The sequence below is a fragment of the Pseudomonas sp. GW821-FHT07F01 genome (assembly GCF_059418825.1).
In genome coordinates this window covers 586977-642885 of sequence record NZ_JBWKQO010000002.1, presented here as the reverse complement: position 1 = coordinate 642885, position 55909 = coordinate 586977, and the positions used below count along the sequence as shown (strand labels likewise).

General features: G+C 61.3%; 56 protein-coding genes (2 of these 56 only partly in view). 24 read left to right on the top strand and 32 right to left on the bottom strand.

Features of this window, described 5'->3' with window-relative positions; all coding sequences use genetic code 11:
* From AC07R1_RS09070 to AC07R1_RS09020, 11 genes are all read right to left on the bottom strand, one after another.
* Positions 1-511, bottom strand: partial view of a NuoB/complex I 20 kDa subunit family protein gene (locus AC07R1_RS09070; protein WP_011062186.1) — the 5' portion only. 164 nt of this gene lie to the left of the window's left edge; the window shows 511 of its 675 coding nt (coding positions 1-511); it begins with the start codon at positions 509-511; its stop codon lies beyond the left edge, outside the window.
* A 10-nt stretch (positions 512-521) separates the two neighbouring features.
* On the bottom strand, positions 522-935 hold the full coding sequence (locus AC07R1_RS09065; protein ID WP_011062185.1) for an NADH-quinone oxidoreductase subunit A: 414 nt from the start codon (positions 933-935) through the stop codon (positions 522-524).
* A 603-nt stretch (positions 936-1538) separates the two neighbouring features.
* Complete coding sequence (gene aceA, locus AC07R1_RS09060; protein ID WP_011062184.1) at positions 1539-2864, bottom strand: isocitrate lyase; 1326 nt, start codon at positions 2862-2864, stop codon at positions 1539-1541.
* Positions 2865-3379: 515 nt separating this feature from the next.
* Positions 3380-4135: a secretin N-terminal domain-containing protein gene (locus AC07R1_RS09055; RefSeq protein WP_125062751.1), complete on the bottom strand. Its 756-nt coding sequence runs from the start codon at positions 4133-4135 to the stop codon at positions 3380-3382.
* Between the two features lie 178 nt (positions 4136-4313).
* The gene (locus AC07R1_RS09050) at positions 4314-4736 is read right to left on the bottom strand and encodes a GNAT family N-acetyltransferase (protein WP_011062182.1); all 423 of its coding nucleotides are present in this window, start codon (positions 4734-4736) and stop codon (positions 4314-4316) included.
* Complete coding sequence (locus AC07R1_RS09045; protein ID WP_495110442.1) at positions 4729-5895, bottom strand: ribosomal protein uL16 3-hydroxylase; 1167 nt, start codon at positions 5893-5895, stop codon at positions 4729-4731. Before AC07R1_RS09045 ends, AC07R1_RS09050 begins: the two co-directional genes overlap by 8 nt.
* Positions 5896-5978: 83 nt before the next feature.
* Complete coding sequence (purB, locus tag AC07R1_RS09040) at positions 5979-7349, bottom strand: adenylosuccinate lyase (protein ID WP_019092906.1); 1371 nt, start codon at positions 7347-7349, stop codon at positions 5979-5981.
* 119 nt (positions 7350-7468) lie between these two features.
* On the bottom strand, positions 7469-8092 hold the full coding sequence (gene hflD / locus AC07R1_RS09035) for a high frequency lysogenization protein HflD (protein WP_011062179.1): 624 nt from the start codon (positions 8090-8092) through the stop codon (positions 7469-7471).
* Complete coding sequence (gene mnmA, locus AC07R1_RS09030; protein WP_015636291.1) at positions 8089-9222, bottom strand: tRNA 2-thiouridine(34) synthase MnmA; 1134 nt, start codon at positions 9220-9222, stop codon at positions 8089-8091. The genes hflD and mnmA overlap by 4 nt, the downstream gene beginning before the upstream one ends.
* A 71-nt stretch (positions 9223-9293) precedes the next feature.
* Entirely contained in the window at positions 9294-9740 is a 447-nt protein-coding gene (locus tag AC07R1_RS09025; RefSeq protein WP_011062177.1) for an NUDIX hydrolase, read from the bottom strand.
* Between the two features lie 147 nt (positions 9741-9887).
* The gene (locus AC07R1_RS09020; RefSeq protein ID WP_495110441.1) at positions 9888-12113 is read right to left on the bottom strand and encodes an NADP-dependent isocitrate dehydrogenase; all 2226 of its coding nucleotides are present in this window, start codon (positions 12111-12113) and stop codon (positions 9888-9890) included.
* Positions 12114-12617: 504 nt separating this feature from the next.
* Here AC07R1_RS09020 and icd point away from each other — a divergent pair.
* Entirely contained in the window at positions 12618-13874 is a 1257-nt protein-coding gene (gene icd, locus AC07R1_RS09015; protein ID WP_011062175.1) for an NADP-dependent isocitrate dehydrogenase, read from the top strand.
* 79 nt (positions 13875-13953) lie between these two features.
* On the opposite strand, the gene cspD is transcribed toward icd, so the two are convergent.
* The gene (gene cspD, locus AC07R1_RS09010) at positions 13954-14217 is read right to left on the bottom strand and encodes a cold shock domain-containing protein CspD (protein ID WP_019092905.1); all 264 of its coding nucleotides are present in this window, start codon (positions 14215-14217) and stop codon (positions 13954-13956) included.
* 218 nt (positions 14218-14435) lie between these two features.
* On the opposite strand from cspD, the gene clpS reads away from it, so the two are divergent.
* Both clpS and clpA read left to right on the top strand, forming a co-directional pair.
* Positions 14436-14798: an ATP-dependent Clp protease adapter ClpS gene (gene clpS / locus AC07R1_RS09005; protein ID WP_011062173.1), complete on the top strand. Its 363-nt coding sequence runs from the start codon at positions 14436-14438 to the stop codon at positions 14796-14798.
* A gap of 29 nt (positions 14799-14827) precedes the next feature.
* Positions 14828-17098, top strand: a complete 2271-nt coding sequence (gene clpA / locus AC07R1_RS09000) for an ATP-dependent Clp protease ATP-binding subunit ClpA (protein WP_011062172.1) — start codon at positions 14828-14830, stop codon at positions 17096-17098.
* Positions 17099-17225: 127 nt separating this feature from the next.
* On the opposite strand, the gene infA is transcribed toward clpA, so the two are convergent.
* From infA to trxB, 4 genes are all read right to left on the bottom strand, one after another.
* On the bottom strand, positions 17226-17444 hold the full coding sequence (gene infA / locus AC07R1_RS08995; protein ID WP_002553999.1) for a translation initiation factor IF-1: 219 nt from the start codon (positions 17442-17444) through the stop codon (positions 17226-17228).
* Positions 17445-17544: 100 nt separating this feature from the next.
* Positions 17545-18252, bottom strand: a complete 708-nt coding sequence (locus AC07R1_RS08990; RefSeq protein WP_015636288.1) for an arginyltransferase — start codon at positions 18250-18252, stop codon at positions 17545-17547.
* Positions 18253-18310: 58 nt separating this feature from the next.
* A complete protein-coding gene (gene aat, locus AC07R1_RS08985; protein ID WP_011062170.1) occupies positions 18311-18991 on the bottom strand; it encodes a leucyl/phenylalanyl-tRNA--protein transferase in 681 nt (226 codons plus the stop codon).
* Positions 18992-19063: 72 nt separating this feature from the next.
* Positions 19064-20014 (bottom strand): thioredoxin-disulfide reductase, encoded by a 951-nt coding sequence (trxB, locus tag AC07R1_RS08980; RefSeq protein WP_011062169.1) that lies wholly within the window; start codon positions 20012-20014, stop codon positions 19064-19066.
* Between the two features lie 295 nt (positions 20015-20309).
* On the opposite strand from trxB, the gene AC07R1_RS08975 reads away from it, so the two are divergent.
* The 6 genes from AC07R1_RS08975 (at position 20310) to cysG (ending at position 27832) form a co-directional block, all read left to right on the top strand.
* The gene (locus AC07R1_RS08975) at positions 20310-22718 is read left to right on the top strand and encodes a DNA translocase FtsK (protein WP_015636285.1); all 2409 of its coding nucleotides are present in this window, start codon (positions 20310-20312) and stop codon (positions 22716-22718) included.
* Positions 22719-22786: 68 nt separating this feature from the next.
* Positions 22787-23410, top strand: a complete 624-nt coding sequence (gene lolA / locus AC07R1_RS08970) for an outer membrane lipoprotein periplasmic chaperone LolA (RefSeq protein WP_011062167.1) — start codon at positions 22787-22789, stop codon at positions 23408-23410.
* A gap of 33 nt (positions 23411-23443) precedes the next feature.
* Entirely contained in the window at positions 23444-24769 is a 1326-nt protein-coding gene (locus AC07R1_RS08965) for a replication-associated recombination protein A (protein ID WP_015636284.1), read from the top strand.
* On the top strand, positions 24766-25140 hold the full coding sequence (crcB, locus tag AC07R1_RS08960) for a fluoride efflux transporter CrcB (RefSeq protein ID WP_011062165.1): 375 nt from the start codon (positions 24766-24768) through the stop codon (positions 25138-25140). The genes AC07R1_RS08965 and crcB overlap by 4 nt, the downstream gene beginning before the upstream one ends.
* Before the next feature lie 16 nt (positions 25141-25156).
* Positions 25157-26437: a serine--tRNA ligase gene (gene serS, locus AC07R1_RS08955; protein ID WP_011062164.1), complete on the top strand. Its 1281-nt coding sequence runs from the start codon at positions 25157-25159 to the stop codon at positions 26435-26437.
* Positions 26438-27832, top strand: a complete 1395-nt coding sequence (cysG, locus tag AC07R1_RS08950) for a siroheme synthase CysG (RefSeq protein WP_342402460.1) — start codon at positions 26438-26440, stop codon at positions 27830-27832.
* Between the two features lie 71 nt (positions 27833-27903).
* On the opposite strand, the gene AC07R1_RS08945 is transcribed toward cysG, so the two are convergent.
* The 6 genes from AC07R1_RS08945 to tusD form a co-directional block, all read right to left on the bottom strand.
* Positions 27904-28905: a glutathione S-transferase family protein gene (locus AC07R1_RS08945; protein ID WP_495110440.1), complete on the bottom strand. Its 1002-nt coding sequence runs from the start codon at positions 28903-28905 to the stop codon at positions 27904-27906.
* An 88-nt stretch (positions 28906-28993) separates the two neighbouring features.
* Positions 28994-29995, bottom strand: coding sequence for a glycosyl transferase family protein (locus AC07R1_RS08940; protein WP_495110439.1), 1002 nt, complete (start codon positions 29993-29995; stop codon positions 28994-28996).
* Positions 29992-30327 carry a TusE/DsrC/DsvC family sulfur relay protein gene (locus tag AC07R1_RS08935; RefSeq protein WP_011062160.1) on the bottom strand — a complete coding sequence of 112 codons (336 nt, stop codon included), beginning with the start codon at positions 30325-30327 and terminating at the stop codon, positions 29992-29994. The genes AC07R1_RS08940 and AC07R1_RS08935 overlap by 4 nt, the downstream gene beginning before the upstream one ends.
* Positions 30324-30620: a sulfurtransferase complex subunit TusB gene (gene tusB, locus AC07R1_RS08930; RefSeq protein WP_065363243.1), complete on the bottom strand. Its 297-nt coding sequence runs from the start codon at positions 30618-30620 to the stop codon at positions 30324-30326. Before tusB ends, AC07R1_RS08935 begins: the two co-directional genes overlap by 4 nt.
* On the bottom strand, positions 30620-30982 hold the full coding sequence (gene tusC, locus AC07R1_RS08925; RefSeq protein WP_015636278.1) for a sulfurtransferase complex subunit TusC: 363 nt from the start codon (positions 30980-30982) through the stop codon (positions 30620-30622). The genes tusB and tusC overlap by 1 nt, the downstream gene beginning before the upstream one ends.
* Before the next feature lies 1 nt (position 30983).
* Positions 30984-31376 carry a sulfurtransferase complex subunit TusD gene (tusD, locus tag AC07R1_RS08920; protein ID WP_019092899.1) on the bottom strand — a complete coding sequence of 131 codons (393 nt, stop codon included), beginning with the start codon at positions 31374-31376 and terminating at the stop codon, positions 30984-30986.
* A gap of 186 nt (positions 31377-31562) precedes the next feature.
* Between tusD and AC07R1_RS08915 the strand changes: the two genes are divergently transcribed.
* Entirely contained in the window at positions 31563-32312 is a 750-nt protein-coding gene (locus AC07R1_RS08915) for an SDR family oxidoreductase (RefSeq protein WP_401336045.1), read from the top strand.
* Between the two features lie 15 nt (positions 32313-32327).
* Here AC07R1_RS08915 and AC07R1_RS08910 read toward each other — a convergent pair whose 3' ends face one another.
* From AC07R1_RS08910 to AC07R1_RS08900, 3 genes are all read right to left on the bottom strand, one after another.
* Positions 32328-33032, bottom strand: a complete 705-nt coding sequence (locus AC07R1_RS08910) for a YoaK family protein (protein WP_065363244.1) — start codon at positions 33030-33032, stop codon at positions 32328-32330.
* 42 nt (positions 33033-33074) lie between these two features.
* On the bottom strand, positions 33075-33410 hold the full coding sequence (locus AC07R1_RS08905; protein WP_220222931.1) for a DUF6388 family protein: 336 nt from the start codon (positions 33408-33410) through the stop codon (positions 33075-33077).
* 61 nt (positions 33411-33471) lie between these two features.
* A complete protein-coding gene (locus AC07R1_RS08900) occupies positions 33472-33927 on the bottom strand; it encodes an RDD family protein (protein ID WP_495110438.1) in 456 nt (151 codons plus the stop codon).
* A gap of 184 nt (positions 33928-34111) precedes the next feature.
* Here AC07R1_RS08900 and AC07R1_RS08895 point away from each other — a divergent pair, with 184 nt between their 5' ends.
* Positions 34112-34864 carry an outer membrane beta-barrel protein gene (locus AC07R1_RS08895; protein WP_011062152.1) on the top strand — a complete coding sequence of 251 codons (753 nt, stop codon included), beginning with the start codon at positions 34112-34114 and terminating at the stop codon, positions 34862-34864.
* A gap of 72 nt (positions 34865-34936) precedes the next feature.
* Here AC07R1_RS08895 and AC07R1_RS08890 read toward each other — a convergent pair whose 3' ends face one another.
* The gene (locus AC07R1_RS08890; RefSeq protein ID WP_495110437.1) at positions 34937-35845 is read right to left on the bottom strand and encodes a LysR family transcriptional regulator; all 909 of its coding nucleotides are present in this window, start codon (positions 35843-35845) and stop codon (positions 34937-34939) included.
* 125 nt (positions 35846-35970) lie between these two features.
* On the opposite strand from AC07R1_RS08890, the gene AC07R1_RS08885 reads away from it, so the two are divergent.
* The 8 genes from AC07R1_RS08885 to AC07R1_RS08850 all read left to right on the top strand — a co-directional run bounded on the left by AC07R1_RS08885 (position 35971) and on the right by AC07R1_RS08850 (position 43725).
* A complete protein-coding gene (locus AC07R1_RS08885; RefSeq protein ID WP_011062150.1) occupies positions 35971-37119 on the top strand; it encodes a muconate cycloisomerase family protein in 1149 nt (382 codons plus the stop codon).
* A gap of 10 nt (positions 37120-37129) precedes the next feature.
* Positions 37130-37420 (top strand): muconolactone Delta-isomerase, encoded by a 291-nt coding sequence (catC, locus tag AC07R1_RS08880; RefSeq protein ID WP_011062149.1) that lies wholly within the window; start codon positions 37130-37132, stop codon positions 37418-37420.
* A gap of 51 nt (positions 37421-37471) precedes the next feature.
* Entirely contained in the window at positions 37472-38401 is a 930-nt protein-coding gene (gene catA / locus AC07R1_RS08875; RefSeq protein ID WP_011062148.1) for a catechol 1,2-dioxygenase, read from the top strand.
* A 136-nt stretch (positions 38402-38537) separates the two neighbouring features.
* Positions 38538-39494 (top strand): AraC family transcriptional regulator, encoded by a 957-nt coding sequence (locus AC07R1_RS08870; protein ID WP_011062147.1) that lies wholly within the window; start codon positions 38538-38540, stop codon positions 39492-39494.
* Between the two features lie 221 nt (positions 39495-39715).
* Entirely contained in the window at positions 39716-41080 is a 1365-nt protein-coding gene (benA, locus tag AC07R1_RS08865; RefSeq protein ID WP_495110436.1) for a benzoate 1,2-dioxygenase large subunit, read from the top strand.
* On the top strand, positions 41077-41565 hold the full coding sequence (gene benB / locus AC07R1_RS08860) for a benzoate 1,2-dioxygenase small subunit (RefSeq protein WP_011062145.1): 489 nt from the start codon (positions 41077-41079) through the stop codon (positions 41563-41565). Before benA ends, benB begins: the two co-directional genes overlap by 4 nt.
* Positions 41566-41575: 10 nt before the next feature.
* Positions 41576-42589, top strand: a complete 1014-nt coding sequence (gene benC, locus AC07R1_RS08855) for a benzoate 1,2-dioxygenase electron transfer component BenC (protein ID WP_495110435.1) — start codon at positions 41576-41578, stop codon at positions 42587-42589.
* A 362-nt stretch (positions 42590-42951) separates the two neighbouring features.
* A complete protein-coding gene (locus tag AC07R1_RS08850; protein WP_283995278.1) occupies positions 42952-43725 on the top strand; it encodes a 1,6-dihydroxycyclohexa-2,4-diene-1-carboxylate dehydrogenase in 774 nt (257 codons plus the stop codon).
* A gap of 75 nt (positions 43726-43800) precedes the next feature.
* On the opposite strand, the gene AC07R1_RS08845 is transcribed toward AC07R1_RS08850, so the two are convergent.
* The 3 genes from AC07R1_RS08845 to AC07R1_RS08835 form a co-directional block, all read right to left on the bottom strand.
* Positions 43801-44343, bottom strand: coding sequence for a hypothetical protein (locus AC07R1_RS08845; RefSeq protein WP_492617242.1), 543 nt, complete (start codon positions 44341-44343; stop codon positions 43801-43803).
* Between the two features lie 190 nt (positions 44344-44533).
* The gene (locus AC07R1_RS08840; RefSeq protein ID WP_401400913.1) at positions 44534-45916 is read right to left on the bottom strand and encodes an ATP-binding protein; all 1383 of its coding nucleotides are present in this window, start codon (positions 45914-45916) and stop codon (positions 44534-44536) included.
* The gene (locus tag AC07R1_RS08835) at positions 45913-46575 is read right to left on the bottom strand and encodes a response regulator (protein WP_019092959.1); all 663 of its coding nucleotides are present in this window, start codon (positions 46573-46575) and stop codon (positions 45913-45915) included. The genes AC07R1_RS08840 and AC07R1_RS08835 overlap by 4 nt, the downstream gene beginning before the upstream one ends.
* Before the next feature lie 170 nt (positions 46576-46745).
* Here AC07R1_RS08835 and AC07R1_RS08830 point away from each other — a divergent pair, with 170 nt between their 5' ends.
* From AC07R1_RS08830 to AC07R1_RS08810, 5 genes are read left to right on the top strand one after another with little or no spacing between them, the layout of a single operon-like run.
* Positions 46746-47012, top strand: a complete 267-nt coding sequence (locus AC07R1_RS08830) for a PepSY domain-containing protein (protein ID WP_041752407.1) — start codon at positions 46746-46748, stop codon at positions 47010-47012.
* Complete coding sequence (locus tag AC07R1_RS08825) at positions 47012-47557, top strand: cytochrome b/b6 domain-containing protein (RefSeq protein ID WP_495110434.1); 546 nt, start codon at positions 47012-47014, stop codon at positions 47555-47557. Before AC07R1_RS08830 ends, AC07R1_RS08825 begins: the two co-directional genes overlap by 1 nt.
* Positions 47558-47602: 45 nt before the next feature.
* Positions 47603-48898, top strand: coding sequence for a sialidase family protein (locus tag AC07R1_RS08820; protein WP_495110433.1), 1296 nt, complete (start codon positions 47603-47605; stop codon positions 48896-48898).
* On the top strand, positions 48898-49509 hold the full coding sequence (locus AC07R1_RS08815; protein WP_495110432.1) for a hypothetical protein: 612 nt from the start codon (positions 48898-48900) through the stop codon (positions 49507-49509). Before AC07R1_RS08820 ends, AC07R1_RS08815 begins: the two co-directional genes overlap by 1 nt.
* Positions 49510-49558: 49 nt before the next feature.
* Positions 49559-51592, top strand: a complete 2034-nt coding sequence (locus AC07R1_RS08810) for an LTA synthase family protein (RefSeq protein WP_495110431.1) — start codon at positions 49559-49561, stop codon at positions 51590-51592.
* Between the two features lie 258 nt (positions 51593-51850).
* Here the strand turns inward: AC07R1_RS08810 and AC07R1_RS08805 are convergent, their stop codons facing one another.
* The 3 genes in view from AC07R1_RS08805 to AC07R1_RS08795 are tightly spaced (at most 17 nt apart) and all read right to left on the bottom strand, a layout consistent with a single transcriptional unit that may run on beyond the window.
* On the bottom strand, positions 51851-53938 hold the full coding sequence (locus AC07R1_RS08805; RefSeq protein WP_495110430.1) for an AIPR family protein: 2088 nt from the start codon (positions 53936-53938) through the stop codon (positions 51851-51853).
* A 17-nt stretch (positions 53939-53955) separates the two neighbouring features.
* Positions 53956-54891, bottom strand: a complete 936-nt coding sequence (locus AC07R1_RS08800) for a PD-(D/E)XK motif protein (protein ID WP_495110429.1) — start codon at positions 54889-54891, stop codon at positions 53956-53958.
* A protein-coding gene (locus tag AC07R1_RS08795) for a Z1 domain-containing protein (RefSeq protein ID WP_495110428.1) crosses the window boundary here: on the bottom strand, positions 54878-55909 show its final stretch. It continues 1695 nt past the right edge of the window; only the last 1032 of its 2727 coding nucleotides appear in the window; its start codon lies beyond the right edge, outside the window; the stop codon is at positions 54878-54880. The genes AC07R1_RS08800 and AC07R1_RS08795 overlap by 14 nt, the downstream gene beginning before the upstream one ends.

The following is a 55909-nucleotide window of genomic DNA, read 5'->3' as shown; positions in this document are numbered from 1 at the left end:
GCAGGAACGCTTCGGGACGGGGCGGGCAGCCAGGTACGTAGACGTCCACGGGCAGGAACTTGTCCACCCCCTGGACTACCGAGTAGATGTCGTACATGCCGCCGGAGTTGGCGCACGAACCCATGGAGATAACCCATTTTGGCTCGAGCATTTGCTCATAGAGACGCTGGATGATCGGCGCCATCTTGATGAAGCAGGTCCCGGCGATAACCATGAAGTCCGCCTGACGCGGCGATGCCCGGATAACCTCGGCGCCAAAGCGCGCGATGTCGTGGGGCGCCGTGAAGGCGGTGGTCATTTCCACGTAGCAGCAGGAAAGGCCGAAGTTGTACGGCCACAGGGAGTTCTTACGCCCCCAGTTGACCGCGCCGCTCAGCACGTCTTCGAGCTTGCCCATGAAGATGTTTTTGTGGACCTGATCCTCTAACGGATCGGAAACGGTTTCCCGTTCGCCGATCGGATACTGATCGTTAGGAGCATCGGGGTCGATCCGGGTGAGATTGTATTGCATCGCCAAAGCCTCATTGTTTTAGCTTCGCCTGCCGCTTACGACGACCTTCCGGAGCCCAGTCAAGAGCCCCCACCCGCCAAAGGTAGACAAGACCTGCCAACAGAATTGCTATGAAAACGAGAGCTTCGACGAATCCGGTCCAGCCGCTTTCGCGGACGGACACAGACCAGGCAAAGAGAAAGAGGGCTTCGATATCGAAGATCACGAAGAGCATCGCGACCAGATAGAATTTGGCTGAGAGCCGCAAGCGGGCGCCACCGGTAGGTAGCATGCCGGACTCGAACGGTTCGTTTTTGCTGCGGCCCCAGGCTTTTGACCCGAGGAGGCTGGAGACGCCGAGCATGAAGGCGCAAAGGCCGACAACGCCCAGAAGGAAAATGGCAAAGCCCCAGTTGTGGGCCATGAGTCCTGTCGCTTCGGGCATGCTGGTAATCCTTAACAGAGAGCAAGAGTCTCTGAGCTTGATAAAGAAATAAAGCAGTGACGATATGTCGCAGCGCAATCAATCGCGCTGATTTTATGGCTAAACACCGGGCAAGTAAAATTTCTAAAGCGAAATTGTTTATCGTAATAAGGACATAGCTCACCCCGGTAGCCCCGTAAGCCGCGGCCTGCGGGCATTAGGGGAGGTTTTGTTAATTATGTTTTGTAGCTGCTGTAACGAAAGTTACAACCGCTAAATGATAATCAATATTGTTTGGAGGCTGTTTTAATCTGCTTTCCTTCGGGGTGTGGGAAAGTTGCTTGTTATATCCCTGTTACTGCAAGTAGCAGGGGCGCACCTTTTAACCTCTTTCGCCCTTGCTAACACCGCCCTGGATCAATGTTTGGCCAGCTTTTTTGCAGGGGCGGGCATGGCGAGGCTTTTGAGGAGGGCGCGCAGGGTAGAGGTTCGCCGGCAAGCCGGCTCCTACAGGAGGGGTGGGCAAAAAAAACGCCCCGAACCAGTCGGGGCGTCAGCTGTACAGCAATGCAGTTGTTTTTACCGGGTCTGCATTGGCCGCTCGATCAAGCCGTGAGGCCTAAATCAGTGGAACTGTTCTTCTTCGGTGGAGCCGGTCAGCGCGGTTACCGAGGACGAGCCACCCTGGATCACGGTGGTCATGTCGTCGAAGTAGCCGGTGCCCACTTCCTGCTGGTGAGCCACGAAGGTGTAGCCCTTGGCGGCGTCAGCGAACTCTTGCTCTTGCAGTTTCACGTAGGCGGTCATGTCGTTGCGGGCGTAGTCGTGCGCCAGGTTGAACATGCTGTGCCACATGTTGTGGATGCCGGCCAGGGTGATGAACTGGTGCTTGTAGCCCATGGCGGACAGTTCGCGCTGGAACTTGGCGATGGTCGCGTCGTCCAGGTTCTTCTTCCAGTTGAAGGAAGGCGAGCAGTTGTACGACAGGATCTGGTCCGGGTATTCCTTCTTGATCGCCTCGGCGAAGCGACGGGCTTCGTCCAGGTCCGGCTTGGCGGTTTCGCACCAGATCAGGTCGGCGTACGGAGCGTAAGCCAGGCCGCGGGCGATTGCCTGGTCCAGGCCGGCTTTCACTTTGTAGAAGCCTTCCTGGGTGCGGGTGCCAGTCACGAATGGCTGGTCGTACGGGTCGCAGTCCGAAGTCAGCAGGTCAGCGGCGTTGGCGTCGGTACGGGCCAGGATGATGGTCGGTACACCGGCAACGTCGGCCGCCAGACGGGCAGCGGTCAGCTTCTGTACGGCTTCCTGGGTTGGAACCAGTACCTTGCCGCCCATGTGGCCGCACTTCTTAACGGAAGCCAGCTGGTCTTCGAAGTGAACGCCGGCGGCGCCTGCTTCGATCATGCTCTTCATCAGCTCGTAGGCGTTCAGTACACCGCCGAAACCGGCTTCAGCGTCGGCCACGATCGGTGCGAAGTAGTCGATGTAGCCGTCGTCGCCCGGGTTCTTGCCGGCTTTCCACTGGATCTGGTCGGCGCGACGGAACGAGTTGTTGATGCGCTTGACCACGGTTGGAACCGAGTCCACCGGGTACAGCGACTGGTCGGGGTACATGGATTCGGCGGAGTTGTTGTCCGCAGCCACTTGCCAACCCGACAGGTAGATCGCCTGGATACCGGCTTTAACCTGTTGTACAGCCTGGCCGCCGGTCAGGGCGCCCATGCAGTTGACGAAATCTTTATCAGGACGGAAGGACGGCTTGGCACCTTGGGTGACCAGGTTCCAGAGCTTCTCGGCGCCCATGCGTGCCAGGGTGTGCTCGGGTTGAACCGAGCCACGCAGACGGACCACGTCGGCAGCGGAGTAGGTGCGAGTCACGCCTTTCCAGCGCGGGTTTTCAGCCCAGTCTTTTTCAAGGGCTGCAATTTGCTGTTCGCGTGTCAGTGCCATGGAGATAAACCTCGTCGCGTCTTGTGTAAAAAGTCGTTCTTGGTTGGAGAATTCCGGCTCCGCCGATCACGCGTCATAACGCTGCGTAAAAGGCTGCTCGCTGACCAGGAAGCTTATGGCGGTCAAGTCGGGTCTGGCGGGGATGGCGACGGGTGAACGATGGGCTCGAGGGGAAAGTGAGCAGGTGAAGGCGAGCTGCGGGGCGCATGCCGGCGTCGTGGGCCTTGGTGCGTTCCATCAGTGTGTTGCCGATCTACCTAATTACGCTTCCGTCCCTCGGGACAACTTCGTTCCAGTCGCAATCTCGTCAAACACACCTTGTGGGCGGTACAGACACGAATCGGCTCAGGTGGGTAGGTTAGAGCGGCGATCCGAAGGCCCTTGCCAGGGCCCCTGATTAGCGGGAGCGAGGCCATCATGCCCGCGGTTTTTTGGCTCGTCAAATGTTTTGTAGTGCTTTTTTTGCGGCACTACATCTTTGGTCTAATACGACTAATCAGTCAGTTTTTGGTGCTTTAGTCCAAGGCATCGACCTTGACCCGCAAGGTCATGTCGTCCCGGCCTTGAGTCGAGTAGCTGCGGCCCGGGCCCTGTTTATCGGCCTGGGTCTGGCGATTGACTCCGGCCAGGGTGATCCATTCGCCCAGGCGCCCACTGACAGTTGTGTCGGTGCTTTGCACGTTCACTACATCGGGACGTTCCTGGCTCATGCGGTCACGGTTGGTGCTGATGCTCAGGTGCACGGTTTCACCGGTAACGCTGGCGGTGACATAGAAGCCCTGGGTGACGTTGCGGTACTGGGTCTGGTTCTGCAGGCGCCCGTAGGGGTCGGTCTGGGTGGTGGTCAACGGCACGCTCTGGCCGACCTGGATCAGCGCTGGCACGCCTTCGCTGGCCTGGATCTGCTGGATACCGCCGTCGCGGCTCTCGGTGCTGCGGTTGATGATTCGGGTCTGGGGCGCGCCGTTGACCGAATAGCCCTGATTGTCCTGGAAGTTGTTTTCATTGGTATCGACGGTGATCAGCAGGCGTTTGGCCGCGGTGTCCAGTTGGGCGATAAAGGCTCGCAGTTCGGCGATCTTGTCCGGCTCGGCGTTGACGATCAGCTGGTTGCCATAGGCGCTGACCTTGCCGTCCTTGCCGAGGAAGTTCTGCGCCACCGGCAGCAGGTCGGCACTGGTGCGGTTGTTGAGGGGCACGATCTCGGTGGCGGCCATGACCGAACAGCTGAAGGTCAGCAGCAGCGTCGTGAGCAGGGTGCGTAGGGACATATCCGTTATCTCCGCGAGTAGCTGGCGTAAAGCCTTGAGTTTGACACTTTGTCGGCTTTGGGTGGGGCAAGTTGAATCGCGCACGGCAAAACGCCCCGGCATCCTGGTCTCCAGCTTAGTTGCCGGAGGAGGGATGGCGGGGCGTTTTGGCTGGCCGTTGCCGCGAGCGGCGTGTCGGTCAGGCGCCGCGAACCATGTCGACGTGGGGAATGCCCGCTTCGAGGAACTCCTCGCTGACGATGGAGAAGCCCAGGCGCTCATAGAACGCCGTGGCCTGGACCTGGGCGCTGAGCATCTGCTGCTTCAGGCCGCGCTTTTCGGCTTCATCGATCACCGCGCGCATCAGCGCGTCGCCAACCTTCAGGCCGCGCCAGTCCTTGAGCACCGAAACCCGGCCCACATGGCCGTCGGGCAGCAGGCGCGCGGTGCCGATGGGGAAGTCGCCCTCGAAGGCCAGGAAGTGCACGGCGCTGTCGTCGTCGGCATCCCACTCCAGTTCGGGCGGCACCGATTGCTCGGCAATGAATACGGCTTCACGGATGCGCCGGATCTCGGCGTTGTCCTTTTGCCAGTCTGCGACACGTACGTGAATCTTATTCATCGGCAAACCCCAGGCTCCCTTGCTTGACCAGTTCACACAACAGGCCGCGCCCATCGTCATCCGCCAGCCACTGGCCGAGGTTGTCGATATGCAAGGCATCGGCGGCGCAAATCATTTTCAGCAGTTCGCGCAGCTTACCGGGAAGCAGGCGGCTTTGGCCGCTGGCGAACAGTAGCAGGTCTTCATCCACTTCCGACCAGGCCAGGCGCGCGCTCGGGTTGCGGATCAGGATCGCGCCCTGTTCCAGGCTGTCCAGCAGGTCTTCTTCTTCCAGTTCGGGTCCGGTCACCAGTTCCGGGTAGCGTGGTTCGGTCATGAACTGGCCGAACCAGGTCAGCAGCAGGCGCTCGTCGCTCATGTGCTCGGCCAGCAGGCCCTTGAGCCGGTCGAGGGCGTCCTGCTGGATCTGGTGCGGGTCGCTGGCCGGCTGCACGTCGGCGTCGGTGTAGCGGTCTTCGTCCGGCAGGAACTGGCCGAGGAAGTCGGTGAAGTGGGTCAGGACTTCGGCGGCGCTCGGGGCGCGGAAACCGACCGAATAAGTCATGCAATCGTTCACCGCAACGCCATAGTGGGCCAGGCGCGGTGGCAGATAGAGCATGTCGCCGGGCTCCAGGACCCAGCTTTCGGTTTCTTCGAACTCGGCGAGGATGCGCAGGTCCGCGTGCTGCAGCAGCGGGCTTTCGGAGTCGCACATCTGGCCGATCTTCCAGTTGCGCTTACCAAAGCCTTGCAGCAGGAACACGTCGTAGTTGTCGAAGTGCGGGCCGACGTTACCGCCAGGTGCGGCGAAGCTGATCATCACGTCATCGATGCGCCAGCTCGGCAGGAAGCGGAAGTGCTCCAGCAGCTCGGCGACTTCCGGGACGAACTGGTCCACGGCCTGGACCAGCAGGGTCCAGTCGCGTTCCGGCAGCTTGCTGAACTCGTCTTCGGCGAAGGGCCCGCGGCGCAGTTCCCATGGGCGCTCGCCGTTTTCGATCACCAGGCGCGATTCGACTTCTTCTTCCAGGGCCAGGCCGGCCAGTTCGTCAGGTTCGATCGGGCTTTCGAAGTCAGGCAGGGCCTGACGGATCAGCAGGGGTTTCTTCTGCCAGTAGTCACGCAGAAATTCCCGTGCAGTGATGCCGCCCAGAAGTTGAAGAGGAATATCAGGATTCATGTGTAACCTATTGAAAAAGTGTACTTTTCTAGCAGGAATAAAAACGCCCGGCGCGGCCGGGCGTCAAAAGGTCGAGCAATCGGTCAGATGCGCTTGGCCTGGGCTGCGGCATTACCGATGTAGCTGGCTGGAGTGAGCTGTTTCAGCTCGGCCTTGGCCGCGGCGGGCATGTCCAGCCCGTCGATGAAAGTCTGCAGCGCTTCTGGGCTGATGCCCTTGCCGCGCGTCAGTTCCTTGAGCTTTTCGTAGGGGTTTTCGATGTTGTAGCGGCGCATCACGGTCTGGATCGGCTCGGCCAGGACTTCCCAGCAGGCGTCCAGGTCTTCGGCGATTTTCTGGGCGTTGAGCTCCAGTTTGCTGATGCCCTTGAGGCTGGCCTCGTAGGCAATCACGCTGTGAGCAAAGCCCACGCCCAGGTTGCGCAGCACGGTGGAGTCAGTCAGGTCGCGCTGCCAGCGGGAGATCGGCAGCTTGCTCGCCAGGTGCTGGAACAGGGCGTTGGCGATGCCCAGGTTGCCTTCGGAGTTTTCGAAGTCGATCGGGTTGACCTTGTGCGGCATGGTCGAGGAACCGATTTCGCCGGCGATGGTGCGCTGCTTGAAGTAGCCCAGGGAGATGTAGCCCCAGATATCGCGATCGAAGTCGATCAGGATGGTGTTGAAGCGGGCGATGGCGTCGAACAGCTCGGCGATGTAGTCGTGCGGCTCGATCTGCGTGGTGTAGGGGTTGAAGGCCAGGCCCAGTTCGTCTTCGATGAAGGCGCGGGCGTTGGCTTCCCAGTCGATGTCCGGGTAGGCCGAGAGGTGGGCGTTGTAGTTGCCCACGGCGCCGTTGATCTTGCCCAGCAGGGGCACGGCGGCGACCTGGGCGATCTGGCGCTCCAGGCGGTAAACGACGTTGGCCAGTTCCTTGCCCAGGGTGGTCGGCGAGGCCGGCTGGCCGTGGGTGCGCGACAGCATCGGCACTTCGGCGAAACGGATCGCCAGCTCGCGGATGGCGTTGGCGGTCTGGCGCATCAGCGGCAGCATCACTTCATCACGGCCTTCGCGCAGCATCAGGGCGTGGGACAGGTTGTTGATGTCCTCGCTGGTGCAGGCGAAGTGGATGAACTCACTGACGTTGGCCAGTTCAGGCAACTTGGCAGCTTGCTCCTTGAGCAGGTACTCGATGGCCTTGACGTCGTGGTTGGTGGTGCGCTCTATCTCTTTGACGCGCTCGGCGTGCTCCAGCGAGAAGTTCTCTGCCAGGGCATTGAGGACGGCGTTGGCTTCGGCGGAGAACGCCGGCACTTCGCTGATGGCGCTATGGGCGGCCAGGCGCTGGAGCCAGCGCACTTCAACGAGGACGCGAGCACGGATCAGGCCGTATTCGCTGAAAATGGGGCGCAGGGCCTGGGTTTTGCCGGCGTAGCGGCCGTCAACAGGGGAAACCGCAGTGAGCGAAGAGAGCTGCATGGGGTGTTCTCGGACAGTCGGGCAACGAAATGGGGCGCGTATCATACATGAAAATATCCGCCGGTCCGTTGCCAACTGACCAGCGTCTTACGCGCAGCTCTTGAAAAATCAGGCGCAGCTCAGCTGCTGCGCATCAATGGATAAAGCTCTTTGAGCAATTTGCGCCGGCTGATCACCAGTTGCCAGCGATGGCCGCCCAACTGTCGCCACAGGCGTGCCGAGCGGATGCCGGCCAGCAGCAGGGCGCGGATCTTCGAGGCATTGCTGGGCTGCTGCAGGTTGCGCATGTCGCCGTGCACCTGAATGCGCTGGCGCAGGGTGCTCAGGGTGTCCTGGTACAGCCCGCCGCACGCGGCGATGACGTTTTCGTGGGCTGGACCGAAATGTTCTACCTGGGACTGGATCTGCGGCAGGCGTTTGCCGATGGTCTCCAGCAGGTCGTCGCGCTTGGCCAGCTGGCGCTCCAGGCCGAGCATCGACAAAGCGTAGCGCAGCGGTTCGCGCTGCAGGGTGCTGGGGTCGCGCTCCAGGGCGCCGATCAGGGCCCGGTAACCCTCGCGCAGGTTGATGTCGTCGCCGCCGTAGACTTCCAGGGTGTCTTTCGGGTCGCGGATCAGCAGGCTGCCGAGCATGCAGCTCAAGGCCGCTTCGCTGACCTGGCCGGTCTTGGCGATCCGGTCGACCAGCACGGCGGCCAGGAATACACCGCCCAGCGCCGTCAGTTGTTCCTGAATCGGGCTCATGGACGGGCGTCCTTGCTGCTCCAGGGTTCGGCCACTTCGATCACGCCGCCACCGAGGCAGATCTCGCCGTCGTAGAACACCACGGACTGGCCGGGAGTGACGGCGCGCTGTGGGTCGTCGAAGGTGGCGCGGTAGCCGTTGGCGGTCTTTTCCAGGGTGCAGGGCTGGTCGCTCTGGCGGTAGCGCACCTTGGCGGTCAGGCGTCGCGGCTGGCTCAGGTCGATGGGGTTGACCCAATAGATGTCGGAGGCCAGCAGGGCGCGGGAGAACAGCCAGGGGTGATCATTGCCCTGGCCCACGATCAGCTCGTTGTGCTCCAGGTCCTTGATCAGCACGTACCACGGCTCTTCGCCGGCGTCTTTCAGGCCGCCGATGCCCAGGCCCTGACGCTGGCCAATGGTGTGGTACATCAAACCGTGATGGCGGCCGATGACTTCACCTTCGGTGGTCTTGATCTCGCCGGGCTGGGCCGGCAGGTATTGCTTGAGGAAGTCGCTGAAGCGCCGCTCACCGATAAAGCAGATGCCGGTGGAGTCTTTCTTCTTCGCCGTGGCCAGGTCGTGTTTTTCGGCAATGGCGCGCACTTCGGGCTTTTCCAGCTCGCCTACCGGGAACAGGGTCTTGGCGATCTGTTCGCCGCCAACGGCGTGGAGGAAGTAGCTCTGGTCCTTGTTCGGGTCCAGGCCCTTGAGCAGTTCGGTGCGGCCATCGATGTCGCGGCGGCGCACATAGTGGCCGGTGGCGATCAGGTCGGCGCCGAGCATCATGGCGTAGTCGAGGAAGGCCTTGAACTTGATTTCGCGGTTGCAGAGGATATCCGGGTTCGGCGTGCGGCCGGCCTTGTATTCGGCCAGGAAGTGCTCGAACACGTTGTCCCAGTATTCGGCGGCGAAGTTGGCGGTGTGCAGCTTGATGCCAATCTTGTCGCACACGGCCTGGGCGTCGGCCAGGTCGTCCATGGCGGTGCAGTATTCGGTTCCGTCGTCTTCCTCCCAGTTCTTCATGAACAGGCCTTCCACCTGGTAACCCTGCTCCATCAGCAGGAGGGCGGAAACGGAAGAATCCACGCCGCCGGACATGCCGACAATGACGCGCTTCTTTTGGTTATCAGAAGGGGCTGGATCACGCATAGGAATTCAACGGGTGTCTTGAAAAAGGACGCGATTCTAACAGGCTGAGGCCTGCAAGGCTAAAACTGCGGTTAAAGCATTGGTCGGATCAGTGCCAGGCTGTGCAACTGGCCATCCAGGTAATCGTCCAGGCACTGCAGGATCAGCTCGCTGCGCCAGTTGGCCCGTTGCTCCAGCAGTTGCTCGCGGCTCAGCCAGCGCGGGCCGATGATGCCGTCATCCAACTGATAGTCCGGATGATGGCGCAGTGGCTTGGCGGCAAAGCACACGCGCTGGTAGGTCACGCCGTTGCTGGGGGCGGTGTAGAGGTAGATGCCGACCACGCCGGTCAACTCCACGTCCCAGCCGGTTTCCTCCAGGGTTTCGCGTACGGCCGCCTGGAGCAGGCTTTCATTGGCATCCAGGTGCCCGGCGGGCTGGTTGAGCACGGCTTGTTCGCCCTGGTATTCCTCGACGAACAGGAAGCGGCCCTGGTCCTCGACGATGGTGGCGACAGTAATATGCGGTTGCCATTCCATAAAGGCACTCCTTTATAAAGGGTGGGCATTGTAGGAGCCGGCTTGCCGGCGAAGCGAGCGCTGTCTGTTTCGCCGACAGGCCGGTTGCTGCGGGCGCCAGAAGCACAAACCCCGGCGCGGGGCCGGGGTTTGTGTGTTCGCTCGTGCTTACACCAGCGCAGCGATGGCCGCGTTGAGGGTGGTGCTCGGGCGCATGGCCTGGCTCACCAGCTCGGGGTTGGCGCTGTAGTAGCCACCGATGTCCACGGGCTTGCCCTGTACGGCGTTGAGCTCGGCGACGATGGTCGCTTCGTTCTCGGTCAGGGTCTTGGCCAGGGTGTTGAACTGCGCTTGCAGGGCAGCGTCCTCGGTCTGGGCGGCCAGGGCTTGAGCCCAGTACAGCGCCAGGTAGAAGTGGCTGCCGCGGTTGTCGATGTTGCCGACCTTGCGCGATGGCGACTTGTTGTTGTCGAGGAACTGGCCGGTCGCCTGGTCCAGGGTCTTGGCCAGCACCAGGGCTTTCGGGTTGTTGTAGGTGTTGCCCAGGTGCTCCAGGGAGGCGGCCAGGGCCAGGAACTCACCCAGGGAGTCCCAGCGCAGGAAGTTCTCTTCCAGCAGCTGTTGCACGTGTTTCGGGGCTGAACCGCCGGCGCCGGTTTCGAACAGGCCGCCACCGTTCATCAGCGGCACGATCGACAGCATCTTGGCGCTGGTGCCCAGTTCCATGATCGGGAACAGGTCGGTCAGGTAGTCGCGCAGTACGTTGCCGGTCACCGAGATGGTGTCCTTGCCGTCGCGGGTGCGGGCCAGGGTGAACTTCATGGCTTCAACCGGGGACATGATGCGGATGTCCAGGTCGCTGGTGTCGTGATCCTTCAGGTAGGCCTGAACTTTCTCGATCATCACGCCGTCGTGGGCCCGCATCGGGTCCAGCCAGAAAATGGCCGGGGTGCTGCTGGCACGAGCACGGTTGACCGCCAGTTTGACCCAGTCCTGGATCGGCGCGTCTTTGGTCTGGCACATGCGGAAGATGTCGCCGGCTTCGACTTTCTGCTCCAGCAGCAGGCTGCCTTTGCTGTCGGTGATGCGAACCACGCCGTCAGCCTTGATTTCGAAAGTCTTGTCGTGGGAACCGTATTCTTCGGCTTTTTTCGCCATCAGGCCAACGTTCGGCACGCTGCCCATGGTGGTCGGATCGAACGCGCCATTGGCTTTGCAGTCTTCGATCACGGCCTGGTAGATGGTGGCGTAGCAACGGTCCGGGATCACGGCCTTGGTGTCGTGCAGCTGGCCGTCGGTGCCCCACATCTTGCCGGAGTCACGGATCATGGCAGGCATCGAGGCGTCGACGATCACGTCGCTCGGCACGTGCAGGTTGGTGATGCCTTTGTCGGAGTTGACCATGGCCAGGGCAGGGCGGGCTGCGTAGACGGCCTGGATGTCGGCTTCGATGGCGGCTTGCTGATCGGCAGGCAACGCCTTGATGCGGGCGTACAGGTCGCCGATGCCGTTGTTCAGGTTGAAGCCGATTTCCTGCAGCACGGTGGCGTGCTTGCTCAGGGCATCCTGATAGAACTCGGCAACGATCTGGCCGAACATGATCGGGTCGGAGACCTTCATCATGGTGGCCTTGAGGTGTACCGAAAGCAGTACGCCTTGCTTCTTGGCGTCTTCGATTTCAGCGGCGATGAAGGCGCGCAGGGCCTTTTTGCTCATTACGGCGCAGTCGAGGATCTCGCCGGCTTGCACGGCGGTCTTTTCCTTCAGGACGGTGGCAGTGCCGTCCTGGGTGATCAGTTCGATCTTGACGCTGTCGGCTGCTTCGATCAGGGCCGCTTTTTCGCTGCCGTAGAAGTCGCCGTTGCTCATGTGGGCAACGTGGGACTTGGAGTCCTTGGCCCAGGCGCCCATCTTGTGCGGGTGCTTGCGCGCATAGTTCTTCACCGACAGCGGAGCGCGGCGGTCGGAGTTGCCTTCACGCAGGACCGGGTTCACGGCGCTGCCCTTGACCTTGTCGTAACGGGCCTTGGCGTCTTTGTCGGCGTCGCAGGTCACGGTTTCTGGGTAGTCCGGCAGCGCATAGCCCTGGGCCTGCAGCTCTTTGATCGCGGCTTGCAGTTGCGGGACCGAGGCGCTGATGTTCGGCAGCTTGATGATGTTGGCTTCTGGGGTGACCGCCAGCTCGCCCAGTTCGGCAAGGTGGTCCGGCACCGCTTTGGTACCCAACTGCTCAGGGAAGCTGGCGAGGATGCGGCCGGCCAGGGAGATGTCGCGGGTTTCCACGGCGATATCAGCCGAAGCGGTGAAGGCTTCTACGATAGGCAGCAGGGAATAGGTGGCGAGGGCCGGGGCTTCGTCGGTGAAGGTGTAGATGATCTTCGAGCGGGTGGGCATATTCGGATTAACTCTCTTCTTTGCTAAAGCGTGCGCAGAAACTCGAGGTGCGCCGGGTAAGCGCTTTCGTTCAAAGGTCATCCATGAGCCGAATGTCGAGGTTTCTTCGCGGTGATGTTGGGTGCATCAGTCGAGCGTCAAGCGGGTGGGCTGCGGTAACAACCCGGCTTTGGGCGGCCATTCTCGGCTTGTTTTGTCGGTAGCAGAGCGTTCGGCCGTCGTGACTCTGTGGTCAGCGGCGGCATTATACATAGGTAGCTAGCAAAACGCCGATGCTTCATAGGCGCCCGTTCTCGTCCATTGGTCTAAAGGTCGCAGGCAGGGTGCAGGCGTAGAGTCGCTCGGGGTGCTTTACTTTGGCACTTTTCCCTTTGCTTTCAGGCTTGTAGGCCGCGAACTGTGCAGCTTTCACGGCATATGGGTGGAACATGAGGTTCCCGTCCAGATTCAACTGGGGTACGCTCGAACGCAGCCAGATGTTCAATCCACACAACGGAGTTCAGCATGGGATACAAGAAGATTCAGGTTCCAGCAGTCGGCGACAAAATCACCGTCAACGCAGACCATTCTCTCAATGTTCCTAACAACCCGATTATTCCTTTCATCGAAGGCGACGGTATTGGTGTTGATATCAGCCCGGTCATGATCAAGGTTGTCGATGCTGCGGTTAAGAAGGCTTACGGCGGCGAACGCAAGATTTCCTGGATGGAAGTGTATGCCGGGGAAAAAGCGACTCAAGTGTACGACCAGGACACCTGGCTTCCTCAGGAAACCCTGGACGCAGTGAAGGATTACGTGGTTTCCATCAAGGGCCCGCTGACCACTCCGGTCGGTGGTGGCATCCGTTCCCTGAACGTGGCCCTGCGTCAGCAACTCGATCTTTATGTATGCCTGCGCCCTGTGCGCTGGTTCGAAGGCGTGCCCAGCCCGGTGAAAAAGCCGGGTGACGTGGACATGACCATCTTCCGTGAAAACTCCGAAGACATTTACGCCGGCATCGAGTGGAAAGCCGGCTCGGCAGAAGCCACCAAGGTCATCAAGTTCCTCAAGGAGGAAATGGGTGTCACCAAGATCCGTTTCGACGAAAACTGCGGCATCGGCGTCAAGCCGGTTTCCCTGCAGGGCACCAAGCGTCTGGCGCGCAAGGCGCTGCAATATGTAGTGGATAACGACCGCGACTCGCTGACCATCGTGCACAAAGGCAACATCATGAAGTTCACCGAAGGTGCCTTCAAGGAATGGGCCTACGAAGTGGCGGCCGAAGAGTTCGGCGCGACCCTGCTGGACGGCGGTCCCTGGATGCAGTTCAAGAACCCGAAAACCGGCAAGAACGTCATCGTCAAGGATGCCATCGCCGACGCCATGCTCCAGCAGATCCTGCTGCGCCCGGCCGAATACGATGTGATCGCGACCCTCAACCTCAACGGTGACTACCTGTCCGACGCCCTGGCGGCGGAAGTGGGCGGCATCGGCATTGCGCCAGGCGCCAACCTGTCCGATACCGTGGCCATGTTCGAAGCCACCCACGGTACCGCGCCCAAGTATGCCGGCAAGGACCAGGTCAACCCGGGTTCGCTGATCCTCTCCGCAGAGATGATGTTGCGCCACATGGGCTGGACCGAAGCAGCCGACCTGATCATCAAGGGCACCAATGGCGCAATCTCGGCCAAGACCGTGACCTATGACTTCGAACGCCTGATGGACGGTGCAACCCTGCTGTCTTCCTCGGCCTTCGGCGATGCGCTGATCTCGCACATGTAAGCTGTACGGCGCCCAAAGCAAACCGGCCGACTCAATCCCTTGAGTCGGCCGGTTTTTTCATGACTGGATGTTGGTTGGATCAGCTCAGGGCGCTTTCGGGCTGGGCCTCGGCGGTGACGATTTCGCCGGGCACCTTCAACGCGCTGATTTTGATCGCATGCAGGCCCTTGGGCCCTTGGATGATCTCGAAGCTCACAGCCTGTCCGGCTTTCAAGGTCTTGTAGCCATCCATATCGATGGCCGAGTAATGGGCAAACAGATCGTCAGTCTTGCCCTCCTCATTAATAAAGCCATAACCCTTGGCGTTGTTGAACCACTTGACCTTACCGCTAGCCATACTCATATCCCTCTGCAACAGACTCCATCACTGGAGTATCATCCAGTTCATCCGCCGCCAAGCTTGGTAAAAAGGTTGACGCCGCGGACGTTTATTACCCAATGTGGGCCCTATTGGTTGTAACACCGTTTTGCCGATAGTCAAGTTGACCCGGCGGTCGGAGTTGAAATCCTTCCAGGGCGCCCCCACCACTGTATTTGCACAACTGACGAACCTTTCTTTCCATGCATGCAATCAGCCAGATTCGACTAACATTCAATCAGGATCGCCCGGACTTGCACGACGACGATTCCGCTGGCTTGGCAGTACAGGAGGCTAAGCCTGCTCTCCAGGCGCCGCCGATGTACAAGGTGGTTTTGTTCAACGATGACTACACGCCGATGGATTTCGTCGTCGAAGTGCTCGAGATGTTTTTTAACCTGAATCGCGAGCTGGCGACCAAGGTCATGCTGGCCGTCCATACCGAAGGGCGGGCAGTGTGTGGATTGTTTACCCGCGACATCGCCGAGACCAAGGCCATGCAGGTCAACCAGTACGCCCGGGAAAGCCAGCATCCGCTACTCTGTGAAATCGAGAAGGACGGTTAACGCCGACCACTTGGGTATGAGGTGAAGCTATGTTAAACCGCGAGCTCGAAGTCACCCTCAATCTCGCCTTCAAGGAGGCCCGTTCGAAGCGTCATGAGTTCATGACCGTCGAGCATCTCCTGTTGGCTCTTTTGGATAATGAGGCCGCCGCCACCGTTTTACGTGCCTGCGGAGCAAACCTCGACAAACTCAAGCACGACTTGCAGGAGTTCATCGACTCCACAACGCCGCTGATTCCCGTGCACGACGAGGATCGCGAAACTCAGCCAACCCTGGGTTTCCAGCGTGTATTGCAACGTGCTGTCTTTCACGTACAGAGCTCGGGCAAGCGTGAAGTTACCGGTGCCAATGTGCTGGTAGCCATCTTCAGTGAGCAAGAGAGCCAGGCGGTGTTCCTGCTGAAACAGCAGAGCGTTGCCCGTATCGACGTGGTCAACTACATCGCCCATGGCATCTCCAAGGTGCCCGGGCATGGCGATCATTCTGAAGGTGAACAGGATATGCAGGACGAAGAGGGTGGTGAGTCGTCTTCTTCGGGCAATCCTCTGGATGCCTATGCCAGCAACCTCAATGAACTGGCCCGTCAGGGGCGCATTGATCCGTTGGTGGGGCGCGAGCAGGAAGTCGAGCGCGTAGCGCAGATCCTGGCGCGCCGGCGCAAGAACAACCCGCTGCTGGTGGGTGAGGCAGGCGTGGGCAAGACCGCGATTGCCGAGGGCCTGGCCAAGCGCATCGTCGACAATCAAGTGCCGGACCTGCTGGTCAACAGCGTCGTCTACTCGCTGGATCTCGGGGCGTTGCTGGCCGGTACCAAATACCGCGGCGATTTCGAGAAGCGCTTCAAGGCGCTGCTGGGCGAACTGAAAAAACGCCCTCAGGCGATCCTGTTCATCGACGAAATCCACACCATCATCGGTGCCGGTGCGGCCTCCGGTGGGGTGATGGACGCCTCGAACCTGCTCAAGCCGCTGCTGTCCTCGGGTGATATCCGTTGCATCGGCTCGACTACCTTCCAGGAGTTCCGTGGCATTTTCGAGAAGGACCGGGCCTTGGCGCGGCGCTTCCAGAAAGTCGATGTGTCCGAGCCCTCGGTTGAAGACACCATTGGCATCCTGCGCGGCCTCAAGGGGCGTTTCGAGCAGCATCACAGTATCGAATACAGTGATGAAGCCCTGCGTGCCGCTGCAGAATTGGCCTCGCGCTATATCAATGACCGGCATATGCCTGACAAGGCCATCGACGTCATCGACGAGGCAGGTGCCTATCAGCGCCTGCAGCCGGCGGAGAAGCGCGTGAAGCGCATCGAAGTGGCCCAGGTCGAAGACATCGTGGCGAAAATCGCGCGGATTCCACCAAAACACGTCACCAGTTCCGATAAAGAGCTGCTGCGCAATCTTGAGCGCGATCTCAAGCTGACGGTGTTTGGCCAGGATGCGGCGATCGATTCGCTGTCCACCGCGATCAAGCTGTCCCGTGCAGGCCTGAAATCGCCGGACAAACCGGTCGGTTCCTTCCTGTTCGCCGGTCCTACCGGTGTCGGCAAGACCGAAGCGGCGCGGCAGTTGGCCAAGGCCATGGGGATCGAGCTGGTACGCTTCGACATGTCCGAGTACATGGAGCGGCACACCGTCTCGCGCTTGATTGGTGCGCCTCCCGGCTATGTCGGTTTCGACCAGGGTGGCTTGCTGACCGAGGCCATCACCAAGCAGCCGCATTGCGTATTGCTGCTCGATGAAATCGAGAAGGCCCACCCGGAAGTCTTCAACCTGCTGCTGCAGGTGATGGACCACGGGACCCTGACCGACAACAACGGGCGCAAGGCGGATTTCCGCAATGTGATCGTCATCATGACCACCAACGCCGGTGCTGAAACCGCGGCGCGAGCCTCCATCGGCTTCACGCATCAGGATCACTCTTCCGATGCCATGGAAGTGATCAAGAAGAGCTTCACGCCGGAGTTCCGCAACCGTCTGGACACCATTATCCAGTTCGGTCGCCTGAGCCACGAAGTGATCAAGAGCGTGGTGGACAAGTTCCTTACCGAGCTTCAGGCGCAGCTGGAAGACAAGCGCGTGCAGCTGGAAGTGACCGATGCCGCTCGCAGCTGGCTGGCCGCCGGTGGTTACGACGTGACCATGGGCGCCCGTCCGATGGCGCGCTTGATCCAGGACAAGATCAAGCGTCCCCTGGCCGAGGAGATCCTGTTTGGCGAGCTGTCCGACCATGGCGGTGTGGTCCACATCGACATCAAGGATGGCGAGCTGACCTTCGATTTCGAGACCACGGCGGAAATGGCTTGATCGCCGCATAACACAGCAGTACAGCCAAAGGCACCGGGAGGTGCCTTTGTGCTATCTGGCGTTTGAAACGTTTTTTTGCAGACGAACAAAAACGCCCGGCATAACCGGGCGTCTTGTATTGACTTGCTTAGCGAGCGCGGTAAGTGATGCGCCCTTTGCTCAAGTCATAGGGCGTCAGCTCGACGCGCACTTTGTCACCGGTAAGAATACGAATGTAGTTCTTGCGCATCTTGCCGGAAATATGCGCGGTTACGACGTGCCCATTTTCCAACTCCACACGAAACATGGTGTTGGGCAGGGTGTCGACGACAGTGCCTTCCATTTCGAAGCTGTCTTCTTTCGACATGCAGTAAAGCCCTCGGTGTCCAATGAATGGCCCGGTGCAACTGCGCCAGGCAAAAGCGGCGTGCATTGTGCCCGAAAAGTGGGGTTTAAGCCAAGACCTTCTAGTTGAGGATCACCCATCTCTGGTTAACCAGCAGCTCTATGGGGCGATATTGGGTCTTGTAGTTCATCTTTTTGCAGTTCTTGATCCAGTAGCCGAGGTACACCGCATCCAGCCCCAGGCGCAGGGTTTCGCCGATTTGCCAAAGGATCGCAAAACGCCCGAGGCTGCGGCGCTCTTCGTCGGGTTCATAGAAGGTGTAGACCGCCGACAGGCCATTGGGCAGCAGGTCGGTGACCGCCACGGCCAGCAGGCGGCCGTCCAGGCGGAACTCGTAGAAGCGCGAGAAGGGCAGGTCTCGAACCAGGAAGGTCGAGAACTGGTCGCGGCTTGGGGGGAACATGTCGCCATCGGCGTGGCGTTGCTCGATGTAGCGCTGGTAGAGGTCGAAATACTCTTCGCTGAAGCAGGGTTTGGCCGCGTGTACGGTCAGGTCGCTGTTGCGTTTGAGAATGCGCTTTTGCTGGCGGCTGGGCAGGAACTGTGTAGCAGGAATGCGCGCCGGCACGCAGGCGTTGCAGTTCTGGCAGTGGGGGCGATACAGATGATCGCCGCTGCGCCGAAAGCCCATTTCCGACAGATCCGCGTAGACATGCACGTCCATGGGCTGGCTGGGATCGAGGAACAGAGTGGTCGCCTGTTCGTCGGGCAGGTAGCTGCAAGAGTGGGGTTGGGTGGCATAGAACTTCAGGCGCGCCAACTCGGTCATGAGTCAACCCTCGGAATAAGCTTTGCAATTAAGTGTAAGCCACCCCCGGCAAACCCGCCTAGGAAACCCATATGGCGCGGCTCGGCAGGTCCAGGTGGTGTTTCAGGTAATTCGCGAACTCTGGCCGGGAAATGGATCGGGCGCCGAGGCTGTGCAGGTGTTCGGTGGGCATCTGGCAGTCGATCAGCACAAATCCCCACGCCTTCAAGCGTTCCACCAGAGTGGCAAAGCCGAATTTCGAGGCATTGTCGGCGCGGCTGAACATCGACTCGCCGAAAAACAGCTGCCCCATGGCCAGTCCATACAAGCCGCCCACCAGCACTCCTTGATCCCAGACTTCCACCGAATGGGCGTAGCCGCGTTGATGCAGTTGCAGGTAAGCGCGTTGCATCGCTTCGCTGATCCAGGTGCCGTCGGCATAGGCGCGAGGCGCTGCACAGGCGCTGATGACTGCGGCAAAGTCCCGATCGAAGGTCACCTGATAGTGTTGTTTGCGCAACAGTTTGCCCAGGCTGCGGGAGACATGCAGTTCGTCCGGGAATAACACCGTGCGCGGATCGGGGGACCACCAGAGAATCGGCTGGCCCTCGGAAAACCAGGGAAAGCAGCCGTGACGATAGGCCTGGATCAGGCGGTCGGCAGACAAGTCTCCGCCCGCCGCCAGCAAGCCATTGGGCTCGCGCATGGCCTTTTCCAGCGGCGGGAAGTCGAGTGTGTTGCGTTGTAACCAGGTCAGCATGGTATCCAGACTTGCGGCAGGGGAGGGCGGTGGCGAGCCATTGCGGGCCCGCCACAAGCGTAGGGCGAGGGCTTAGTTGTCGTCGAGGAATTTTTCCGCATCCAGCGCTGCCATGCAGCCGGCGCCGGCCGAAGTGATGGCCTGGCGATAGACGTGGTCGGCCACGTCGCCGGCGGCAAATACGCCCTGGATGCCGGTGGCCGTGGCATTGCCTTCGCTGCCGCCACGCACCAGCAGGTAGCCGTCGCGCATCTCCAGCTGGCCCTGGAACAGATCGGTATTGGGCTTGTGGCCGATGGCGATAAACACCCCGGCCAGTGGCAGATCCTTGGTTTCTCCGCTGTGGCTGTCCTTGAGGCGGGCGCCGGTCACGCCGCTGGCATCGCCCAGCACTTCCTCCAGGTGCTGGTTCCAGTGCAGGCGGATATTGCCATTGGCGGCCTTGTCGAACAGCTTGTCCTGGAGAATCTTCTCGGCCCGCAGCTTGTCGCGGCGATGCACCAGGTGCACTTCTTTGGCGATGTTCGACAGGTACAGTGCTTCCTCCACGGCGGTGTTGCCGCCGCCCACCACGGCCACCACCTGATTGCGGTAGAAGAAGCCATCGCAGGTGGCGCAGGCGGAAACCCCCTTGCCGGCAAAGGCTTCTTCGGAGGGCAGGCCCAGGTATTGCGCCGAGGCGCCGGTGGCGATGATCAGCGCGTCGCAACTGTAGGTGCCGCTGTCGCCGATGAGGATAAACGGCCGCTGCTGCAACTGTGCGGTGTGGATGTGGTCATAGACGATCTCGGTGTCGAAGCGTTCGGCGTGTCTCTGCATCCGCTCCATCAGCACCGGGCCGGTCAGGCCTTCGACATCGCCGGGCCAGTTGTCGACTTCGGTGGTGGTGGTCAGTTGGCCGCCGGCTTGCAAACCGGTGATCACCGTCGGTTTGAGGTTGGCCCGAGCGGCATAGACGGCAGCGCTGTAACCGGCAGGGCCAGAGCCCAGAATGATCAGGCGTGAATGCTTCGCATCGTTCATAAAAACACCTCATAAGCCTTTGTCACAAAAGAGAATGCATGCTCCAATTGAACAGTGCGTAACAGGCCGTTGACTATGCTGGTCGGAGGGTTCCGACGTGGCATGGCGTGAACAAACCCGTACAATACGACGCTGTACCGGGTTTATTCAGAATTGCACTGTTTCAGAAGCAAGGGGCAGAGTGTTAAAAGTAGCCCCAGTTACGCCGGTCAACTTTATTTACCTGCTCGGATTGAGCAGTATCTTGTAGTCAATCACCCGTTGGACGCGCCCTTGGCGCAGGAAAAGACGCGTTTTGAAGAAATCCACCGCAGCACCTAAACCTGTTGTTCCGCTCTGGCGTCAACAATTGCACTACCGGCTCAAGGAAGGTGCGTTGATCGCCATTGGCGCCCTGTGCCTGTTCTTGATGATGGCACTTCTGACCTATGGGAAAGATGATCCGGGCTGGAGTCATAACAGCAAGATTGAAGACGTGCAGAACTTCGGTGGCCCGGCCGGTTCCTACAGCGCCGATATCCTGTTTATGGTGTTGGGTTACTTCGCCTATATCTTCCCGCTGCTGTTGGCGATCAAGACCTACCAGATCTTCCGCCAGCGCCATGAGCCCTGGCAGTGGAGCGGCTGGCTGTTTTCCTGGCGGCTGATCGGCCTGGTGTTCCTGGTGCTGTCGGGCGCCGCGCTGGCCCATATCCATTTCCATGCCGCCACGGGCCTGCCGGCCGGTGCCGGTGGCGCCCTGGGCGAAAGCCTGGGCGACCTGGCCAAGAACGCCCTGAACGTGCAGGGCAGCACCCTGATGTTCATTGCCCTGTTCCTGTTCGGCCTGACGGTGTTCACCGACCTGTCGTGGTTCAAGGTGATGGACGTGACCGGCAAGATCACCCTCGACCTGTTCGAACTGTTCCAGGGCGCCGCCAACCGCTGGTGGGATGCGCGCGTGGAGCGCAAGCAACTGGTGGCGCAATTGCGTGAAGTGGATGCCCGGGTCGATGAAGTCGTGACCCCGAACGTGGCCGACAAGCGCGAGCAGGCCAAGGTCAAGGAGCGCCTTATCGAGCGCGAGCAGGCCCTGAGCAAGCACATGTCCGAGCGCGAAAAGCAGGTGCCGCCAGTGATCACGCCGATCGCCACCAAGGCGCCGGAGCCCAGCAAGCGCGTGCAGAAAGAGAAACAGGTGCCGTTGTTCGTCGACAGCGCGGTGGAAGGCACCTTGCCACCGATCTCGATCCTCGACCCGGCAGAAAAGAAACAGCTGAACTATTCCCCCGAATCCCTGGCGGCGGTTGGCCACCTGCTGGAAATCAAGCTCAAGGAGTTCGGTGTCGAAGTCTCGGTGGATTCGATCCACCCGGGGCCGGTGATTACCCGTTACGAAATCCAGCCGGCGGCAGGGGTGAAAGTCAGCCGGATCGCCAACCTGGCCAAGGACCTGGCGCGTTCCCTGGCCGTGACCAGTGTTCGCGTAGTGGAAGTGATTCCCGGCAAGACCACCGTGGGCATCGAGATTCCCAACGAAGACCGGCAGATCGTGCGCTTCTCCGAAGTGCTCTCGACCCCGGAATACGACAACTTCAAATCCCCGGTCACCCTGGCCCTGGGCCACGATATCGGCGGCAAGCCGATCATCACCGACCTTGCGAAAATGCCTCACCTGCTGGTGGCCGGTACCACTGGCTCCGGTAAGTCGGTGGGGGTCAACGCGATGATCCTGTCGATCCTGTTCAAGTCCGGCCCGGAAGACGCCAAGCTGATCATGATCGACCCGAAGATGCTCGAACTGTCGATCTACGAGGGCATTCCGCATCTGCTGTGCCCGGTGGTGACCGACATGAAGGACGCGGCCAACGCCCTGCGCTGGAGCGTGGCGGAGATGGAGCGGCGCTACAAGCTCATGGCCAAGATGGGCGTGCGCAACCTCTCGGGCTTCAACGCCAAGGTCAAGGAAGCGATTGAAGCAGGTACCCCGCTGGCCGATCCGCTGTACAACCGCGAAAGCATTCACGACGAAGCGCCGCTGCTGACCAAGCTGCCGACCATCGTCGTGGTGGTGGACGAATTCGCCGACATGATGATGATCGTCGGCAAGAAGGTTGAGGAACTGATCGCCCGTATCGCCCAGAAGGCCCGTGCCGCCGGTATCCACCTGATTCTCGCCACCCAGCGGCCATCGGTGGACGTGATCACCGGCCTGATCAAGGCCAACATTCCGACCCGCATGGCGTTCCAGGTGTCGAGCAAGATCGACTCGCGGACCATCATCGACCAGGGCGGTGCCGAACAATTGCTGGGCCACGGTGACATGCTCTACATGCCGCCGGGCACCAGCCTGCCGATCCGCGTCCACGGCGCCTTCGTTTCCGATGATGAAGTGCACCGCGTGGTGGAGGCCTGGAAGCTGCGCGGTGCGCCGGAATACAACGACGACATCCTCAACGGTGTCGAAGAGGCGGGCAGTGGTTTCGAAGGCAGCAGCGGTGGCGGTGACGGCGATGATCCGGAAGCCGACGCGCTCTACGACGAAGCCGTGCAGTTCGTCCTGGAAAGCCGCCGGGCCTCGATCTCTGCGGTACAGCGCAAGCTGAAGATTGGCTACAACCGCGCCGCCCGGATGATCGAAGCCATGGAAATGGCCGGGGTGGTGACGGCGATGAACACCAACGGCTCCCGCGAAGTGCTGGCGCCGGGCCCGACGCGCGACTGATCCCTGTTTCGCTTGCAGCGGCGTGAAGTCACGCCGCTCGTATACCCATCCAATTAATGAGGAATTCCATGCGCCTGATTCGCATGTTGCTGCTGCCGGTATTGGCTGTGACCACCTTGTCGGCCCACGCCGACCCCAAAGACGTGGCGCGCCTGACCCAGTTGCTGGAAAAGTCCCAGACCCTGACCGCGCGTTTTTCCCAGCTGACCCTGGATGGCAGCGGCACCCAGTTGCAGGAAACCGCCGGCGAGATGTCCCTGCAGCGCCCGGGCCTGTTCTACTGGCACACCGATGCGCCACAAGAACAGCTGATGGTTTCCGACGGCCAGAAAGTCTCCCTGTGGGACCCGGACCTGGAGCAGGTGACCATCAAGAAGCTTGACCAGCGCCTGACCCAGACCCCGGCCCTGTTGCTCTCCGGTGACGTGTCGAAAATCAGCGAAAGCTTCGACATCACCTCCAAGGAAGCCGGCGGCGTGATGGACTTCACCCTCAAGCCGAAAACCCGCGACACCCTGTTCGACAGCCTGCGCCTGTCGTTTCGCAACGGCATGATCAACGACATGCAGTTGATCGACAGCGTTGGCCAGCGCACCAATATCCTGTTCACCGGGGTCAAGGCCAACGAAGCCATCCCGGCGTCCAAGTTCAAGTTCGACATCCCCAAGGGTGCCGATGTGATCCAAGAGTAAGCAGCCGCAACCGCAAGGTTTCGAAGGTAGTCCATGGACCTGTTTCGTAGTGCCCCGATTGCCCAGCCACTGGCCGCACGCCTGCGTGCGACCAACCTGGACGAGTACGTTGGCCAGCAGCACCTGTTGGCCCGGGGCAAGCCGCTGCGCGAGGCCCTGGAGCAGGGCGCGCTGCATTCGATGATCTTCTGGGGCCCGCCCGGGGTCGGCAAGACCACCCTGGCGCGGCTGTTGGCGGAAGTCTCGGATGCCCACTTCGAAACCGTCTCGGCGGTGCTGGCCGGGGTCAAGGAGATCCGCCAGGCGGTGGAAGTCGCCAAGCAGCAGGCCGGGCAATACGGTCGGCGAACCATCCTGTTTGTCGACGAAGTGCACCGCTTCAACAAATCGCAGCAGGATGCCTTCCTGCCTTACGTGGAAGACGGCACGCTGATCTTTATCGGCGCCACCACGGAAAACCCGTCCTTCGAGCTCAACAACGCCTTGCTCTCCCGAGCGCGGGTCTATGTGCTCAAGAGCCTGGATGAAGCGGCCCTGGGCACCCTGGTACAGCGCGCCCTGACCGAGGAGCGGGGGCTGGGCAAGCGCCAGCTGAGCCTCAGCGATGAAGGCTTCCAGATGCTGCTGTCGGCCGCCGATGGCGATGGCCGGCGCATGCTCAACCTGCTGGAAAACGCCTCGGACCTGGCGGAAGACGGTGGCGAGATCAGTGTCGATCTGTTGCAAAGCCTGCTGGGTGACACCCGCCGGCGTTTCGACAAGGGCGGCGAAGCCTTCTACGACCAGATTTCCGCGTTGCACAAATCGGTGCGCGGCTCCAATCCCGACGGCGCCCTGTACTGGTTCGCGCGCATGCTCGACGGTGGCTGCGACCCGTTGTACCTGGCCCGGCGCGTGGTGCGCATGGCCAGCGAAGATATTGGCAACGCCGACCCGCGGGCCCTGAGCCTGTGCCTGGCGGCCTGGGATGTGCAGGAGCGCCTGGGCAGCCCCGAAGGCGAGCTGGCAGTGGCCCAGGCCATCACCTACCTGGCCTGTGCGCCGAAGAGCAACGCCGTGTACATGGGTTTCAAGGCCGCCATGCGCGCTGCTGCAGAGCACGGCTCGCTGGAAGTGCCGATCCACCTGCGCAATGCCCCGACCAAACTGATGAAGCAGCTGGGCTACGGCGACGAATACCGCTACGCCCATGACGAGCCGGATGCCTACGCCGCCGGTGAAGACTATTTCCCCGAAGAACTCGAACCCTTGCCGCTCTACCAGCCGGTGCCCCGTGGCCTGGAACTGAAGATCGGCGAGAAGCTCAAGCACCTGGCCGCCCTGGACCGGGCCAGCCCCTTGCAGCGGAGAAAACCTTGATCCCCCTGATCCTCGCAGTCTCCGCCGGCGGCGTGGCCGGCACCCTGTTGCGCTTTGCCACCGGCAACTGGATCAACGCCAATTGGCCGCGGCACTTCTATACCGCGACGCTGGCCGTTAATATCGTGGGCTGCCTGCTGATCGGCGTGTTGTACGGGCTGTTCCTGGTCCGTCCGGAAGTGCCGATCGAAGTGCGTGCCGGATTGATAGTGGGCTTCCTCGGTGGCCTGACGACTTTTTCATCCTTTTCACTGGATACCGTGCGTCTGCTGGAAAGCGGACAAGTGGCGCTGGCCCTGGGCTATGCGGCACTGAGTGTATTCGGCGGGCTGCTTGCTACCTGGGCCGGCCTGTCCTTGACCAAACTTTGATAAACGAGAGAACGACATGCTCGATTCCAAACTGTTACGTAGCAACCTCCAGGACGTAGCGGATCGTCTGGCATCCCGCGGCTTTGCCCTGGATGTGGCACGCATCGAAGCGCTGGAAGAACAGCGCAAGACCGTGCAGACCCGCACCGAGCAACTGCAGGCTGAACGTAACGCGCGCTCCAAGTCCATCGGCCAGGCCAAGCAACGCGGTGAAGACATCGCCCCGCTGATGGCCGACGTTGAGCGCATGGGGAACGAGCTGAGCTCCGGCAAGGCGGAGCTGGAAAACATCCAGAGCGAACTGGATTCGATCCTGTTCGGCATTCCCAACCTGCCCCACGAGTCGGTGCCGGTGGGCGAAGACGAAGACGGCAACGTTGAAGTGCGCCGCTGGGGCACCCCGACCGCCTTCGATTTCCCGATCAAGGACCACGTGGCCCTGGGCGAAACCCACGGCTGGCTGGACTTTGAAACCGCCGCCAAGTTGTCCGGCGCGCGTTTTGCCCTGTTGCGCGGCCCGATCGCCCGTCTGCACCGCGCCCTGGCGCAGTTCATGATCAACCTGCACACCGGCGAGCACGGCTACGAAGAGGCCTATACCCCGTACCTGGTGCAGGCGCCGGCCCTGGTGGGCACCAGCCAGTTGCCGAAGTTCGAGGAAGACCTGTTCAAGATCACTCGCGAAGGCGAAGCCGATCTGTACCTGATCCCGACCGCTGAAGTGTCGCTGACCAACATCGTCGCTGGCGAGATTCTCGACGCCAAGCAACTGCCGCTGAAGTTCGTCGCCCACACGCCGTGCTTCCGTAGTGAAGCCGGTGCCTCGGGCCGTGACACTCGCGGCATGATCCGCCAGCACCAGTTCGACAAGGTCGAGATGGTCCAGGTGGTCGAGCCGTCGACCTCCATGGAAGCCCTGGAAGGCCTGACCGCCAACGCCGAGAAAGTCCTGCAACTGCTGCAACTGCCGTACCGCGTACTGGCCCTGTGCACCGGCGACATGGGCTTCAGTGCGGTCAAGACCTACGACCTGGAAGTCTGGGTACCGAGCCAGGACAAGTACCGCGAGATCTCCTCGTGCTCCAACTGTGGCGACTTCCAGGCCCGCCGCATGCAGGCTCGCTTCCGCAACCCGGAAACCGGCAAGCCGGAGCTGGTGCACACCCTCAACGGTTCCGGCCTGGCCGTGGGCCGCACCCTGGTGGCGGTGCTGGAGAACTACCAGCAGGCCGACGGTTCGATCCGTGTGCCGGATGTGCTGAAGCCGTACATGGGTGGCCTTGAGGTCATCGGCTAAATGGAATATCTGCCGCTGTTTCACAACCTTCGCGGCAGTCGTGTGTTGGTGGTCGGCGGAGGGGAGATTGCCTTGCGCAAATCCCGTCTGCTGGCCGATGCCGGTGCGCAGCTGCGAGTGGTCGCACCTGAAATAGAAGCGCAATTGCAGGAACTGATCGTCGCCAGCGGCGGTGAGTCCCTGTTGCGCGGGTATGTCGAGGCAGACCTCGACGGCTGCACCCTGATCATCGCCGCCACCGATGACGAATCCCTGAATGCCCAGGTTTCCGTCGATGCCCATCGGCGTTGCGTGCCGGTCAATGTGGTGGACGCGCCGGCCCTGTGCAGCGTGATCTTCCCGGCCATCGTCGACCGTTCGCCGCTGGTCATCGCAGTCTCCAGTGGCGGCGATGCGCCAGTGCTGGCGCGGCTGATCCGGGCCAAGCTGGAAACCTGGATTCCTTCCACCTACGGCCAACTGGCCGGGTTGGCGGCGCGTTTCCGTGCCCAGGTCAAAGGCCTGTTTCCGGATGTGCAGCAACGCCGGGCGTTCTGGGAGGACGTGTTCCAAGGGCCCATTGCCGATCGTCAGCTGGCGGGGCAGGGGGCGGAAGCCGAACGTCTGTTGCAGGCCAAGATTGCGGGCAAGGCGCCTCATGCGCCGGGCGAGGTGTATCTGGTGGGCGCAGGCCCGGGTGATCCGGACCTGCTGACCTTCCGCGCCCTGCGCCTGATGCAGCAGGCCGATGTGGTGCTCTACGACCGCCTGGTGGCGCCGGCGATTCTCGAGCTGTGCCGCCGCGACGCCGAACGCATCTACGTCGGCAAGCGTCGCGCCGATCACGCCGTGCCCCAGGAACAGATCAACCAGCAACTGGTGACCCTGGCCCAGCAAGGCAAGCGGGTGGTGCGCCTGAAGGGTGGTGATCCGTTCATCTTCGGCCGGGGCGGCGAAGAGATCGAAGAACTGGCGGCCCACGGCATTCCGTTCCAGGTGGTGCCGGGGATTACCGCGGCCAGTGGTTGCTCGGCCTATGCCGGGATTCCCCTGACTCACCGTGACTACGCCCAGTCGGTGCGCTTCGTCACCGGCCATCTCAAGGACGGCACCAGCAACCTGCCCTGGAGCGACCTGGTGGCGCCGGCCCAGACCCTGGTGTTCTACATGGGCCTGGTGGGCTTGCCGACCATCTGCGAGCAACTGATCAAGCACGGTCGCGGCGCCGACACCCCGGCGGCGCTGGTTCAGCAGGGCACCACCAGCAACCAGCGTGTCTTCACCGGCACCCTGGGCAACCTGCCGGCCCTGGTTGCGGAACACGAAGTGCATGCCCCGACCTTGGTGATCGTTGGCGAAGTGGTCCAGCTACGCGAGAAGCTGGCCTGGTTCGAAGGCGCTCAGTCCGAGGTCTGAAAAGCTTCGCCGGCAAGCCGGCTCCTACACATCCCGCTGTTGTAGGAGCCAGCTTGCCGGCGAAAGCGTCCTCAACCCCTGCACCAAACCCCTTGCCCACTCAACCGCTGCCGATCATGGCCGCGGCTGAAGTCCTGTAACGGCCCCTTCGGCACAATGCCTGTCGGATTGATGGTGGTGTGGCTGGCGTAGTAGTGCCCCTTGATGTGGGTAAAGTCCACGGTCTGGGCAATCCCCGGCCACTGGTACAGCTCCCGCAGCCAGTTCGACAGGTTCGGGTAATCGGCAATCCGCCGCAGGTTGCACTTGAAGTGGCTGTAGTACACCGCATCGAAGCGGATCAGGGTGGTGAACAGCCGCACATCGGCTTCGGTCAGGTACTCGCCGGCCAGGTAGCGCTGCGTGCCGAGCAGGGCCTCCAGCGCATCCAGTTCGGCGAAGACATCATCGAACGCCGTCTCATAAGCCTTTTGCGAGGTGGCGAACCCGGCGCGGTACACACCGTTGTTCAGTGCCGGATAGATGCGCCCGTTGAGCTCATCGACCTTGCTGCGCAAGGGTTGCGGATAGAAGTCCAGGGTATTGCCCGTCAAGCCGTCGAAGGCGCTGTTGAACATGCGGATGATTTCCGCCGATTCGTTGCTGACGATGCATTGGCGCTGTTTGTCCCACAGCACCGGTACGGTGACGCGGCCGGTGTAGTCCGCGGTGTCGGCGGTGTAGCGCTGGTGCATGAAGTCGAAGTGGTCCAGGGGGTCGCCGCTGGAGCCGTAGGCGGTGTCGAAGGTCCAGCCGTTCTCGCGCATCAGCCAGCTGACCACCGAGACGTCGATCAGCTTTTCCAGACCCTTGAGCTTGCGCAGGATCAGCGTGCGGTGGGCCCAGGGGCAGGCCAGGGAGACATAGAGGTGGTAGCGCCCGGCCTCGGCGGCGAAGCCGCCTTCACCGCTGGGGCCGGGGCGGCCATCGGCAGTGACCCAGTTGCGACGTTGCGCCTGTTCCCGTTGGAAGGCGCCGTCCTTGCCGCTTTCGTACCACTGGTCATGCCAGCGCCCTTCGATCAGCAGACCCATGAAATGCTCCTCGGCTGTTTTGCGTTGGAGTGCAGTCTATGCCCCTGGGTTCGAACAAAAAGCGCAAAGCATGGGCGGTTTTGATCGATTAAATCGATCTGTCCCGGGCATCCCAGTACTGCTGGGCCAGGGCGAAGGCTTGCTCCCGGGGCGTGCCCAGGCCGCGCAAGGCCAGGGCCATGGTGGCCAGCAGGGCCAGTTGCGGGTAGCTGTCTTCTACATCGCCGCGCCACAGCGCCTTGAGGTGCTCGGGTTCCAGGCTCGCAGGTTTCACATGGCGTTGCGCCGACAGTGCCGGCCATTCCTCGTCCCAACTGACGCCACCGGTGCTGCCGTACAGATGGCTGGCGCTGTCCGGGTTGATCTCGATCTCGCCGCCATCGCCCTTGATCACGATGACGTTGTCCCCCAGCAGGCCGCTGGCATCGCGGTGCACTGCCTGGTAGCCGGGGTGGAAGATGCTCTGCAGGCCGCAGCGGGCGCCCAGGGGGTTGAGGATTCGCGCCAGGGAATGGATCGGTGAGCGCAGGCCGAGGATGTTGCGCAGGTCGATCATGCGCTGCAGTTGCGGCGCCCAGTCCCCCAGGGGCATGAAGGCCAGGTTGCCCTGGTCCAGTGCCTGGCCGACCGCCTGCCAGTCACGGCACAGGGGAATCCCCAGGGGCTCCAGCAACTGCTCGGTGTACAGGCGACCGGCCGTATGGGCGCCGCCGCCGTGGAGCAGGATGCGCACGCCGTTTTGCGCCAGGCACTTGGCCGCCAGCAGGTACCAGGGCAGGTGGCGCTTCTTGCCGGCGTAGGTCGGCCAGTCGAGGTCCAGGGCAATCGCCGGGGCGTTCAGGCGTTCGCGCAAGGCTTCGGTGAAGCCCGCCAGCTCTTGCGGGCTTTCTTCCTTGTGCCGCAGCAGCATGAGGAAGGCGCCGAGCTGAGTGTCCTCGACCTGGCCGTCCAGCAGCATGCCCATGGCTTCCCGGGCTTCCTCGCGAGTCAGGTTGCGCGCGCCGCGCTTGCCCTTGCCGAGAATCCGCACGAATTGGGCGAAAGGGTGTTCTTCCGGGGTTTGGGTGAGCAAGGGGGCGAAATCGTTCATAGGCAATTGGTCGGCTTGGGCAGGCCCGCCAGCTTGGCGGCAAGTTTGGCGGGAGTGCCTTTGAAGAGTCGGTTCAGGTGCAGGCTGTTGCCCTTGTCCGGGCCCAGCTTGAGGGCGGTGTACTTGATCAGCGGGCGGGTGGCCGGGGACAGCTGGAATTCCCTGTAGAAGCCCTGGAGCAGTTCGAGGATTTCCCAGTGTTCCGCGCTCAGCTCAAGCTCTTCGTTGGCGGCCAGGGCTTGCGCCACGTCGGCGGACCAGTCGTCGAGGTTGACCAGGTAGCCGTCCTTGTCCAGTTCGATGGCGCGAGCGCCCACGGTCAGGGTACTCATAGCCAGGTGTTGACCTTGTCATGCTGAAGGGACAGCTCGACGAAGCCCGGGTAGTCCACCGCGCGGGCCCAGGCCGGCAGGGCCAGGCCGCGGGCGTTCAGGTCTTCTTCCAGCACGTACAGATTCAAGCCGCTACGGGTGCTCAGTTCGCTGCAAATGGCGCTGCCCGGTTGCAGGGCATAGGCGGCGTCGCCGCACAGCAGCAGGCCGTCGGCGCTGCCCAGCAGGCGCAGGCAACTGCTCAGGCGGGTGTCGGTGAAGGGCGAGTGGGACAACACATGCAAGGTCGACATCAGAGGGTAATCACCTGGTCAAAACGGTCGATGATCCCGGCCAGTTCCGGGGCGTCCAGCAGCTGTACATCGTCAAGACTCAAGCTCGCCGGGTCGAGGCCGCGGGCAGCGAGGCTGGCGCTGCAGGCAAACAGTTCGTCGACGCCGAACAGCGACAGCGCCTGCAGGTTGGCGCTCAGGTCTTTCTGGCGCAGCAGCGAGGCCTGTTGCCCGGGCGCCAGTTGCAGCACGCCATCATCGAGAAACAGCAGGCCGATGGGCAGGTCGAAGGCGCCGCCGGCCAGGACGATATCCAGCGCTTCACGGGCGCCGGGGCCGGACCACGGCGCCTGGCGGCTGATCAACAACAGGGATTTGGCCATGTCACGCCCCTCCAAAACAGATCAGGCGGTCGGCGGCCTGTACCGCGTCATGCAATTGCCCGAGCCCCGACAGCTCCCAGGGGGCTTCGACGCTCACCGACGTACGCTGGTAGCGCTGGGCTTCGTCAGCATTCAACACGCCCCGGCGCAGGGCTGCGGCGATGCACACCACGCCGTCCAGTTGATGCTGGCCGACAAACTCGCGCCATTCCCGAGGCAGGTCCTGTTCGTCCTGGGGCGTGACGATGCTGTTGGCGGCGTTGTACACGCCGTCCTGGTAGAAAAACAGCCGGACAATTTCATGCCCGCCCGCCAGCGCCGCCTGGGCGAACAGCAGGGCGCGGCGCGAGGAAGGCGCGTGGGCGGCAGAGAACAGGGCGATGGCGAACTTCATGACGGACTCGATGGATAAAACTGCGGCCATGATAAAGCTTTCTCCGAACATCGGCTAAACCCGTTTCGCCCCTGGGGCTCCGGTTCCAGGCATGCAGGACATATCGGGTAAAGCATTGCCCGGCCCCAAACCGCGAAGCGAGGGATAGACTCGCGCCTTCATTCAACCGGGGACAAGGAGCAAGGGATGATGGATCTGAATTCGGCGGTGGTAGTGGTCACGGGGGCCGGAAGAGGCCTGGGGGCCGCGCTGGCCATCAGCCTGGCGGACCAGGGCTGCAAGCTGATTCTCTGTGGGCGCAACCCCGAGGCCCTGGCGCAGGTCAGCGCGGCCATCGAGTCGCGTACCGGCAGCCCCGCCGATCAGGTGGTGGTGGACCTGGCCAGCAGCGACAGCGTCAAGGCCGCCCTGGCTGAGATCCACGTCCGCCACCCGCAAGTGGACATCCTGATCAACAACGGCGCCATGTGGCTGGAGGCCAGCGAGCAGCCCCACAGCGCCGCTGAAGTCACCGGGGTGATCGACGCTGCACTGAGTGGCACCTTCCTCCTGACCCAGGGCCTGCTGCCGGTGCTCAAGGCTTCCAAGCGCCCGGACATCGTCACCATCGGCTCCATCAGCGGCTTGCCCAATGCACCGCTGCACAGCGTGTCGCTGCCGTTCTATGCGGCCAAGCACGGGCAACTGGCCCTGGCCGATGGCCTGCGGCAAATGCTCAAGGGCACGCCGGTGCGTTCGCTGTGCGTGCACCCGCCGTACCTGGAAGATGTCTCGCCGCTGGATGAGGCCTGGCAGCAGATTCCGGCGCGGCAGAAGGGCGAGCAGGGCACCAACCGTGATGTGGTGGAGGCCGTGATCTTCGCCCTGACCCGGCCGCGGCATATCAGCCTGTCGTCGATCGTGATCGATACCGACAGCGGCGGCCTGTTCAGCTGATAGCCATGCTCAATGTCAGCGGTTCTTGTAGCCCAGTTGCCAGCGGCGGGGGATCTTCAATGACGCCACACCCAGCAGCACGGCAAACAACCCGCTGACATACAGTGCCTTGAGCCCCAGGTGCTGTTCCAGCAAGGCGCCCAGCACCGCCCCGGCGAACATGCCGCTCCAGGGCACCAGTTGCACCCGCCAGCCGTTGCGCCGGTCGCCGAGCATCCAGCGCCCCAGGCCGCGGCCAAAGCGTGAGAGGGCGCCGGTGACGTAGGTCAGGCCGATGGGCAGGCCGTTCACTTCCTCCACCGCGGCGTTGAGCATGCCCATGGCAATGATGGCCGCCAGCAGGGCCGGCAGTTGCTGCTCGAAAGGCCAGGCAGCAGAGGCGCAGAGCAACGCGCCGATGCTCAGCAGCAAGGGCAGGGCACGGTGCCCGGCCAGGCGGCTGACCACCACGCCCAGGGCGTTACCGACGATAAAGGTCGCCACCAGGAGCAGCAGGCGCAGTACCAGGCCCGGTTCGCCATCGCTGATGGCTACGGCCATGCGCGTGGTGTTGCCGCTCATGAAGGAAACGAAATCCCCGGTGGCCATGAAGCCGATGGCGTCGGTCATCCCCGCCAGCACCGAAAGGCAGGCCACCAGCCCGAGGCCGACCCGTCCGCGCCATTTCTGCGCGTGCTGCAGGGCTGCGCTGGCCGATTGCGTGGAAGTCGAAGGCAACATCGTCGGTTCTCCTGAACAGGGACTGCGAGGGGCGCGTGCGGGTCAAGGCCGAGGGTCAAGGTGGTGCAGGGTGCAGTACTCGTCCCACGGCATGCCGGCCATCTCCGCCACTTCCCGGTGCACCTCAAGGCGCTGGACGTGGAATTCCTCGGGGTTGGCAGCGGTCAGTTGCAGGCTCAGTTCCCAGGCGAACAGCCCCAGGCGTTCGGCTTCGGCCTCGAAGGCTTCATGCAGGCGTTCGGCGCGGTACTGCGCCGGGGTTTCGCCCCGGGCCCGGGCTTCCAGGGGGTTGAGGTTGTCCAGCTGTTCGCGCAGCTCGGGGCGCTGTTCGAGAAACGTGACCAAGGCCTGTTCATGCGGGTGTTGATCGATTGCCATGAAGACTCCCGGAAAAAGCGCCACGCCAGGGCGCAAGACTGAATGGGTTACGGCCGGATGCTCAAGGCAGGTTCGGCTGAGCGGCCATCAAGCCACGCAGCCGCGCCAGATCCTTGCACGGGATGACATAGGTGCGCGCCAGCCGGTCGCCGATGCGCTGGCCGCGGCTTGATTCGCAGCAGATCAGCAGGGTCACCGGGCTGATGGCCGCTTCGAAGGGACGGGTCGCCGAGCGGATCAATACCTGCAACAGCGAGGGGGGCTGGCCGATGCCATTGATCACTTGCAGGCCGCAAAGGGCCTTGCCGGCGGTGTAGCCACGCCACAGGTATTCGTTGAGGGGAAAATACAGGCACCAGGTGGCCAGCAGGCACCAGGTGGAGAATTGCTCCATATCCGGGTATTGGAGGCGTTCGGCCAGTCGGCACAGGACAAACCACAGCAGCAGTACCAGCAGGCCGTCGACCAGGTAAGCCAGAATGCGCCGGACGATCAGGCCGGCTCTCGATACTTCCATGCACTGCCCCAAAGACTACGCCCTGTATTGAGCGCCCTATTGTAAGGCCTAAAGCCCCTGCGGGGGCGAGGCTTCACAGGGATGTGAAAAAAACGTGAAAAATAATTAGAACCTTTTGCTTTTGGCTTCCCTCGAAAAGGCTCCTGCAGCATTTGCCTTATTCAAACAGGGAGATCTACACACGATGTCAAAGGTATTCGCAACCCTTCTGGCCAGCACCTCTGCAGCCACCTTGCTGGCCCTTTCCAGCAGCGCCATGGCCGCCCCGGCCACCGGGCCGATTTCCACCCTGGGTATCCTCGGTAGCTACAACGACTTCAAGCTCGAAGGCGGTAGTGAAAGCGACAAGGAGCACCTGGGTGAAGGGGGTGTGTTCTACAACTTCGGCAACAAGATGACCGCCGAATCGGGCCTGATCTACCAGGCCGGGGTCGAGGCCAAGTTCGGCAAGAAGCACGACAACAAGCTCAAGGAAGGCCAGGCCGACCTCGACCTGGGCTGGCGCGCGGCCCTGGATGCACGCAACTTTGTCGATGTGCTGGTGGGGGGTGGCTACACCTGGACCCGCTACGAGCCGGACACCGGCGACTACGACATGAAGCTCACCAACAAGTCGCCCTTCGCCAAGGCCGCCCTGGGCTACAACCACCAGTTCGACGACCTGACCATGCGCGTCGAGCTGGGGGCGCGCCACACCATCAACGGCAAGGCGCGGCTCAAGGTGGATGACGTCGGCAGCGACACCGTGGACCTCAAGGACCGCACCAACCCTTACGCCGAGGTGAATTTCTTGATGAACCAGAACGGCTCGCTGCCGGTCATGGCCGGGGTCTATTACACCCGCACCGAGTACAAGCTGGACGAAGATACGCCTGTGGCTGACAACACCAAGCTCAAGCGTAACGAGTATGGCTTCAAGGTTGGCCTGACCTTCTAAGGGTAGCCGCCCGTTCCAAGCTGCAAGAGAGCCGCCGGTGCCCGTCTTTCGATGGGGCCGGCGGTTGTGCTTTCAGCTGACGATGGGGTGTTCGCGGCCGATCTCGCTGCGCAACTGGGCGATCAGGTGCAGGCAGTGGGTGAGGCCCGGCGAGGGCTCGCCGACGCGGCGGCTGAGGATGATCGGCGAGGTGGCCTCGGCCTCCAGTAGCGGGCAGAAGCCGATGTCGTCACGGTGCAGCACCTGCACCGAGGCCGGTACCAGGGTAATGCCGATGCCGGCGCCCACCAGGCCGATGGCGGTCTGCAGTTCATTGGTCCACTGGGCGATCTTCAGGTTCAGGCCGCGGGCACTGAACAGCGCGATCACATGGTCGGCGTAGCTCGGGCGCGGGTTGGCCGGGTACAGCACGAAAGGCTCCTCCGCCAGTTGCGCCAGGCTTACCGGTTGCCCCAGCAGCGGGTGGCCGGCGGGCAGGGCGACCACCAGGCGGTCTTCGGTCAGCACCTTCTGCACGATGGCCGGGTCGTCGATATGGATACGCCCGAAGCCGATATCGATGCGCCCGGCCTTCAAGGCTTCCACCTGCTGCAGGGTAGTCATCTCCGACAGGCCCAGTTCCAGTTCCAGGGTGCCGTTGCTGCGCAGGCGGCGGATCAGTTGCGGCAGCACGCCGTACAGGGTCGAGGGGGCAAAGCCGATGCCCAGCCAGGTCTTGTGCCCCAGGCCGATGCGCCGGGTGTTGTCGCAGACCTTGCCCAACTGCTCCAGTACCCGGTTGGAATGCTCGTAGAAAAACCGCCCGGCGGCGGTCAGGCGCAGCGGTCGGCCACGCTCCAGCAGCAGCACCCCCAACTCGTCTTCCAGTTGCTGGATCTGCCGGCTCAACGGCGGCTGGGCGATGTGCAGGCGCTCGGCGGCGCGGGTGAAATTGAGGGTTTCCCCCAGCACCTGGAAATAGCGCAGATGACGCAGTTCCATGACAGCTCCCCAGTGGTGAAGTGCATACCTTAAAGGTATCAAGCCAGACCAATTCTATATTGGAACCCCGGAAAAAGCCGGGACAGAATCGCTGGCAGAACTTCAAGAACCTGATGGGTATGGAAATGCACGCTTCTGCCATTGAATCGATCGAGACGATCATCGTCGATCTGCCGACCATCCGCCCCCACAAGCTGGCCATGCACACCATGCAGAACCAGACCCTGGTGCTGATCCGCCTGCGCTGCGCCGACGGCATCGAAGGCCTGGGGGAATCCACCACCATCGGTGGCCTGGCCTATGGCAATGAAAGCCCGGACAGCATCAAGACCAATATCGACCGTTTCGTCGCGCCGCTGCTGATCGGCCAGGACGCCAGCAACATCAACGCCGCCATGCTGCGCCTGGAGCAGAGCATCCGCGGCAACACCTTCGCCAAATCCGGTATCGAAAGCGCCTTGCTCGACGCCCAGGGCAAGCGCCTCGGGCTGCCGGTCAGCGAACTGCTGGGCGGCCGGGTGCGCGATGCGCTGCCGGTGGCCTGGACCCTGGCCAGCGGCGACACCGCCAAGGACATCGCCGAAGCGCAGAAGATGCTCGACCTGCGCCGCCACCGCATCTTCAAGCTGAAGATCGGCGCCGGTGAAGTGGACCGCGACCTGGCCCACGTGATCGCCATCAAGAAGGCCCTGGGCGACAGCGCCAGCGTGCGGGTCGACGTCAACCAGGCCTGGGACGAAGCCGTGGCCCTGCGCGCCTGCCGCATCCTCGGCGGCAATGGCATCGACCTGATCGAACAACCGATTTCGCGCAACAACCGCGCCGGCATGGTGCGCCTGAATGCCAGCAGCCCGGCGCCGATCATGGCCGACGAATCCATCGAGTGCGTGGAAGACGCCTTCAACCTGGCCCGGGAAGGGGCGGCCTCGGTATTCGCCCTGAAGATCGCCAAGAACGGCGGCCCTCGCGCCACCCTGCGCACCGCGGCAATTGCCGAGGCGGCGGGCATCGGCCTGTACGGCGGCACCATGCTCGAGGGCGGCATCGGCACCCTGGCCTCGGCCCACGCCTTCCTGACCCTGAACAAACTGAGCTGGGACACCGAACTGTTCGGCCCGCTGCTGCTGACCGAGGACATCCTCGCCGAGCCGCCGGTGTACCGGGATTTCCACCTGCATGTCTCAAAGGCACCGGGCCTCGGCCTGAGCCTGGACGAAGAGCGCCTGGCGTTCTTCCGTCGCGACAAAACCACCCCCGTGCTGCATCACACCTGAGGAGGGCTGCATGCTATTCCACGTGAAAATGACCGTGAACCTGCCGGTCGACATGAACCCCGAGCGCGCCGCGCAGCTGAAAGCCGACGAAAAGGCCCTGGCCCAACGCCTGCAGGCCGAAGGCAAGTGGCGCCACCTGTGGCGCATCGCCGGGCTGTACGCCAACTACAGCGTGTTCGACGTCGACAGCGTGCAGGAATTGCACGACACCCTGATGCAATTGCCGCTGTACCCCTACATGGCCATCGAAGTTGACGCCATGTGCAGGCATCCTTCGTCCATTCATGAGGATGACCGCTGAGCCCGTGCCAGCCCGTTCACCACTCTAATAAATACAAGATGAGGATTAATCATGAACGTCAGAATTTCCCACACTGCCAGCGCCCAGCAGTTTCTTGAAGAAGCCAGCGGCCAGTTCACCGAGGGCGGCAACCCCCGGGCCAAGGCCATCATCTACCGCATCCTGCGGGATTCGGTGAACATCATCGAAGACCTGGAGATCACCCCGGAAGAGTTCTGGAAGGCCGTCAACTACCTCAACGTTCTCGGCGCCCGCCAGGAAGCCGGGCTACTGGCCGCAGGCCTGGGCCTGGAGCATTACCTGGACCTGCTGATGGACGCCGCCGACGAACAGGTGGGCAAGACCGGCGGCACCCCGCGCACCATCGAAGGCCCGCTGTACGTGGCCGGTGCACCGCTGAGCCAGGGCGAAGCGCGCCTGGACGACGGCGTCGACCCGGGGGTGGTGCTGTTCATGCAGGGGCAGGTTCGCAACACCGCCGGCGAGCCACTGGCCGGGGCCATCGTCGATGTCTGGCACGCCAACACCGGCGGCACCTATTCCTACTTCGACGGCAGCCAGTCGGAGTTCAACCTGCGCCGGCGCATCGTCACCGACGCCGAGGGCCGCTACCGCTTTCGCAGCATCGTGCCGTCCGGCTACGGTTGCCCGCCGGATGGCCCGACCCAGCAACTGCTGGACCAACTGGGCCGCCATGGCCAGCGCCCGGCGCACATCCACTTCTTCATCTCCGCCGATGACCATCGCCACCTGACCACCCAGATCAACCTGGATGGCGACCAGTACCTGCACGACGATTTTGCCTACGCCACTCGCGACGAGCTGATCGCCCAGATCACCTTCAGCGAAGACCAGGCTCGGGCCAAGGCCCTGGGGGTCAGCGGGCGCTTTGCCGAGATCGAGTTCGACTTCACCCTGCAGTCTTCGGCCCAGCCGCAAGAGCAGCAGCGCCACGAACGGGTCCGCGCCCTGGAGGATTGAAGCGCCGACCGTGCCTGGCCCGGCCACGGAGCACCGACCCAGGTGCCCGTGGCTTTTGCCGTTATGCCGGGCCTGACGAGACTGCGCTGCGTGCCTGAAGCGCAGACCCAATAAGAACCATCAGAGTGACCCGATCATGCAGATGCATCTGTTGAGTGAGCGCAGCAGCGTGTTTGTTCAAGCCGATCCCTATGCCGTATCCGGTTACGTCAACCAGCACGTGGGCAGCCACTGCATCCGCCTGCCCCGGGCCGGCCATCCCCAGGCCAGCCTGCAGCACCGGGCTCTGGCCAGCCTGGATTTGTGCAGCATCAGCTACGGCGCCAGCGTGCGCGTCACCTCGCCGGCCCTGGAAAGCATCTACCACTTGCAAGTACTGCTGCGGGGCCACTGCCGGTGGCGTGGCCCGGGCCAGGAGCACTACTTCGCCCCGGGGGAACTGCTGCTGATCAACCCCGACGACCCGGTGGACCTGACCTATTCCGACGACTGCGAAAAATTCATCATCAAGATTCCCACCCACCTGGTGGAAAACGCCTGCCAGGAACAGCGCTGGCAGTACCCGGGGCAGGGCGTGCGCTTTCTGCGCCAGCGCTACCAACTGCAGGAACTGGAAGGCTTCGTGCCCTTGCTGAGCCTGCTGTGCCAGGAAGCCGAAGCCCTGGAAAGCATGCCCAAGGTCCAGGAGCACTACGCGCACATCCTGGTGGGCAAACTGCTGGGGCTGATGCAGACCAACGTGCAGCGCGGTGCCCTGGGCGCCTCGGCGGCGACCTTCGAACGGATTGCCGACTACATCGAACGCAACCTCAAGCACGACATCGGCTGCGAAGAACTGGCGCAACAGGCGCGCATGAGCCTGCGCTCGTTGTACGCGCTGTTCGAGCGCAACGCCCGCACCACGCCGAAGAACTACATCCGCCAGCAGAAACTGCAACGGGTGCACGCCTGCCTCAGCGACCCGCACAGCCCGGTGCGCAACGTTACCGAACTGGCCCTGGACTTCGGCTTTTTGCACCTGGGCCGCTTCGCCCAGAGCTACCGCCAGCAATACGGCGAACTGCCCTCCGACACCCTCAAGCGTCGGCACTGATCCTCTGGCATCGGCCTCTTGTAGGAGCTGGCTTGCCAGCGAAGAGGCCTGCAGGCTCAGCACCCCATCCAAGGGCCTTTTCGCCGGCAAGCCGGCTCCTACACAGGCCACGTCGGCGCTTTTGCAGAAAACGGATACAGGTCTGCACGCATTGGCTATTGCCCGTTCCAAGCCCGCCCTAGCATGGCCCTGCCTGAATAAAAACAATGGAGGCGGCGGCCATGTCCCTGCGACCCGAATACCTGCATTCCCTGCTTGAAGAAGACCCCGACCAGGGCGTCTACCGCTGCAAGCGGGAGATGTTCACCGACCCCCGGCTGTTCGACCTGGAGATGCAGCACATCTTCGAAGGCAACTGGCTGTACCTGGCCCACGAAAGCCAGATCCCCAACCCCAACGACTACTACAGCACCACCATGGGCCGGCAGCCGGTGTTCATCGCGCGCAACAAGAACGGCGAGCTCAATGCCTTCATCAACGCCTGCAGCCATCGCGGCGCCATGCTCTGCCGGCACAAGACCGGCAACAAGGCCTCCTTCACCTGCCCGTTCCACGGCTGGACCTTCAACAACACCGGCAAGCTGCTCAAGGTCAAGGACCCGGCCGCCGCCGGCTACCCGGCCAGCTTCAACTGCGAAGGCTCCCACGACCTGACCCGCGTCGCGCGCTTCGAGGCCTACCGTGGCTTCCTGTTCGGCAGCCTCAACCCCGACGTGCTGCCCCTGGTGGAGCACCTGGGGGAGTCGGCGAAGATCATCGACATGATCGTCGACCAGTCCGCCGACGGCCTGGAAGTGCTGCGCGGTTCCTCCAGCTACATCTACGAAGGCAACTGGAAGCTCACCGCCGAGAACGGCGCCGACGGCTACCACGTCAGCTCGGTGCACTGGAACTACGCCGCCACCCAGAACCAGCGCAAGCAGCGCGAGGCCGGGGAAGACATCCGCACCATGAGCGCCGGCACCTGGGCCAAGCAGGGTGGCGGTTTCTACTCCTTCGACAAGGGCCACATGCTGCTCTGGACCCGCTGGTCCAACCCCGAGGACCGCCCGCTCTACGAGCGCCGCGACGAGCTGGTCCGGGACTTCGGCCAGGCCCGCGCCGACTGGATGATCGAGAACTCGCGCAACCTGTGCCTGTATCCGAACCTCTACCTGATGGACCAGTTCAGCTCGCAGATCCGCATTGCCCGGCCGATCTCCGTGGACCGCACCGAAATCACCATCTACTGCATCGCCCCCAAGGGCGAGAGCGACGAAGCCCGGGCCCGGCGCATCCGCCAGTACGAAGACTTCTTCAACGTCAGCGGCATGGCCACCCCGGACGACCTGGAGGAATTCCGCTCCTGCCAGCTCGGCTACCAGGGCAGCACCACGGCCTGGAACGACATGTCCCGCGGCGCCGAGCATTGGGTCCAGGGGGCGGACGACGCAGCGAAAGAAATCGACCTGCAACCGATCCTCAGCGGGGTGCGCACCGAGGACGAAGGCCTGTTCGTGATGCAGCACAAGTACTGGCAGCAAACCATGCTCGCGGCCCTGGAGCTTGAAGCCTCTCGCCGGATCGACGTGGAGGCCGTGCAATGACCATTTCCTACGACGCCGTGCGCGATTTCCTGTATCGCGAAGCCCGCTACCTGGACGACAAGGACTGGGACAGCTGGCTGGAACTCTACGCCCCGGACGCCACCTTCTGGATGCCCTCCTGGGACGACAGCGACCAGTTGACCGAAGACCCGCAGCGGGAAATCTCGCTGATCTGGTACGGCAACCGCAGCGGCCTGGAAGACCGGGTGTTCCGCATCAAGACCGAACGCTCCAGCGCCAGCATTCCCGACACCCGCACCTCCCACAACCTGAGCAATATCGAGCTGCTGGAGCAGGGCGACGGCCAGTGCAAGCTGCGCTTCAACTGGCACACCCTGAGCTTTCGCTACAAGACCGTGGACAGCTACTTCGGCTGCAGCTTCTACACCCTCGACCTGCGGGGCGAAAACCCGCTGATCCTGGCCAAGAAAGTCATCCTGAAGAACGACTATGTTCGCCAGGTCGTCGATATCTACCACCTCTGAGGCGACTGCCATGAGCCATCAAATCGCACTCAATTTCGAAGACGGCGTGACCCGTTTCGTCAACGCCAACCCGGGCGAAACCGTGGCTGACGCCGCCTACCGCCAGGGCATCAATATTCCCCTGGACTGCCGCGACGGCGCCTGCGGCACCTGCAAGTGCCTGGCCGAGGCGGGGCGCTACGAGCTGGGGGAGGACTACATCGAGGACGCGCTGAGCGCCGACGAGGCCGAGCAGGGTTTTGTCCTCACCTGCCAGATGCGCGCCTTGAGCGACTGCGTGGTGCGGGTGCCGGCCTCGTCCCAGGTCTGCCGGGCCGGGCAGGCCACCTTCCAGGCCAGCATCAGCGCGGTGCGCCAGTTGTCCGACAGCACCATCGCCCTGTCGATCAAGGGCGAGGCCCTGAACCAGCTGGCGTTCCTGCCGGGGCAGTACGTCAACCTCGGCGTGCCTGGCAGCGAGCAGACCCGCGCCTATTCCTTCAGCTCCCTGCAGCGCGATGGCGAAGTCAGTTTCCTGATCCGCAATGTGCCCGGCGGCCTGATGAGCAGCTTCCTCACCTGTCTCGCCAAAGCCGGCGACAGCATGACCCTGGCCGGGCCCCTGGGCAGCTTCTACCTGCGGGACATCCGCCGGCCCTTGCTGTTGCTGGCCGGTGGCACCGGGCTGGCGCCGTTCACCGCGATGCTGGAGAAAATCGCCGAGCAGGGCAGCGAGCACCCGTTGCATTTGATCTATGGCGTGACCAACGATTTCGACCTGGTGGAACTGGAGCGCCTGGAAGACTTTGCCGCGCGCATCCCGCAGTTCAGCTTCAGCGCCTGCGTGGCCAACCCCGAAAGCCAGTACCCGCGCAAGGGCTACGTGACCCAGCACATCGAACCGGCGCACCTCAATCAGGGCGATGTGGATGTCTACCTGTGCGGGCCGCCGCCAATGGTGGAGGCGGTGAGCCAGTTCATCCGCGAACAGGGCATCGCCCCGGCGAACTTCTACTACGAGAAGTTCGCCGCCAGCGCCGCCTGAAGAGCGCCTCGCCGCTGTAGGAGCTGGCTTGCCAGCGAAGGCGTCCATCAGGGTGCTGCAAGGCTCGCGGGCCCCTTCGCCGGCAAGCCGGCTCCTACGGAATCCCACACGGCAAGCCATAGCGTTGTAGGAGCTGGCTTGCCAGCGAAGGCGTCCACAAGAGCGCTGCTAGGCTCAAGGGCCTCTTCGCCGGCAAGCCGGCTCCTACGGGATCCCACACGGCAAGCCATAGCGTTGTAGGAGCTGGCTTGCCAGCGAAGGCGTCCACAAGGGCGCTGCAAGACTTAAGGGCCCTTTCGCCGGCAAGCCGGCTCCTACGTTGGGTGGTGTTCTCCCTATCTTTTTGCATTCACGAGGTTTCCATGAACCGTTTCCACAACCAAGTCGCCCTGGTCACCGGCGCCGCCCAGGGCATCGGCCGTCGCGTTGCCGAACGCCTGGCCGAGGAGGGCGCTCGCGTGGTGCTGGTGGATCGCTCCGAACTGGTCTTCGAACTGGCCGCTGCACTCAGCCCCCGCTACCCGGTGCTGGCCCTGACCGCCGACCTGGAGCAGTACAGCGAATGCAGCCGCATCATGGCCGCCGCCATCGACCACTTCGGCCGCCTCGACATCCTCATCAACAACGTCGGCGGCACCATCTGGGCCAAGCCCTTCGAGCACTACGAGCCGGCGCAGATCGAAGCCGAAGTGCGCCGCTCATTGTTCCCCACCCTGTGGTGCTGCCACGCCGCCTTGCCGCAGATGCTGGAGCAGGGCAGCGGCGCCATCGTCAACGTTTCCTCCATCGCCACCCGCAGCCTCAACCGCGTACCCTACGGCGCGGCCAAGGGCGGCATCAACGCACTCACTGCATGCCTGGCTTTTGAAACCGCCGGCCGCGGCGTGCGGGTCAACGCCACCGCTCCCGGCGGCACCGAGGCACCGCCGCGGCGCATTCCGCGCAACAGCGCCGAGCCCAGTACCGAAGAGCAGGCCTGGTACCAGCAGATCGTCGACCAGACCCTGGATAGCAGCCTGATGCACCGCTACGGCAGCGTTGACGAGCAGGCGGCGGCGATCCTGTTCCTGGCCTCCGACGAAGCCTCCTATATCACCGGCACGGTGCTGCCGGTGGGCGGCGGCGATCAGGGCTGAACGAGGGGCGAACTGGACGCCCCTACCTGTGGCTGGCCACGGCGGTGCTTATGCAGCTGGCCAGCCCGAGGGCCTCTATGGCTGCGGTGGAATGGGGTAGGGCAAGGTGATCGGCGGTGCATCCTGCAGTTGCCGCGAAGACTGCGCCATCAGATAACCGATGATCTGCGCCGAGCTCAGCTCGATATGCAACATATCTTGATCGCCAAACCACTCGTTGGGCCAGAAGATCAGGTCCGAGGCATTGGCCTCGGGGAAGTTGGTTTCCAGCAGGTTCAGGGCGTAATCCGTATCAGACTCCGTGCCTTCGCACAGGCAGATGAAATCCGCCAGGGCGCAGGCCTCGGCGAAGCTCAGGTCGTCAACGTAGCGCTCCTGATGAAAGGCCGTGCGCAGAAAGTTCGCCGCGCTGGTATGGCTGTGCATATCGCGAAATTCGTGGAACTCGAAAGGTCGGCCGGCGTGGCTGTTCCATTGTTCGATCAGCACACTGATCTCGGGGCTTTCCCGTTCCTGGTTGTCCCAGATGCGGTCGAGGATCTGCTTCAGCAAGCCCTTCATCAGCGCACGTATTTTCGGCGTGGCGGGTGTTGGTTTCAGCCGTTCCGGCATGGCCATGGGTGTCTCCCTGATTGTCATTTCGTTTGTAGGAGTCGGCTGCCGACGAAGGCGATCTTACGGATGCTTTCGCCGGCAAGCCGGCTCCTACGGGGGCGTGCTTGTGTAGGCGCTGGCTTGCCAGCGAATACGCCCGCAAGGCCGCCCCCATTCCCGAGCGGCGCACAGGATAGGCCCTTCGCGCCGCCGACTAAAGCGCCGGCCCCAGCAACAACAATGCACACAGCCCGCCCTCAGGCCGATTGCGCAACTCCAGGCGACCGCCGATCTTGCTGACGATCATCTGCACAATCGCCAGCCCCAGCCCGGCGCCATTGGCGTTGCCCTGGCTGTAGAAGCGCTCCAGCAAACGCTCGCGCTGCTGCTCGTCGATACCCGGCCCCGCATCTTCCACACACAGGTGCATCGCGCCGTCCGCCTGAGGTCGCAGGCCGACCCGTACCTCGCTGCCCGCTGGGGCAAAGTTCAGGGCGTTGGTCACCAGGTTCTGCAGGGCGATGGCCAGGGCCACCGGGTCGGTAGCGATCAGGCAGCCTTCGTCGCCTTCCAGCACCAGTTCGACGTCTTTCTCCAGGGCCAGGGGCGTCAGTTCCGCCAGCTCTTCGCGCACCAGGGCGCTGAGGTCGATGCGGCTCAGGCGCGGGCTGTTCAGCTGTGGCTCGATGCGGGCCATGGTCAGCAACTGGCTGCCGATGCGGGTGGCGCGGTCGACGCCGCTCACCAGAAAGTCCAGGGCTTCCCGGCGCTGCTCCGGGCTGCTGGCACTCTGGGCGTTCTGCGCATGAATCCGCAGGATCGCCAGGGGCGTGCGCAGTTCATGGGCGGCGTCGGCGATAAAGCGCCGCTCGCGCTCCAGCAGGCTGTCGATCTGGGCCAACAACTGGTTGAGGGCGGTCTGCATCGGCTCCAGGTCCTGGGGCAGGGGCTTGAGCCCGAGCGGCTGCAAGGTGTCGCTGCTGCGCCCGCGAATGGCCCGGGCCATGGCCCGCAGCGGCGCCAGGCCCCAGCCGATGGTCAGCCAGATCAGCAGCGCCAGCAGCGGCACGCCGATCAGGGTCGGCCACAGGGTATGGCGGACGATGCGCTGGATCAGGTCCTGGCGGATGTCATCGCGCTCGCCAACCCAGATCAGCAAGCCCTGCTGTGGGTCGGCCAGCAGGAAGGCGCACCAGTCCTTGCCGTTTTCCAGGATGTCGTGGGCCCCCAGGGTGGTGGGAGGAGCCTCCAGCAGCGGGGCCTCGGCGGAGCGCATCAGCAACTGGCCATCGTCGCGCCAGACCTGGAAGGTCAGGCGGGTTTCATAGGGGTGGGCCGCGCCTGCCACGCCGACCCGGCTCATGGCCTGGTCGAAGGCCTGGTGCAGGCGCTCCCAGTCCGCCGCGTCCGGCTTTTGAGCCGGGTCGCGCTGGCGCAGCACCCCTTGCAGCAGGCGCGCGCTCTGGGCCAGCTGGGCGTCGTAGACCTCTTCGATTTCGTGGTGGCTGTCGCGCAGCACCAGCCAGCTGATCAGCAGGTCCCCCAGCAGCACCAGCACCAGGACCGGCAGCAGGATCCGCGTGCGCACCGAGTTCATGGCTTGAGCGCCAGCACGTAACCGACGCCGCGCACGGTGCGGATCAGCTCGCTGCAGAGCTTCTTGCGCAGGTTATGGATCAGTACTTCCAGGGTGTTGCTCTCGACCCGGTCCTGCCAGCCGTACAGCGCCCGGGACAGGCGCTCGCGGGTCACCACCTTGCCCGGGCGCACCATCAGCTGGTGCAGCAACTGGTATTCCATGGGCGTCAGCACCACTTCGTTGTCTTGGTAGTGCACCTGCTGGTTGGCCGGGTCGAGGCGGATGCCGGCGTGTTCCAGCAGCGGCTGGGCACGACCCTGGCTGCGGCGCAGCAGGGCGCGGACCCGGGCCTTGAATTCCTCGACATCGAAGGGCTTGACCAGGTAGTCGTCGGCCCCGGCATCCAGCCCGGCGATGCGCTCGGCGGTGCCGTCGCGGGCGGTGAGGATCAGCACCGGCAGGTCCTGCTGGGCGGCGCGCAATTGCTGCAGCAGTTCGAGGCCGTCGAGCCGCGGCAGGCCCAGGTCCAACAGCAACAGGTCGAAGCTTTCGGTGCGCAGAGCGTGCAGGGCGCTGGCGCCGTCCTGCAGCCAGTCCAGGGTGTAGCCTTCGGCGCTCAGCGCCACGCGAATGCCCTGGCCGAGGGCACGATCATCTTCGACAAGCAGCAGGCGCATGGGCGGTTCTCGGTAGGGCGAGGGGGCAGGGAAGGGGCGCATGATGACGCCGGCCAGGGTCCGTCGGCAGGGGTTTTTAGCGGGGAAAATGTTACCGCGCGTTGCCAACTAAGCTTTCACTAAGCTTGGTTTTGCACAGTGGAATCTCCCCCATCACCGGAGCGTTTTCCATGCGCAAGATCCTCCTGCTGTCCCTGGTTCTCGCCAGCCCCCTGGCCCTCGCCGGCCCGCAATGCACCACCGCCGAACGCTCGCAATGGCAGGATCAGAAGGCCTTCCAGGAACAGCTCAAGGCCCAGGGCTACCAGATCAGCAAGTTCAAGGTCACCGACGGCAACTGCTACGAGATCTACGGCTTCGACAAGGACAAGCGCAAGGTCGAGATCTACCACGACCCGGTCACCGGCAAAGCGGTGAAGACCGAGATCAAAGGCTGATGCCAGAGGCTTCCCTGCGGCTCTGGGACCCGCTGGTGCGACTGTTTCACCTGTCCATCGCCGGGGTCTTTATCGGCAACTACTTCTTCAATGAAGCCGGTGACGACTGGCACGTCTGGCTCGGCTACTACGCCATGGCCTGGCTGCTGTTGCGCACAGCCTGGGGATTTGTCGGGCCGCGCAGTGCGCGCTGGTCCGACTTCTGGCCGACCCGGGCCCGGCTGGCGCGGCACCTGCGCTCGCTGCTGGCCGGGCGTCCCGAGCATCGCCTGGGGCATTCGCCCCTCGGGGCTTTGGTGATGCTGCTGATGCTGCTGGCCCTGCTGCTGATCGGCATCAGCGGTTTCCTGATGCAAGAGATCGATGCCCTGTGGGGCGCCGACTGGCCGCTGCAAGTGCATGAGACCAGCGCCGATGTGCTGCTGGGGCTGGTGCTGTTGCACCTGTGCGCGGCGATTTTTGAAAGCCTGCAGGTGCGCGACAACCTGCCGTTGTCGATGCTCACCGGCCGCCGCCGGCCCTTGCCGCGCAGTGATAAGCGCTAATGGTTTTTCCCTTGTTCCCACTCTGTATTTGCCACGGGCTCCTGTATGCGTGCGCTGTCCTTTCGCCTGATCTTCCTCTGCAGCAGCCTGCTCTTGGCCGCCGTCTTTATTGCCGCCTGGCGCAGCCATCCGCCTCACCAACTGGCGCCGTTTGCCCAGGCCGCCGTCGGCAGCGATGCGGCTAAAGCCAACAGCACGCCGCAATACAACAGCCGCTTCGTCTCTTCGGACCTGGATGACTTCGTGCATTCCTCCTCGGTGACCGCCTTGCCCGGCGGCGACCTGATGGCCGTGTGGTTCGCCGGCTCCCGGGAAGGCGCCGCCGACGTCCAGGTGCGCAGCGCACGCTTTGACGCCCAGAGCGGCGAGTGGGGCGCCGAGCAAGTGCTGGCCACCCGCGAATCGACCCGTGACGGCACCGGGCGCTATATCCGCAAGCTCGGCAACCCGGTGATCGCCCTGGGCCCGGACCAGCGCCTGTGGATGTTTTACGTTTCGGTGTCGGTGGGCGGCTGGGCCACCAGCGCCATCAACCTGATGGTTTCCGATGACCTGGGGCGCAGCTGGTCGGCGCCGCGACAGCTGGTGACCTCGCCGTTCTTCAACATCAGCACCCTGGTGCGCGCCGCGCCGGTGTTCCATGCCGACGGCTCGATCGGCCTGCCGGTGTACCACGAGTTCATGGGCAAGTTCGCCGAGTACCTGTACCTGAGCGCCGATGGCGCGGTGATCGACAAATTCCGCATCAGCCGTGGCAAGCACTCCCTGCAACCGACCATCGTGCCCCTGGACGAACGCCGCGCCGTGGCCATGCTACGCTACGCCGGCGACACCCACCACAAGGTCCTGGCCAGCCGCACCGAAGACGCCGGGCAGACCTGGAGCGAGCCCTATCCGTTGCAACCGTCCAACCCCAACTCATCGCTGGCGGCGGTGGGCACCGACGACCAGGGCCTGCTGGTGGCACTCAACGACCTGCAGGACGGGCGCTTCAAACTCAGCCTGTACGGCACCGATGCCGGCCTCAGCCAATGGCGCCCGCTGGTGGAACTGGACCAGTCCCCCGATCCCCTGGGCCAGCCGTTTTCCCACGAGGCCTACAAGGACATCATCGGCGAAGGCTTTCGTGCCTCCAGCGGCGCCCGGCGTCTGCCCCTGGAACAGCGCTTCCTGAGCAACCTCGACTACCGGTTGTGCAAGCCCCAGGGCTGCGACTTCGAGTACGAATACCCCTACTTCAGCCGCGGGACGGACGGCCTGTACCACCTGGTCTATTCCTGGAACAACACCTTTATCAAGCACGTCAGCTTCAACGCGGCGTGGCTGGCGGAGCGCTTGTGATGATGTCGCTATGGCAAGCCCATCTGAGTTTTATCCTCCTGGGCTTTGTGCTGCTCGGCAGCCTGCGAGTGACCGCGCCCTGGCGGCCCTGGCTGCTGCCGGTGCTGGCGCTGGTCAGCTTTATTCCACTGAACCAGCTGCCGCTGGCGGCCTATGTACGCAGCTTCACCGATGATCTGGCCATCAGCACCCTGGTGCTGCTGGGCTGGGTCAGCCTGCGGCACTTGGGGGTGATTGCGCCCTTGCCAGCCAAACACCGGGTGCAGGTCCTGCTGCTGTTTATCGGCCTGACCCTGAGCCTGTACCCCGCGACCCTGGGCCTGACCTACCTCGACCCCTACCGCTGGGGCTACAACCCACGGCCGATGATCGTGCTGATGGGCCTGGCGGCGCTGGTGCTGCTGTGGCAGCGCAACCTGCTGGGGGTACTGATGCTGGCGGCCGGGACCCTGGCCTTTGCCCTGCGTCTGAAGCCTTCGGAAAACTACTGGGACTACCTGCTGGACCCGCTGCTGGCGGGCTATTGCCTGATCGCCGGCAGCGGCGGGCTGCTGCTGTGGCTGTGGCGCCGCTTCGCCCAGCGCAGCCGCGGGCAACCCCTTGCCGGGTAAACCAACAGGCCGCGCCGCGGCCTTCGACAACACCACACAGAGGTCAATGATGGGCGGGTTGCAATCACGCCGCCTGCGCTACGGCGTGGGCGCAATCGGGCTGGTATTCGGCTTGCTGGCACTGCTGCGGCTGCTGTTCGCCGTGGGGTTTTCCGAGGTGGACCTGAGCGCTGCCGACCAGCGCGAAGGCATCCTCCAGACCCTCGGCATCGGCCTGCGCTTCGACCTGCGCCTGACCCTGCTGATACTGCTGCCCCTGGCCCTGCTGGCCTGGCTGCCGCGCTGGAACCTGCTGCGCCAGCCAGCCCTGCGCTGGCTGGCCCGGGCCTACCTGCTGCTGGTACTGGGCGGGGTAGGGCTGCTGTACATCATCGACTTCGGCCACTACGCCTACCTCGGCGTGCGCATCAACGCCACGGTGCTGCGCTACCTGGACGACGCACAGATCTCCCGGCAAATGCTCTGGGAAAGCTACCCGGTGCTGTGGATCGTCCTCGCCTGGGGCTGCGCCCTGAGCCTGTGGTGCTACGCCTTGCTGCGCCTGGAACGCCGGACCCTCGACCGCCCGGCGCAACCCCTGGGCCGCTGGTCCTTGGCCTGCGTCAGCGCCCTGGGCATCGCCGCCGTGTTCCTCGCCCTGCTGGGCCGGGTAGAAAACCTCAACCTGGAAAACCCCGTGCCCTTGCGCTGGAGCGATGCCTACTTCTCCGGCAACAGCCAGATCGCCGCCCTGGGCCTCAACCCCGTGCTGTTCTTCTACGACACCCTCAAGGCCGGCGAGGCCCAGTACGACGAAGCCCAGGTGCGCCAACATTACCCGGCCCTGGCCCGCTACCTCGGCGTCGACCACCCGGACCCGCACAGCCTGAGCTTCACCCGCCAACAAGACGTGCAGCCGTACCGCATCGACCGCCCCCGGCCGCCCAACGTCATCTTCGTCATGCTCGAATCCCTCGGCACCAGCGCCGTGGGCGCCTACGGCAACCCGCTCAACCCCACCCCCAACCTCGACCGCCTGGCCCGCCAGAGCTGGTTCTTCAAACACTTCTACGTCCCGGTCACCGGCACCGCCAAAACCGTGTGGGCCAGCATCACCGGCGTGCCCGACGTCACCCGCCAAGAGACCGCCACCCGCCAGCCGCTGATCACCCGTCAACATAGCCTGATCAACGCCTTCAGCGACTACCACAAGCTCTACCTGATCGGCGGCAACGCCGGCTGGGCCAACATCAACGGCCTGATCCGCCAGAGCATCGACAACGTGCGCCTGTACGACGAAAGCCACTGGCAATCGCCCCTGGTGGACGTCTGGGGCATCTCCGACCTCGACCTGTTCAAGGAAAGCGACCGCCTGCTGCGCGCCATCCCCCGGGACCAACCGTTCTTCGCCTACCTGCAAACCTCCGGCAACCACCGCCCGTTCACCATTCCCAAGGACAACGACGGCTTCCAAGCCCAGGACCTGCCCCTGGAACACGTCCAGGCCGCCGGTTCGCGCAGCCTGGAGCAATACAACGCCGTGCGCCTCTTGGACTTCAACATCGGCCGCCTAATGGAGATCGCCAAAGCGGGCGGCTACTACGACAACACGATTTTCGTGTTCTTCGGCGACCACAACACCCGCATCAGCCAGATCCCCCACATGGCCCCCGCCTTTGAACAGCTAGGGCTGGAAAGCAACAACGTACCGCTGCTGATCCATGCCCCGGGGATGTTGCAGCCCAGAGTGATCGAAGAAGCCGCCGGCCTCGCCGACCTGCTGCCCACCGTAGCCGGCATGGCCGGGATGCCCTTCACCAATGGCGCCATGGGGCGGGATATTCAACAGCCCGCGCCAGAGGGGGAGCGAGTGGTGCCGCTGGTATTAAGGGAAGGGACCTTCCCGGTGATTGGCGGCGTGACCAAGGACTTTTTGTTGCAGATGCAGCACGACGGCAGTGGCGCGACCTTGCATGATCTCGCGTCAAACACACCGCGTGAGGATGTGGCGCAGGAGCATCCGCGGGAGTTTGAACGGTTGCTGGAGTTGACGCGGGGGATGCATGAGGGGGCGCGGTTGATGTTGTATCGGAATGTGCGTTAGAGAGGGATTAATATGGGGGCTTAGAATGTTGGAAGTGTTGGCATTTTTTGTATTTAGCGCTTGTCAATAATGCGGGTTTTATAGATGTTTTTATTTGGGGTTTGGTTAGCTTGGTGCTGATGACAATAACGCGATCGTGTATGGTTGTTTGGGAGAGGGGGAGTAAGCTGGGTTTAATTACTGCTGTGAATTTTATATAGCCAGCTTACTTCGATATTAAGTTGACTCTGCTGCCACTTTTTCTAAGTGGAGTGCGCGCTATAAGGCAAAATAACCTTCCTTAATCATCTCTCCTCTTAGTTTCCAAAGCTCGACGCATTGGCGCTCTGTCGGTATTTTTTGTGGTATTTGAACCGCAATTTTTAGTAAGCTTATTTGTCTTGGGGAAAGCTTTTCTTTCTTTATTCCCCAGTTTAGTAGTCGCGACCATTCTGCTCCGGGCAAATCAATCACCATGATTTGAATCTGAATTCCGTCGTCGGTCTTTTGCGTTGATTTTGACTTTTTCTCGGCCTCGACAGAGTTGCGAATATCTTGAAGAAACTCATCTGAGTCAGGAACCAAGTTAACTTTCGTATTTTTTACCTGCTCCCAACAAGCCTGCATTTTTGCCCACTCTGTGACGTTGTCTTTTGGTCTGTTAGGATCGGTCAAAACAAGGAAAACTTTTTCAGAAATTATAGTTAATTGTTTGCATAGTGCTTGTGGTATGGTTTGTAAATCCCAGATAGACCGAAAGTTAAGCTGCTTGCCAAGAGCTTCTTCTGATATCAAGTTATGTAGCTTGGCGATAGAGTAAGTTACGATGTTCGCACGGTATCCTCCTTGATACCATGGCTGCTGGCTGACAAGTGATTCTGTTTTTTTGAAAATTATAGCTAGAGCAACTATGCTGCGAAAATATTCTTCATTGTAAGATTTTCCATCCGTTGCCCAAGATTTTGAAATCAAGTCAGCAAAAAAGATAAAATTTTTCTGAGCTCCCATGCTGACTTTGTGAGGCTGTTCGTTCCAACTATTTTCATATTTTGCAATATCGGTTTTCGTAAATAGCTGATTTTTTGGATTCTGCATTAAAAAATGATTTTTCTGAGCAGTAGTGAGTTTTGCTTGCTCATTTAAATACTGGCCTCGAGCTCGCTCATAGAACCAATGCGTTCCATATTGCCTTCCGTCAGTTGGTGTGGTGAACAGCCGGCGGGAAAACTCTTGAAGCCGAATATGGAATGGGTGGTTAGAGAAAAAGTCGGCATCACTAACTTTGTTTTGACTATTAGCATAACGTGCGATTTCTGGAGTTAGTTCCCCTGCTTTTTCTGGGGGTAGAACTGATAGCTTCATTTGGACCATGACTTTCGAGAGATCTAAGCAATCTTTCCTTGCTATGCCACCTCTCTTTGCAAACGCTAATGATGCAGTGGTCTGCCCGCCATTGACAATCTGAAGGTTCATCGCACTTCGAATGCGCAGTCCTCCTGCATCCTCCTGTAGTTCTACATTCTCAGCAGTCGCAGCAATTCCATTGTTGAATGCGAAAAACATCTCTGGTTGCTTACGTATTGTATTTTGTATGGCAGCATTAACTTTGCCTTTGGTACTTAAAAATGTTCGAACATTACCTTCAAGTAATCTGCTGCCATACATGTCATATATATCTGCTAACGTGTCGCCAGGGATCATGCATAGATAGGCACTATAGTCTCCTTGAGATTCGGCGGCGGCAAGGCATTTCAAGCCGTTGGTATCATTTTTTGAAAAGTCAACTATGAGGTCGTCTCGCCCTGTAGCTGAAATATAGGCTGAATGGAATCTCCCGATATCCCAAATATGGAATTCAACAGGAGTACCTTTGATTTCTTCTTCAGGCCACCCTTTTTGACGAGTTTTCAGAATGCCGTCACTAACGAAATAGAATCGATATTTCGTTATTTTTGAGTGCCAATCCATTAGGTCACATGCAAAGCCAAAGCCAGGTTGACTTTCATCCACGCTTCCGTCAGTCAAATTACCTTCTAGTGCTTCTTCGAGAAATGCGCGCAAGTCGCTTAGTGTTGACTTTGTGTTGGATGTGATAAATGAGGTGATCTCGTCTTCATTGAAAAAGTCGGCCACCAAAAGAGCCATTGAATTGTCTGCTTCGTCAAATGAATATCCATCTACTCGAAGCTTTTTTCGTTTTCCATTGACTCCTTCAAATCTGCAGATTTCGAATGACTGAAACTCCTCGGCATCTATCAGTCTATCTCCACATTCCTCCACAAACGCAGTACGAATGAAATCACGTGAAGACTCAGCTTTTGAACGAACGACTTCTATCAGATCTTTATGGAAAGTCTCAATGTCCATATTTACTGGTCCATATTCTATATTCTAAAAGTTGTGCAATAGTTAAGGTTTAACTTGTAGCTTACTTTGTCAATCCCTTTTGGTAAGTTTTGCGGGAGAAGGCAGGGGAATCCTGCTTCGACTTTATAGTTTGTAGTGTTGCACGCTATCATTATCTTGGTGTCATATTCTGAGCACTTTAAATATCCAGATTTTAATAATTTTTTTTCGAAAGTCGAAGATACTTCAAAATCTGATTTGAGGGTTTCTCGAATTTCCTGAACTAGCTGGTTTAGAGTGAAGCCAAACTGTGCATTTTCTGATGCGCTTTCTAACTCTATAATAACGAGTTGTAATTCTCGATGGGTGTAGTCGAGTTGCTGTTCTGACGCTATTGTAATCTCGTATGTTGATGGCCAAATAGTTTTGACTTCCCAAGCAGCCTTCTCGAATTGAAAGTCTTGAGCTGCTCGATCAGGTCCTTTCCAACTCTGAACAGCTGCTGTTGTACCTAAAACTCCAATTAAAGTTTTTAGATGAAGAAGTTCACCGCTCAGACCTCGGAGCTGGTCTTCGGTTAAAAACTCGATACTTCCTCTCTCAAACAATAGGCGCCAGCTCATAAGGCGAGCTAAAACGAACGGTAATCCTTTGTTTTTTTTATTGCACTGACGGGAGGACTCAACTAGGTCTTCACAAAAGAGCAAGAACAATTCGAAAAGCTCTGGCTTCTCCAATATGAGCAGTAGTGACCATTGGCCGTCATCTCGAAGTGCAGTATGGATTTTTACTGATTGGAGCTCAAAATTAATATCAGGCTTTTTTTGTGTGACCAATAGCAGTGTGAATCGACCCAGTGAATCTAAACCTAGGTAAAAGTCAAGGATGTGCTCAGCGTCAATCCTACGGAATCCAACCCCGGCGCTTTCCGACTTGATTGCCTCCCAAATGGATTTAATCTTATTCGTCTTCATCGCCGTCCTCCTCATCACTGTCGTCAACGGATGGGATGTCTCCAGTCAGAATATTTCTTAGTTCGACGAGATTAATACGATAAGCCACTCGCTGGCTCGATACGTCAAGGGATGGAAAGCTAAGGCCTATTGCGACCAGTGCCTCACATTCAGGGGGAAGTTTATAATCGCCTTCTTTTGGCTCAATTAAATGAATTAGAAGTAATGGAGTCTGCCTAATGGCTGCATACGCCTTGCCTGGAATTGTTTGAATGTTTTTCTTTTTTGGATCGCTTCTGAAGGTGATTTCTGCTTTTTTGATTTCAGACTCGCTGAGTCCAACTTTTTCATCGCCCGCAGAGCCTACACGTAATTTGTTTCCGTTAATAAGTAAAGCGTTGATGTCGTTGTCAATGGAGATTTTACGAACTCTCTTTTTGATATCTATTTCATCAGCAAATTTTAACTCAGGCCCACTGCCCGTAGGTAAAGCGACATCCCACCAATTGAGCTTGTCATCTGTTGATTTTTCGATGAAGTCCGCCAAACTGGATGACTGTAGTTTTACACTGAGAGGGTGGTTAACAAATGACTTCAGAAATTTAACGATCAAGTGCTTGGGTACAGAACTCCAGGCAGGGAAGGAGGGGGAGTTCATTTTTTTCGCTGGAAGAGAAACTATTGAACGTACGAAATTTTGAGCTTCCTTGTAATTTGATGAAACTATCGCAGGGTCTTTTAGTAAACGAGGTGATTCTAGGCTTTCCTCAGTAATAGATATAATCTGCACAATCTCATCTGAGTCCCTCATTTTGTTTCTAGCGGTGATTAGCAAGGACTCAGGGTGAGATCTTACACGTAAGCCAAAGTCGATTGGTTTTAGGCGTGAGTTCTGCATTCGGCGCACTTCACTACGAAGCTCATCGGTGGCTTCCGAAATGTGCGCATACCAATCGGCAGTCTCTTCCGTCATCCAGATTTTACATAGATCCTCATAACCAACTCGATAACCAAACCACCGACCCATTTGAAGTAAAGC

Excerpts from the sequence above, each read along its gene's own strand:
- AC07R1_RS09065 (WP_011062185.1), bottom strand. The coding sequence starts at position 935 with ATGCCCGAAGCGACAGGACTCATGGCCCACAACTGGGGCTTTGCCATT.
- aceA (WP_011062184.1), bottom strand. The coding sequence starts at position 2,864 with ATGGCACTGACACGCGAACAGCAAATTGCAGCCCTTGAAAAAGACTGG.
- AC07R1_RS09055 (WP_125062751.1), bottom strand. The coding sequence starts at position 4,135 with ATGTCCCTACGCACCCTGCTCACGACGCTGCTGCTGACCTTCAGCTGT.
- AC07R1_RS09050 (WP_011062182.1), bottom strand. The coding sequence starts at position 4,736 with ATGAATAAGATTCACGTACGTGTCGCAGACTGGCAAAAGGACAACGCC.
- AC07R1_RS09045 (WP_495110442.1), bottom strand. The coding sequence starts at position 5,895 with ATGAATCCTGATATTCCTCTTCAACTTCTGGGCGGCATCACTGCACGG.
- purB (WP_019092906.1), bottom strand. The coding sequence starts at position 7,349 with ATGCAGCTCTCTTCGCTCACTGCGGTTTCCCCTGTTGACGGCCGCTAC.
- hflD (WP_011062179.1), bottom strand. The coding sequence starts at position 8,092 with ATGAGCCCGATTCAGGAACAACTGACGGCGCTGGGCGGTGTATTCCTG.
- mnmA (WP_015636291.1), bottom strand. The coding sequence starts at position 9,222 with ATGCGTGATCCAGCCCCTTCTGATAACCAAAAGAAGCGCGTCATTGTC.
- AC07R1_RS09025 (WP_011062177.1), bottom strand. The coding sequence starts at position 9,740 with ATGGAATGGCAACCGCATATTACTGTCGCCACCATCGTCGAGGACCAG.
- AC07R1_RS09020 (WP_495110441.1), bottom strand. The coding sequence starts at position 12,113 with ATGCCCACCCGCTCGAAGATCATCTACACCTTCACCGACGAAGCCCCG.
- icd (WP_011062175.1), top strand. The coding sequence starts at position 12,618 with ATGGGATACAAGAAGATTCAGGTTCCAGCAGTCGGCGACAAAATCACC.
- cspD (WP_019092905.1), bottom strand. The coding sequence starts at position 14,217 with ATGAGTATGGCTAGCGGTAAGGTCAAGTGGTTCAACAACGCCAAGGGT.
- clpS (WP_011062173.1), top strand. The coding sequence starts at position 14,436 with ATGCATGCAATCAGCCAGATTCGACTAACATTCAATCAGGATCGCCCG.
- clpA (WP_011062172.1), top strand. The coding sequence starts at position 14,828 with ATGTTAAACCGCGAGCTCGAAGTCACCCTCAATCTCGCCTTCAAGGAG.
- infA (WP_002553999.1), bottom strand. The coding sequence starts at position 17,444 with ATGTCGAAAGAAGACAGCTTCGAAATGGAAGGCACTGTCGTCGACACC.
- AC07R1_RS08990 (WP_015636288.1), bottom strand. The coding sequence starts at position 18,252 with ATGACCGAGTTGGCGCGCCTGAAGTTCTATGCCACCCAACCCCACTCT.
- aat (WP_011062170.1), bottom strand. The coding sequence starts at position 18,991 with ATGCTGACCTGGTTACAACGCAACACACTCGACTTCCCGCCGCTGGAA.
- trxB (WP_011062169.1), bottom strand. The coding sequence starts at position 20,014 with ATGAACGATGCGAAGCATTCACGCCTGATCATTCTGGGCTCTGGCCCT.
- lolA (WP_011062167.1), top strand. The coding sequence starts at position 22,787 with ATGCGCCTGATTCGCATGTTGCTGCTGCCGGTATTGGCTGTGACCACC.
- AC07R1_RS08965 (WP_015636284.1), top strand. The coding sequence starts at position 23,444 with ATGGACCTGTTTCGTAGTGCCCCGATTGCCCAGCCACTGGCCGCACGC.
- serS (WP_011062164.1), top strand. The coding sequence starts at position 25,157 with ATGCTCGATTCCAAACTGTTACGTAGCAACCTCCAGGACGTAGCGGAT.
- cysG (WP_342402460.1), top strand. The coding sequence starts at position 26,438 with ATGGAATATCTGCCGCTGTTTCACAACCTTCGCGGCAGTCGTGTGTTG.
- AC07R1_RS08945 (WP_495110440.1), bottom strand. The coding sequence starts at position 28,905 with ATGGGTCTGCTGATCGAAGGGCGCTGGCATGACCAGTGGTACGAAAGC.
- AC07R1_RS08940 (WP_495110439.1), bottom strand. The coding sequence starts at position 29,995 with ATGAACGATTTCGCCCCCTTGCTCACCCAAACCCCGGAAGAACACCCT.
- AC07R1_RS08935 (WP_011062160.1), bottom strand. The coding sequence starts at position 30,327 with ATGAGTACCCTGACCGTGGGCGCTCGCGCCATCGAACTGGACAAGGAC.
- tusB (WP_065363243.1), bottom strand. The coding sequence starts at position 30,620 with ATGTCGACCTTGCATGTGTTGTCCCACTCGCCCTTCACCGACACCCGC.
- tusC (WP_015636278.1), bottom strand. The coding sequence starts at position 30,982 with ATGGCCAAATCCCTGTTGTTGATCAGCCGCCAGGCGCCGTGGTCCGGC.
- tusD (WP_019092899.1), bottom strand. The coding sequence starts at position 31,376 with ATGAAGTTCGCCATCGCCCTGTTCTCTGCCGCCCACGCGCCTTCCTCG.
- AC07R1_RS08915 (WP_401336045.1), top strand. The coding sequence starts at position 31,563 with ATGATGGATCTGAATTCGGCGGTGGTAGTGGTCACGGGGGCCGGAAGA.
- AC07R1_RS08910 (WP_065363244.1), bottom strand. The coding sequence starts at position 33,032 with ATGTTGCCTTCGACTTCCACGCAATCGGCCAGCGCAGCCCTGCAGCAC.
- AC07R1_RS08905 (WP_220222931.1), bottom strand. The coding sequence starts at position 33,410 with ATGGCAATCGATCAACACCCGCATGAACAGGCCTTGGTCACGTTTCTC.
- AC07R1_RS08900 (WP_495110438.1), bottom strand. The coding sequence starts at position 33,927 with ATGGAAGTATCGAGAGCCGGCCTGATCGTCCGGCGCATTCTGGCTTAC.
- AC07R1_RS08895 (WP_011062152.1), top strand. The coding sequence starts at position 34,112 with ATGTCAAAGGTATTCGCAACCCTTCTGGCCAGCACCTCTGCAGCCACC.
- AC07R1_RS08890 (WP_495110437.1), bottom strand. The coding sequence starts at position 35,845 with ATGGAACTGCGTCATCTGCGCTATTTCCAGGTGCTGGGGGAAACCCTC.
- AC07R1_RS08885 (WP_011062150.1), top strand. The coding sequence starts at position 35,971 with ATGCACGCTTCTGCCATTGAATCGATCGAGACGATCATCGTCGATCTG.
- catC (WP_011062149.1), top strand. The coding sequence starts at position 37,130 with ATGCTATTCCACGTGAAAATGACCGTGAACCTGCCGGTCGACATGAAC.
- catA (WP_011062148.1), top strand. The coding sequence starts at position 37,472 with ATGAACGTCAGAATTTCCCACACTGCCAGCGCCCAGCAGTTTCTTGAA.
- AC07R1_RS08870 (WP_011062147.1), top strand. The coding sequence starts at position 38,538 with ATGCAGATGCATCTGTTGAGTGAGCGCAGCAGCGTGTTTGTTCAAGCC.
- benA (WP_495110436.1), top strand. The coding sequence starts at position 39,716 with ATGTCCCTGCGACCCGAATACCTGCATTCCCTGCTTGAAGAAGACCCC.
- benB (WP_011062145.1), top strand. The coding sequence starts at position 41,077 with ATGACCATTTCCTACGACGCCGTGCGCGATTTCCTGTATCGCGAAGCC.
- benC (WP_495110435.1), top strand. The coding sequence starts at position 41,576 with ATGAGCCATCAAATCGCACTCAATTTCGAAGACGGCGTGACCCGTTTC.
- AC07R1_RS08850 (WP_283995278.1), top strand. The coding sequence starts at position 42,952 with ATGAACCGTTTCCACAACCAAGTCGCCCTGGTCACCGGCGCCGCCCAG.
- AC07R1_RS08845 (WP_492617242.1), bottom strand. The coding sequence starts at position 44,343 with ATGGCCATGCCGGAACGGCTGAAACCAACACCCGCCACGCCGAAAATA.
- AC07R1_RS08840 (WP_401400913.1), bottom strand. The coding sequence starts at position 45,916 with ATGAACTCGGTGCGCACGCGGATCCTGCTGCCGGTCCTGGTGCTGGTG.
- AC07R1_RS08835 (WP_019092959.1), bottom strand. The coding sequence starts at position 46,575 with ATGCGCCTGCTGCTTGTCGAAGATGATCGTGCCCTCGGCCAGGGCATT.
- AC07R1_RS08830 (WP_041752407.1), top strand. The coding sequence starts at position 46,746 with ATGCGCAAGATCCTCCTGCTGTCCCTGGTTCTCGCCAGCCCCCTGGCC.
- AC07R1_RS08825 (WP_495110434.1), top strand. The coding sequence starts at position 47,012 with ATGCCAGAGGCTTCCCTGCGGCTCTGGGACCCGCTGGTGCGACTGTTT.
- AC07R1_RS08820 (WP_495110433.1), top strand. The coding sequence starts at position 47,603 with ATGCGTGCGCTGTCCTTTCGCCTGATCTTCCTCTGCAGCAGCCTGCTC.
- AC07R1_RS08815 (WP_495110432.1), top strand. The coding sequence starts at position 48,898 with ATGATGTCGCTATGGCAAGCCCATCTGAGTTTTATCCTCCTGGGCTTT.
- AC07R1_RS08810 (WP_495110431.1), top strand. The coding sequence starts at position 49,559 with ATGGGCGGGTTGCAATCACGCCGCCTGCGCTACGGCGTGGGCGCAATC.
- AC07R1_RS08805 (WP_495110430.1), bottom strand. The coding sequence starts at position 53,938 with ATGGACATTGAGACTTTCCATAAAGATCTGATAGAAGTCGTTCGTTCA.
- AC07R1_RS08800 (WP_495110429.1), bottom strand. The coding sequence starts at position 54,891 with ATGAAGACGAATAAGATTAAATCCATTTGGGAGGCAATCAAGTCGGAA.